This window comes from Actinoplanes sp. NPDC023801 (assembly GCF_040639655.1).
GTDB lineage: Bacteria > Actinomycetota > Actinomycetes > Mycobacteriales > Micromonosporaceae > Actinoplanes.
The window spans coordinates 115,343-170,401 of sequence record NZ_JBFAAI010000016.1; the positions used below are offsets into that span (position 1 = coordinate 115,343).

Here is a 55,059-nt window from a genome sequence, read left to right on the forward strand (position 1 = left end):
CGGTCCTGGTCGGCGCGCAGCTGGAGCGGCAGCTACTGGGCGTCCCGGACCTGGCAGTGACACGACGGCGAACCCCGCGGCGAACCGCTAGGTGATCTTTACGCCGGAGACGGCATGAACTCGCCGCGGCCGGGTACGACCGAGGCCTACGGCTTCCGAACCACGGAAGTACCCGGCGCGGTGGGGGAATCCACATGGCACTCAGCAACGACGACATCAACTCCGAGCCGGCGAACGTCACGGACGAGGGTCCGGCCGACGGCGGCGCCGACCCGGCCGGTCAGGACGGCGGCGCCGACGGCGGCGCGTCCGGTGAGGGCCCGGCCGACGGCGGCGCGGACACGGCCACGGTGGACGGCGGCGCCGACGGCGGCGCGTCCGGTGAGGGTCCGGCCGACGGCGGTGCCGACCCGGCCGGCGCCGACGGTGGTGCCGACGGCGGCGCCAACTGAGGAACGAACGGATGACCACGACCCGGATGCGGCCGGCCACTGCTCTGTCCCGGGCCGTCGCGACCGCCCCGGACGAGTTCGCCGTCAGCCATTGGGGTCGGGAACCGTTGTTGTCCCGGGCCGCCGATCTCGGCGGCCCGGGAGGCTTCACCGATCTGCTCTCCTCGGCCGCGGTCGACGAGCTGATCAGCCGGCGCGGGCTGCGGACCCCGTTCCTGCGGGTGGCCCAGCAGGGAGCGGTGCTTCCGCAGAGCCGCTACACCGGGGGCGGCGGTGTCGGCGCGGAGATCACCGATCAGGTGCTCGACGAGCAGGTCATGCGGCTCTACGCCGACGGCGCCACCCTGGTGCTGCAGGGCCTGCATCGGCTCTGGCCACCGCTCATCGAGTTCGCCGGCCGCCTCGGGGCCGAGCTCAACCGGCCGCTGCAGGTGAACGCATACCTGACCCCGCCGTCAAGTCAGGGCTTCAACACCCATTACGACACCCACGACGTGTTCGTCCTGCAGGTCGAGGGCACCAAGCGCTGGTGCGTGCACCCTCCGGTGCTGCCCGACCCGCTGGAGAAGCAGGCGTGGGGCGGCCGGGCCGACGAGGTGGCCGCCACCGCACAGGGCGAACCCGCCTTCGACGTGGTCCTGGAACCCGGCGACGCGCTGTACCTGCCGCGCGGCTGGCTGCACTCGGCACGGGCGCAGGGCGACCGGTCCCTGCACCTGACCGTAGGTATCCGGGGCCTGACCCGGTACGCCCTCGTCGAGGAGCTGCTCACCATGGCGATGGCCGACCCACGGCTGCGGGCCACCCTGCCGTACGGCTTCGACCCCGGCGACCCGGACGCGGTCGGCGCCGAGCTCACCGAGACGGTCGACGCACTGCGTTCCTGGCTGACCACGGTGCAGCCGGACCAGGTCGCCGACCGGCTGCGGAACCGGTCCTGGCCGGCCGCGCGTCCCGCGCCGCTCAGCCCGCTCGCGCAGCTGACCTTCGCCGACGCGCTCACCGCATCCGACTCGGTCGCCGTACGGCCCGGCCTGCGGTGGCTCCTCACCGCACCCGAGGGTGAGCAGGTGACACTCCGGCTCACCGGCCGGACGCTGAGCTTCCCCGCCTACTGTGAGCCGGCTCTGCGGCTGGCCCTCGACGGCGTACCGCACCGGGTCGGGGACCTGCCGCTCGCCGACGACGCGGACCGGCTGGTGCTGGCACGCCGATTGCTGACCGAGGGCGTTCTGGTCCCCGCCGGGCAATGACCTCGACCCGCCGGCGTGGTGCCGCCATCCGCCACCACGGGCCGGCCGCCGGTGTGACCGGCGGCTGAGGCACCGCAGCCGCCGGCCGGCCGATCGATCAGCCTCGGTCGTCGGCGGGCAGGACCACGATGCCGTCGTCGTCGCTGACCACCTGCGCGCCCGGAGTGAACCGGCAACCGCCGAACTCGACGACCACGTCGCGTTCGCCCGCGCCGGTCTTGGTGCTCTTGCGCGGGTTCGAGCCGAGCGCCTTGATACCGACCGGCAGGTCGCGCAGGGCGGCCACGTCACGTACCGCGCCGTTGATGATCACACCGGCCCAGCCGTTGCCGGCGGCCAAGCCGCCGATGACGTCGCCCAGCAGTGCGCAGTGCACCGAGCCGCCGCCGTCGACGACCAGCACCCGGCCGTCCCCGGATTCGCCGAGAACCGACTTGAGCAGCGCGTTGTCCTCGAAGCAGGAGACCGTGACGGCGGCGCCGGTGAAGGTGGCGACCCCGCCGTACTGGCGTAGCTGGGTGTCGCAGGACTGGAGACGCTCGCCGTACTCGTCGTACAGGTCCGCGGTGCTGTTCATCGTTGTTCCTCTCGGTGCGGTGCAGGGCCGCCGCCGGCGAACGGCGGCCGCGCCTTCGCCGTCGGCGGGAGGCCTACATCATCACCGGCCTCCGGCAACCCTCGCCAGGCACCACCGAGCCGCCGGAGCCGGCCGGCAGGGTGTACGGGTATCCGGTTGAGATCGGCTGGGGAAGCCGGCCCGGCCAATTTCACCGTCAACGCCGGCGGACCTCCGCACCGCACCGCGTCACGTCCAGTAGAGGATGCGGCAGGCCGGAAGCTGCCGGGCTATCTCGGTTTCGAAGAAGGAGCGCAGGTCGGCCATCACCGCGGCCGGGTAGACGTACTTCACCGCCCCGAATTTGCCGTGTTTGCGGGACCGGATCTCCTCGTCCATCTCCAGGCGGGTACGCGGGTACCAGCCGAGCAGGACCTCCTTGCTGCCCGGCGTGAACCGGTGGGTGATCAGTTCGGCGGTCAGGTCGAGAGCGGGCACGCCGTCGACGGCCGCGGCCACGGCCGAGATCAGCTCGCCGTAGGCCGCGCGCCAGTCGTCGACCGGCATGATCGGGGCGATCGTCAGGCCGACCGGGTATCCGTCGAGCGCGAGCCGCCGCAGAGCGGCCAGCCGGTCGTGCAGGCGGCTCGTGCCTCCTTCGAAGCGGGTGGTCACCGGCAGGCAGTTGACGCTGAACCGGACTCGCGTACGGCCGTGGTGGGCGAGCCCGACGAAGGTGCCCACGTCGTCGAACTTGGTCGTCCAGCGCAGCTGAACCGGCGCGTCCCACGCCCCGAAGTGTTCGACCGCCCGCCGCCAGCTGCCGGTCAGGTGCTCGAGCGCCAGCGGGTCCGTGTAGCAGGAGGCCTCGAAGGTCGTGCCCTCGTGCTGCCTCGCCGCCCGGCGGCTGGTGATGGTGCCGCGCCCGGCGTACTCGGCCAGCCCGTCGAGGATCTCGTCGAGGTCGGCGTAGACGCGGGTCACCGGCGGACCGGACAACGAGCCGGCCAGGTAGCAGTACTGGCAGTGTGCCGGGCACCCCTCGGCGAGGTCGAACCGCCAGTCCGCGCTCGGTGCGATCGGCTGCAGCCGCCGGCGGGAGGGCGGACTCACCACGATCGCCATGGTGCTCTTCGCCCGGGCGTACGTCTCCCGGTCGTTCTCGCCCCGGATGCCGGTCAGCCGTGCGCTGCGCAGGCGCTCCACCTCGATGCCGTGCTCCTCGACCAGCGCCATGATCCGGCGGCCGTGCGGATGGTCGTACGCCGGTGGGGTGGCCACGACCCGGCGCGGCACCCAGCGCCGGGCCGGGTGGGCCGGGGGTGCCACCTCACCCAGGTCGTACGTGACGACGTGTTCGCCGCTGGCACTGTGCGGCGCGGCCGGAGCGTCGGGGGCGAGCGGCACGTCGAGGTCGGTCATGTCCGGAGGGTTACCCCTGGTGAGGCGGGTGTACCGCCGGGCAGCCCGCGACATCGGCCGTCGGGCTCAGCCTGGTGCCGTCACCTGAGCAGGGGATCGGTGCGCCAGTCCTCGGCGGGCCAGCGCCGCTGGTCGACATCGCCGATGATCCGGGCATAGCCGGCGACGTGATCCGCGAACTCCGCAACGGTGGGCAGGTCGCGGTGCGGGCCGCGCAACGCGTTGCGGAGCCGTTGCCGTAGCTGGTCCTCGGTCCAGGACGCGGTGTAGGCGTGCATGGCCGAGCGGTGTGCGGCCTCGCTGGTGACCATCGCCAGGAGTGCCCAGCACGCGAGCTCGCCCACGACGGCCGCATGGATGTGCTGGGCGGCGGCGTCGCCGGGACGGTTGGCGCTGATCTGCTCGACGTGGTCGACCAGTCCGAGTACCGGCTCGGCGGGGCCGACCCGGTCGACCAGTTTCGTGAACTCACCCGGATTCCGGACGAGGGTGGTGCCCAGGTACACCGAGATCGCCTCGGTGGAGCCTTCGAAGATTCTGAACAGCCGGTAGTCGCGGAAGTGCTGACCGACGGCGTTGGTGTCGAGGAAACCACGGGCGGCCAGGACCTGAAGAGCCGTGTCGATGGCTTTCCAGCCCAGTTCGCACCCGAGGATCTTCGCGCAGAAGTACCAGGCGTCGGGCACCTCCTCGCCGTCGTCCCGCCACGCCGCGATGCGGGAGAGCATCGTGTCCACCGCCAGGATCCCGGCCCCCGCCTCGGCGAGCACCTCCCGGATCCGGCCGTTCTCGGCAAGTGTTCCGGTGGCGACCTCGCGCCCCCGGGCGAACCTCTGTGCCAGCTCGAGCGACCGCATGGCCGCTCCCACCGTGGTGGCGGCGAGCACCACGCGACCACCCATGAATGCGGCCTTGGCCGTGGCGAGGCCCTCCCCCTCGGCGCCGAGCAGAGCCGACCCGGGCACCCGCATGTCATGGAAGGTGAGGTCGTACTGCGGGACCGCGCGCAGGCCCAGCGTCAGCATCTCCGGGCCGATCCCGAACCCCGGGGTGCGGTTGTCCACGAGAAATCCGGTGACCCCCAGATTCCGGCCGTTGCGGTCACGGAGCCGGGCGAACACGTTCACGTACCGGGCGTCGCCGGCCAGCGAGATCCATTTCTTGGCGCCGTTGATCGTGTAGGAGCCGTCCGCCTCCACGGTCGCGCTGGTGGCCATCCCGCGAATGTGGGAACCGATGCCCGGTTCACTGATCGCGCTGGTGGTCAGTGCCCGGCCGGCGGCCAGGCGCGGCAACACCTCGCGTTTGACCTCCTCGGTCGCCGACCGCACGATCGGCGGTACTCCCAGGGTGTTGTGCACCACGCAGAAGATGGCGAGGTTGGCGTCGATCGCCCCGAGCTGCGTGTACACCTGTTTGGCGTCGGTGTGCGACAGCGCCTGGCCGCCGTACCTGCGGGGCACCTGCAGTCCGAGCAGTCCCGCCTCGGCGAAGTCCGAGACCATCGCGGGAGGTACGGAGCGGCGTTCGTCCACCAACCGCGAATTGAGGAAGTTCTGGGCGTACTCCCGCAGGAAGGTCAGCATCCGCGCCGTCGATGACGCCCCCGGCAGGTCCTGTGCCGCGGCGGCGAGAACATCGCCCTGACTGAGGGATTCGGTGTCCATGGCTAGCTCCCTGTGCAGCCCGTACGCACGGCAGGCATGCCGTCGCGCGAGGCTCCCTCGGCAGACTCACCGCCCGGGTGGTGCCGGGACGCGGGCGGTGATTTCATCCATCGGTGTCAGTTCGTCAGGATCCGACCGAACCCTACAGGGGAAGCCATGGTTCCTCAACGGGGTCACCCGCGCACCGCGAGTGATGACGTCAGCCTCCCTCGCGGGCGTTGATCTGCGCGACCAGCTCCGCGGCCAGCTTCTTGATGGTCTCCAATCCCGGCCGTCCCCAGGGGCGCGGCTCGATGTCGACCACGCAGACCGTACCGAGCGCGACGCCGGTCCGGTCGATCAGTGGAGCACCGAGGTAGGATCGGATGCCGATCTCGTCCACCACCGGATTGCCGGCGAACCGGGGATAGTCGCAGACGTCGTCGAGGACCAGGGCCTTGCGCCGCACGACGACGTGCGGGCAGTAACCGTGTTCGCGGGAGAACGTACGACCGGCCATGCCGAGCCGGATCGCCCCCGGAACGGTGGCGCCGGTGAACAGCCCGCTGAGGTACTGGCGATCCTCGTGGATGAAGTTGACCATCGCCAGCGGCGCCTTCGTGATCTCCCCGATACGGCGCGCGAACTCGTCGAGTCGCGGATCCGGGCCGTCACCCAGGCCGAGTTCACGCAACCGGCGCAGGCGGTCAGGCACCTCCGTGTCGACCGGGGTGAGTCGATGGTGTCCGGACAGGTCGTAGATCATTCCGGGGCTCCGTTCCGGTCGTCATGGTGCTCGAGAGGAGGTGTCGCATCAGGTTGATGAGCACGCCGGTGGCGGATCGCTGATCACGCGCGTCGCAGAGGACTATCGGGATGTCCGGCTTCAGGTCGAGAGCGTCGCGCAGGTCGTCCACCTGGTAACGGCAGGTGCTGTCGAACTCGTTGACCGCGATCAGGAAGCCGATGCCCCGCGACTCGAAGAAGTCGACGGCGGGGAAGCAGTCCTCCAGGCGGCGGGTGTCGGCCAGCACCACGGCGCCCATCGCGCCGTTGGACAACTCGTCCCACATGAACCAGAAGCGCTCCTGTCCCGGCGTTCCGAACAGGTAGAGCACGTGTTTGCCACTGATCGTGATCCGGCCGAAGTCCATCGCGACCGTGGTCGTCGACTTGCGTTCGACGCCGGTCAGCCGGTCCGTGCCGACGCTTGCCGTGGTGAGCAGTTCCTCGGTGTGCAGCGGCTCGATCTCGCTCACCGCACCTACGAATGTCGTCTTCCCGACGCCGAAACCCCCCGCGATCAGGAGTTTGAGCGCGGATGGGAACCCGTCAGAGCCGTCGTTGAAGTGCATTGAGGATGGTCTCCAGTACCGCCGGGTTCGAGGAATCCGCCATCGGGTTGGGTGAGCGGGTGTCCACCACGCCCCAGTCCACGAGGTCGGAGAGCAGGATCTTGGTGACCACCGCGGGAAGCCTCAGTCTCGCTGCGACCTCGGCGACCGTGGTGACGGTGCCGCAGAGCCCGAGCGCCTGGGCATGCTCCGGTCCGAGCTGGCCGGGCGGGCGGCGGCCGGTGGCGATCACCATCGACAGCAGCTCCATCCGGAGAGTCGGTTCGGTCCGGCCGTTGCTCACCGTGTACGGCCGGATGAGCCGGCCCGCGGCGTCGTCGAACCAGTGGTCGTTGTCGGTACCGAGCACGTTCACCTTCCGTGCACGCTCAGGAACTCAGTCTCGTGCCGGGCCGGCGTCGACAGGTACGGCCGCACGCTCTTGACCATCTGTGCCATCTCGTAGCCGAGCACCCCGGGGTCGGCGGTCTTCCCGGCGATGACGGCGAGCACCGCCCCGGAACCGGCCGCCGAGACGAACAGCAGGGCCTCGTCGAGCTCGGCCACCACCTGCCGTACCCCGTCGCTGGCGCCGAACCTGGTGCCGGCGCTCCGGGCCAGCGAGAACAGGCCGGACGCGACCGCGGCCAGATGATCGGCGCCGTCGTCGTCGAGGCCATGGGCGGCCTTGCGCAGTCCGTCGGACGACAGCAACAGCGCACTGGTGGTGCCTGGGACGCGATCGATCAGGCCGGACAACAACCAGACGAGATCCTGAGACGTACGGGCGAGTTCGTTGCGTGACATGTGAGCCGGGCCTTCCTGGGGACGGGGCGGATCAGCCATGACTTCCGGGGCCGGGCGTGCCCGCCTCGCCTTTCGAGACGCCGTTCATGAACGACGCCATCAGGCCCGGATCGTGCTCGGGGGCCGGTTCCGTGGCCGCGCGCGGCGGGCCGAGCTGCAGCTGCGGGGCCATGTGTGTCTGGCTGCGACGACGCGGGAGTGGGGGCCGCGACGGTGTGGGGGCCGGCCGCTGCCCGGCGACGGGCAGGGCTGTGGTCCGCCCGGGCAGGGCGTGGGCCGGTGCCGGGCGGGGGGACGGAGCCCGGACCGCTGTGGCCGGCGCCGGGGCGGCGGCGGGCCGGACCGCGGGCGGGAGGATCTCGGCCGTGTCCTCCGCCACGGTCAGCGGCGGCTCCGGCAACGTGAACCGGTGCTGATGCGGGATGCGTTTCTGGAGCTGCGGCCGTTCCGGCGACGCGGCCGGGCTCTGCGGCGGGGACGCCTCGGGTTCGGCCTCGGTCCCGGAGCCGATCAGCAGCCGCGGCAGGATGATCACGGCTTGGATGCCGCCGTAGATGTTCGGCTGCAGCTGTACGACGATCCCGTGCTGCCGGGCGATCACCGAGACCACGTAGAGCCCGATCCGCCCGTCCCGCAACAGCTCGTCGAGGTCGGTGCTCCCGGAGTCGACAAGCAACTGGTTGACCCGGTCCAGGTCGGCCCGCTGCATGCCGAGCCCGCGGTCCTCGACCTCGATAGCCACCCCGGAGGTGACCTGCTGTACGCGGAGCAGCACCTGGGTGTGCGGCGGCGCGAACATCGTCGCGTTCTCGATCAGTTCGGCGATCAGGTGGATCACGCTGGCGACGGCATGCCCGGGCAGTGTGCCTTCGATGGGCGGCACGAGTTTGACCCGCGAGTAGTGCTCGACCTCGGCGATCGCCGAACGCAGCACCTCGGTCAGCGCGACCGGCCGGCTCCACTGGCGGCGCGACACCGACCCGCCCAGCACGGCCAGGTTCTCGGCGTGCCGCCGGATCCGGGTCGCCAGGTGGTCGACCTGGAACAGGCCCTTCAACAGGTCGGGGTCCTCGACCTCGTTCTCCAGCCCGTCCAGCAGCTGGATCTCCCGGTGCACCAGCGACTGCAGCCGCCGCGAGAGGTTGACGAAGATCTCGACGTGCCGGCCGCCGGCGTGCGCGTCCGGGTCGGGCTCGGTGCGGGCCTGCGCCTGCTGGAGCCGCTCGGTGAGCTCGGCGACCTCGGAGCGGGCCGCGGCGAGCTCCGAGTGGGCCTCGGCGAGCATGGCTTGCGGCTCACCGACCGTGGCCCTCGTCTCGCCGGACCGGGCGCCGAAGTGCCAGGCCGCCCAGACGGTGAGGGCGACCGCAATCAGCGCCGCTGAAACAGCGAGCAGATAAGCAGTGTCGGGCATGAGCATCCTTGAGTCTTGGTGATGCGGCAATGTCCCGGGGTGGAGGGAATTTCACTCTAGTGAGCGGGCTATGCACGGCCAAGGCGTGAATTCCGTACCGGCATCGATCTGATGAAGTGGTCAACCTCGATGCTGAACCAGGTCATCTAAATGGGTGAGGCGACGGGTGACAAATGAACTCCACCAAGGTTATGGTCCCGATGGCCGCACCCTGCCCAGCATGCCAAATCACCCCAAAACACCGCACGGGCCGTAGCGCGCCGCCGACCGCACGACACCCGTCCGAGGGAACAACAATGAGCGAGGTTCCGCCGTCCCCGATTTCATTCGACGGTACCGGAACGTGAGAGCGCGCGATTCGCATTGAAGTCGCATCGATAATTTGTGAGTGACAATTCCGGGCGACCTCCGGCCGCGCCCGATCCTATTCGGTCGGCCGCCGACCGGCCCGCGCCGATCCCCCTCGCACGGGGGAGCCGGTTCCCCCGCACAAGGGATCATTTTCCGCCGGACTCCGGCGAGTCTGGTTCCCGTAGCCGCCACCACCGCGGTGGCGCTGACGGGAGGACGACGATGAGGAACACCGCACGATGGGCCGTTGCGGCAGCCGCGATCCTGACGGTCGGGGCCGCGACCACTCCGGCGACCGCCGGTGACCGGGTCGCCCGGGTGACCGGCTCGGCCGAGTTCACCCTGCCGTTCTCACCCGACCAGGACATCCGGAAATTCACGTTCGACGCGCAGGCCGCGCCGTTCACCCGCCCGTTCCCCGGCCGTCCTCAGGGGAACCCGATGGACGCCACCGGGACCGTGCGGGTCTCCCACTACGTCCCCGACGCGAACCTCACCGTGACGTTCGAGGCCGCCGTCGACTGCATGATCACCAGCCCCGGGTTCGCGGGCGTGACCGCGATCGTCACCCGGGCCGACGAGCTGGCCAAGCACATGGTCGGCACCCGGGTGGGCTTCAGCGTGCAGGACGGCGGCCGGGGCGGGCGCGGCGACCGGCTCGGATACACCTGGTCAACGAGCGCCACCCAGGACGAGAACGGCGAGTGGGTCGAGTCGAAGGTCGGCACCTGCATGGTCCTGGCCCCGTTCGGCCCGGTCACCCGGGGCGATGTCACCGTCCGCCACGCCGAGCTGAGGCCGGACCCGCAGCCGGCCAGCTGACCGGACCCGGATGGGTGGGACCGCCGCACCGCGGGGTGAGCCCACCCATCCGAGCGGCTGCAGTTCAGACCGGGGTCCTCACCTCGATGACGGTGCCGGTTCCCACCACCGGCACGCCCTCGTGCATGGTGATCGGCTGCCCCGGCTGAACACCACGCCAGCCGGACGGCACCAGGGGCGCCAGACGAATCGTGCTCGAGGCGCCCGGAGCGAGTTCCGGCACGTACTCCACCCACATGCGCGCCACCCGCAGGTCAGGATGCCCCGCCGCGGTGCGCTGCCCGACATCCCACAGGGGACGCAGCACGCCGTTGCCCGGGACAGCGGCCGTCCGGCCGCCCTCCGAGGGCGGGAGCAGCCACAGCTCCGCCCGGATGACTCCGTGGATGCTCTCCCAGCGTGCCCAGCGACACCAGGTCGCGGTGCCGGTCAGCCACATCAGATCGGCGGCCTCGATGAGCAGATCCCACCACTGAGGCGTTGGCTGCCACCCCTCGTCCAGGTCGGCGAGAACGTCGAGAGCGACCTCCCATTCGTTGTACTCGAGGTACTCACGCGCGTCGGCGACGGTCCCGCCCGCCTCGGTCACAGCGGTGGCCGGGACGAGATCGGCGGCCTCGGTCAGCAGTCGGACGACATCCACCCGGCCATTCTCGGACACCACGATCTCGGGCTGGTCAACTTGCTGACGGCATGATCGTCCTGGCCCGGTATTCGAACCACGCCGGGCCGGTGATGAGAATCGCCACGATCACCGCGCGGACGAGCGTGCCCGTCCTGCCCGCGTACAGCTGCCGGCGTGTCGGCAGGAAGACGGTGAGAAGCAGCAGATTCAACCAGGCGAACACACCGGCGACGGTCAGTGCGGCGCTGTGGTAGTTGGATCCTTGCGGGTGTGCCCCGCAGCGATCTCGAGGCGCCGGTCTGTCCTCGTCTACGTACATCTCGGGATCAGCTGGGTTCACGCCGGCCCCCACAGCAGCGGGCCGACCACCACCATGATCACCAGGAGGGTTCATCGACTGATGGTCATCGGCGGAGACTACGGTCTCCCGGGTCCACTCATGGCCCACGCTCAGATGGCGCCACGTGAGTGCGGCCGGTTCGATCCGGCGACGACAGGAGTTGTGCAGTGACGTCGTGGGAAGTGCTGGCCCTGGTCGCCGGCGGCGTGATGGCGGGCGCCGTGAACGCGATCGCCGGCGGCGGGTCGTTGATCGTCTTCCCGTTGCTTGTCGGGCTCGGCCTGCCCGGCGTGGCGGCCAATGTGAGCAACGCGCTGGCGGTCGCGCCGGGTTACGCCGCGAGCGCCGCCGCATCCCGGCCGGAGCTTTCCGCTCAGGGCCGGCGGGTCCTCGTCATCCTGCCCACGATCGTCGCCGGCACGCTGTGCGGCAGTGCGATCCTGCTGGTCACGCCGCGGGAGGTGTTCGATCTGGTGGTGCCGTTCCTGCTGCTGGCCGCGGCTCTCATGATGGCGCTGCAGGACCGGCTGCGGGCGCTGGCCGGGCACCCGGGCGACACCGGCCCCCGCCGGCAGACCGTGTTGCTGCAGGTGGCGGTCTTCGGCTGCGGGGTGTACGGCGGCTACTTCAACGCGGCGATGGGCGTGCTGCTGATCGCGATCCTGGCGCTCGTGCTGGACGAGCCGCTGCGCCGCATCAGTGCACTGAAGAACGTCTTCAGTGCCGTCGTCGGCATCACCACGGTGCTGATCTACAGCGTCTTCGGCCCGGTGAACTGGGCCGTTGTCGCGGTCCTGGCCCCGGCCACCGTCGTCGGTGGCTATCTGGGCGCCCGCATCGCCCGGCGGTTGCCGGGCGATGTCCTGCGCTGGACCATCGTCGTCTTCGCCACGGTCGTCGCACTGGTCCTGCTGTTCACCTGAGCCGCGGCCGGGACAGCCTGCTTCCCTGAGCCGCGGCGGAGGCGACCTGCCTGGACCGCGGCCGGGGACCACCGGCCCACCCGGTCCGTGGCTAGGACGACGCGGCGACGGCCTCGCGCTGGATCTGCTCGAACTGGGCACCCATCGCCTCGGCCAGGGCGTTGGCACCGGACAGCGGGCGCACCATCACCATGATGCCGTCGATCAAACCGTTCTCGTCGATGTGCAGGAAGTCGCAGCCGTTGACGGCCTTGCCGCCGACGGTGGCCTCGAACACCAGTGCGTGGTCGCGGCCGCCGTCGATCTCGCGTACGTATCGGAAGTCCTCGAAGACCCGCAGGGCGCCGCGCAGGATCGCCGCGGTGATGGCCTTGCCGGGGTACGGCTTGAAGGCGACGGGGCTGGTGAACACCACGTCGTCGGCGAGCAGAGCCTCGATGGCGGCGCTGTCACGGGCCTCTACCGCCCGGCGAAACGCGTGCATTCGTACCTCCTTAGGGTAGTCAATTTGTTGACTACTCCCCGGAAGAGTATTGACCTTCGCTCCCGTCGTGCAACCCATCGCGGGGTAATGGAGGCCCGCGCCGTGCCGATGGGGACGAGACCTGGACCAGGGTGTCCGGGCCCGGCGGCCGAAAGGTGATGATGGCGTCAGCGCGCGTGGCTTCGCGATGGCTGGTCGGCCTGCTCGCCGTCGTGCTGGCAGGGCTGTCCGGCTATGCGGTGTTCGGCAGCTGGCGCCAGGCCGCGATCGTGTCCGAGCTCGCGGCCGACAGCGCGAACACCGACGCCTACCAGCAGGCCGCCTATCTGGTCACCTGGGAGATGGCGCTGTTACAGGCGTCGCTGCGGGAACCGGACGGCGAGGAGCGCCGGCAGCTGCCTGCCGTGCATGCGCAGGCGCAGCGGGCCATGGAGCACATGGCCGACGTGGACGTCGAGAACCGGTCGCTCACCACCGGGCTCGTCCGTGCCCACCAGGGCCTGCGGCCACGGATCACCGACTACCTGCGGCTGCTGGACCAGCACGACATGGCGGGCGCCGAGGAGGTTCTGGAGGACATGATCGAGCCGGCGACCGGCGCGATCATGAGCACTGTCCTGGCCGAACAACAGCATCACCTGGGCGACCACGCCGACAAGCAGGCGGCCGGCCGGCGGGAGTCCGCACGACTGTTGTGGGGCAGCGCGCTGACCTTCGCGGTCAGCCTGGCCGTGCTCGTGCTGTTCGGCCTCTCCACACGGGCGCATCGCCGTCAGGTCGAGGTACTGGCCGCCACCGACGTGCTGACCGGTCTGCCGAACCGCACCGCGTTCACCGGCCGTACGAAACTCGCGCTGGCCGAGGATGCCAGCCACCGCCGCCGGCCGGACCGGCAGCGGCTGGGCCGGGCGACCGTGCTGGTGGTCAACCTGGACGGCTTCCGTGACGTCAACGAACAGCTCGGCCACCGGATCGGGGACCGGCTGCTCACCTACGTCGCCCAGCGCCTGCGGGCCTCGGTACGCGAGCACGACTTCGTCGCCCGGCTCGGCGGCGACGAGTTCGCGGTCCTGCTGCGCGACACCGACCCGGCCATCGGCGAGGACATCGCCGCCCGCCTGACCGACGCCTTCGACGCGCCGTTCGTCATCGACGACTTCACCGTCGACCTCGAGGTCAGCATCGGTGTGGCCACCGCCGCACCCGGCGAGGACGCCCCGGCCGTGCTGCGGCACGCCGACACGGCCATGAACGTGGCGAAACAGCAGCGTCTCGGCTTCCGCCGGTTCACAGCCGGAGCCACCGACGACAGCGGTGCCCGCCTCGGCCTGCTCGGCGACCTGCGCCGGGCCCTGGACACCGGCGACGAGATCACCCTTCACTACCAGCCGAAGACCGACCTGGCCACCGGCTCGCTGGCCGGTGTCGAGGCGCTCGCCCGGTGGCGGCACCCGGTCAAGGGACCGATCTCGCCGGGCGCGTTCATACCCGTGCTGGAAGCCACCACGCTGATCCACAAGTTCACCCACCAGGTCCTGATCCAGGCGCTGACCCAGGCCCGCGCGTGGCTCGACGCCGGTCACCGGATCCCGGTCGCCGTGAACATCTCCACCCGGTCGCTGCTGGATGTCGGCTTCCCCGACCGGCTCGCCGCACTGCTGCGCCAGACCGGCGTTCCCGGTGACCACCTGTGCATCGAGGTCACCGAGCACAGCATCATGAGCGACCCGAACACCGCCATCGAGACCCTGCACCGCATCCGCGGTCTGGGCGTGAAGACGTCCGTCGACGACTACGGCACCGGCTACTCCTCGATGACGTACCTGCGGCTGCTGCCGCTGGACGAGCTGAAGATCGACCGTTCCTTCGTACGGGATCTGTGCCGCGACCACAGCAGCCGGGCCCTGGTCACCTCGACCGTCGAGCTCGGCCACAGCCTCGGGCTCAGCGTGGTCGCCGAGGGCATCGAGGATGCCGCCACCCTCACCGCACTGCGTGGCATCGGGTGCGACCTGGCCCAGGGTTTCCATCTGGCCCGCCCGATGACGGCCGAGGCACTCACCGGGTCGCTGTCCCGGCCCGCCGCTCTGGCGGGCTGACCGTCCCCGCGGGATGCCGATCGCGGCGCACGCTCCCCACCGCCGCTCCACACCTTCGCGGCTCTTCGCGTTGCTGAGGGCCACTTCACCTGTTAAACAGGGTCAGTGCGGCCGCTGAACCGCGTTGGCTTGGACAGTGAGAGTGAGTCATGGAACGCAGTCGTTCTGACGCCGTGCCCGGCACCGCCCCCCGCATCGCGCCGGTCTATCGAGCCGTCATGGCCGCGGCCTGGCCCGTGGTTCGCTGGTGGGGCCGCCTCGAGGTGGTCGGCCTGGACAACCTCCCCACGCACGGCGCGACGATCGTCCCCGCCAACCACGACAGTGCGTGGGATCCCGTGGTCATCGCGGCGGCCGCCCGCAAGCGCCGCCAGATCCAGGCCCTCGCCAAATCAACGCTCTGGAAGAATCCGCTGCTGCGCCGCGTCCTCGACGGGATGGGGCAGATCCCCGTCCGGCGCGGTCAGGCCGACATGGACGCGCTGGACGCCGCGATCCAGTGCCTCAACGCGGGCGGCTGTCTCGGCATCTTCCCGGAAGGCACCCGCTCCAAGGGCAGGCAACTGCGGGCCCGGAGCGGCACCGGACGCCTCGCCCAGGCCGTGCCGCAGGCCCGGATCGTCTGCGCGGCGGTCTCCGGGACCGTGGACATCGCCCGCTTCCCGCGACGCCCGCGGCTAAAGGTGACATTCTTCGAGCCCACACCGTCGCCGCCGTCGGAATCCGCCATCGAGCTGTCCACCAGGCTGACCGCCGAACTGCGGGCCGTCGCGCCGATCGCCGGAGGACGAGCCGAGCCGGCCGGAAGGTGACGTCCCGGCCGGCTCTAGCGGTGATCGTTTACGCCGGCGCGTACGCCCTCACTTCGAGCAGACCGACTGAGGCGGTTCCGCTTGCCTGCAGCACCACGCGGAGCCGGGTGGTGCTCACCGGCGTGAAGGTGACCGTCTTGTAGGCGTTCGCGGTCACCGGATAGCCGCTGCCGGCGGCCACGTCGACTCCCACGCCGAGGTGTAGGGTGTTCCCGGCGACCCAGCCACCACCGTTGGAGTGCCAGCGGCCGCCGTTGGCCGCCGCCGGCTTGACGTGACCGGGCTCGAACCCGGACGGCGTGGCACCGGAGATCCGGAACTCGTACGGGAACCGGCGCGCCCTGGGGTAGCCGTCCAGGAACCCGCACTTCGGCACCTTCGGCAAGATTTCGGAGTGATGAACGCAGAACGTCGCCGCCCGACCGATCGACCCGGCGGCGACGTGACGATCCTTGCTCAGGGTGCGGTCCAGCCGGCCGGGATCTGGCCGACACGTACGCGCTGAGGATGGTCACCGACCGGCACGGAGGCGACCGCCCGGCCGGTGGCGAAACTGATCGCTGTCACCCTGTCGGCGCCCGCCTCCGAGATGACGCAGTCGCGGCCGTCCGCGCTCACCGTTGCCCAGTACGGCTTGATCGCGGTGACCAGCGGCCCCGGATCGAGGGAGGCACGGTCGACGACGGTGACGTAGTCGTCCATGGTTCCGGCGACGCAGAGTTTCGCCCCGTCCCGGCTGATCGACAGGCCGTGGTGGCGTGAGTCGTTCACCCAGGTGGTGCGGTCGGAGTCGGTGGCCGGGTTCTGCGGCAGCTCGCGCACCCGGGTGATCTTGTCCGTGGACGCGTCGTACTCGACGAGACCCGCGAAGAAGGAAACCTGGAAGTAGAGCTTGGACTCGTCCGGGGTGAAGACGGCGGGACGGACGGCGTCGGACAGGTCGGACCGGCCGAAGGCGTCCAGCCGGGGCCGCATGTCGATCGTCTTGACCACCTTGAACGTGCTGGTGTCGGCCACCGTGATCTTCCGGTTGCCCTTGGTGAAGTCCAGCCACGGGGCGTCGAGGTCGGTGTTGACCTCGCCGATCGACATGTTCCACAGGTAGCGGCCGCCGCCGGTATAGACGTTCTCGTGCGGCTTGTCGCCGGTACCGAAGGAGCCGAGCTGACGGCCGGTGACGATGTCCAGCACGTGGACGGTGTTGCCGGTGGAGGCCGACACCGCGACGGTACGGCCGTCCGGCGACACCGACATGTGGTCGGAACGGAAACCACTGACCGGGAACCGCCAGCGCAGCGCCCCGGTCGCCAGGTCGATCGAGACCACGTCGGCGAAGCTCGGCCGGGAGACGACCAGGGCGTCACCCGCCGGCGTGGTGTACATGTCGTCGACGAGCTGGTCGTGCCCCTCCCCCGGCCCCTGCTGGATGCCGAGGTAGAAAGCCAGCTTGATCGGATTGAGGTAGATCTCGGTGAGCCGCTGCGTCCGGTCCGGGACGACCGAGAGGCGGCCGATGCGGGTGTAGGCGCCCTTGGCCTCGATGACGTCGACAGTGCCTTCCCAGTTGTTGCCAACGAACATCACCGGCCGCAGGGCGGGCGCCGCGCTCGCCGGCACGGTGGCGGCACCGGCCACGAGCAACCCACCGAGGGCAGCCGCGGCCAGGCCTTTCAGGACTGAGGGTGAATCCACGTGGTGACTCCCATCAATGCGTACGACTGTTACTGGTCAGTAACGACCATGAAACAAGAGAGTCGCTCACATTGATAGATGTCGCATTGTTCCTCTGCTGAACGCGAGGTCCGGCTTTGCGCCCCGAAGTAGTCATGCGTGGTGCCGTCGCGCAGGCGCACCCCGCGGGCGTTTCACACCGTCGCGGGCGTGATCACCGACAGCTCCAGGATCGGCGGCAGCGGCTCGGCGCCCGGCCCACCCGCGCGTACCCAGGCGATCAGATCGGCGAGCACCGCGTCGTCGAGCACGAGGCCGAACCACACCGGCCTCGCTCCGTCACGACGGGCCGCCGGGGCCGGCTGCACCACGATCACATTCGACTGGGCACAGACGTCCAGGCAGTCGCTCGTGCGTACCCGATGGTCGGGTTCGAGGTCCGCCCGCAGGGTGGCAAGTTGGGCGTCGTGGTCCACCGACGGGTGTTTGCGCAGGCTGCCGCAGCAGCAGTCCCGGCACACCGTCACCGTGCAGCCCAACTCGGCACTCCCCTCGCTCCGTGCACACCCTACGTTCCCCCTCTTCGCGGCCTCCATCGACCGCCGGTCCGACTGGATCGCGACCCGCCCGGCCGCCAGGACCGGTCCCGAAAACGGTTACCGGCCGGTGCCGCTCTGTCGATAGCGTGACTTCCGGTGCAGCCGGCGGTGAGTCGCTGGTGGCCGGGACGGTTCGGCATCGGGCCGGCCGACGACGTCCCGCACCGATGACCTACGGAGATCATCATGGAAGCACCACATCTGCGTGTCGTCCGTCCCGGTGAGGGCCGCAAGGGCGACCTGGGCGACATCACCGTCGACTTCAAACTGTGGGGGGCCGACACCGGCGGGGCCCTGGCGATCGTCGAGCACGAGTTCCCACCGGGTGCGCTCGTGCCGCCGCACATCCACACACTCGAGGACGAGTACTCGATCGTGACGGCCGGCTCGATCGGTTTCCGGTCCGGGGATCGCGAGGCCGTGCTGGGGCCAGGCGGCTACATCACAAAACCCCGTGGTGAGGCGCACGCCATGTGGAACGCCGGCGACGCACCGGCCCGCATGATCGAGATCATCAGCCCGGCCGGTTTCGAGCTGTTCTTCAGTGCGGTCGTCGACATGATCGAGTCGGGCGACACCGACCCGGAACGCGGTGCCGCTCTCGCTGCCGAGCACGGCCTCGAGTTCGTCGACACCCCGTGGCTGGCCGATGTCGTCCGCCGCTTTGGCCTCAACGCTTCATAGCGGACACGAGGTCCTCCATACCGCTTGCCGGTCGCCGTGCGCCGGCCGTCCACCCCTCATGAACCTCGACCGCCGACACGCACGCTGGAAGCCGCCGCCGCGAGCAGGACGATGACCATGGCGGTGGCGAGAACGCGCCAGTCCGCGTACGAGCCGAGCAGCGCGCCGGCCGCGATGAAGGTGGTCTGGACCAGGCTCTGCAGCGACTGGCCGGCCAGCGCGACGCCTGCGGCGGTACCCGGAGTGCTGTGCTGCTGGAGCGCGCTGGTGTACCCGATGCGGATCCACGGCAGCCCGGCTCCGACCAGGACGAAGGCGGTGAGCGCCGGATACAGGCCCGGCAGCAGCAGCACCGCGTACCCGCAGCCGGTCAGCAGCAGTCCGATGCGGACCAGCAGCACCGGCCGGGTGATCCGGCGGATCGCGCCGATCCGGGTGCCGACGACCCCGGCCACCGACTGGATGGTCACGAACACCGCGATGAAGCCGGCGGTACGGTGCAGCGAGTCCTCGATGACCAGGAACCCGAGCGTCTGTGCGAATCCCTGGGCGGCGCTCGCGGCGATCACGAGAAGGCTGATCCCGCGCAGGCCGGGATCGGACCGGAGCAGGCGGTAACCGGTCCGTCCACGGCGCGCCGGCTCCGGCTCGACCGGCACGCCGACGTCCGGTCCCAGCATGATCAATGCGGCGCCCAGGACCAGCGAGCCGGCCACCACGAGCACGACGATCGCCATGCCACCGGCGCCGAGCAGCCACACCCCGGCCACCGGCGACATCAGGCGCAGCAGCTGGTGCAGCGACTGGAACTCGGCGTTGACCGGGATGCGCAGCGGCGTGGGGACCAGTTCGCGCAGATAGCCCACGAGGACGCCCGCGGAGATGGAACCGGCGAAGGCGTACAGCATCGAGGCCGGGTAGACCAGCCAGAACGGCCCCCGGTCGGCTGCCGCCAGGGACAGCACCACGCCCGCGGCGGCCAGGTTGGCCGAGGCCATCATCCGGCGCGGTGCGCGCCGGGCGACGAAGCCGCCGGCGGCCGGCGCCAGCACCACGCCGGCCGCGAAGGCGAAGATGGTCATCGACGCCGCGGAACTGTTGCCGGTCCGGTTCCCCGCCCAGACGGCGAGCGTGAGGATCAGCGCCGTGTCACCGAAGACGGTGAACGTCTGGGCGGTGAGCAGTCGCGGAACGCCGGGCACGCGCAGCACCGTTCGCAGTCCTGTGCTGTCGACCATGCCCGCAGTCTCGCGTATCCGGGCGAGCCGGCCGGCCGGAGGCCCTCGCGCGGCGGCCGGGGCGAGAGTGTCAGGCGCGGCGGAAGGCTCGCACGGCGACCGGGACGAAGATCAGCAGGAGTGCCGCCAGCCAGATGAGGGCCCGGACGGCCGGGCCGGCGGGTTCGGGTGTACCGAGGGTCAGGCCGCGGACGGTGTCGACGACCAGGGTGACCGGGTTGTGCTCGGCGAAGGTGCGGACCGGGCCGGGCATCGTCGCGATCGGCACGAACGCCGACGACGCGAAGGTCAGCGGGAACACCCAGATGAAGCCGGCGGACTGGGCGGTCTCCGGGTTGCGCACCGACAACCCGATCCAGGCGCTGATCCAGCTGAAGACGTACGAGAAAGCCAGCACCAGCAGGAACGCCGCGCCGAGCTGCCAGGCCGGACCGGTGGGGCGGAAGCCGACGAGCACACCGACGACGATCATGATGGTCAGGGTGAAGACGTTCACGACCAGGTCGGCGGCGGTCCGGCCGAGCAGCACCGCGGACCGGGCCATCGGCAGCGAGCGCAGCCGGTCCACGACGCCGCTGCTCAGATCCTCGGTGAGCCCGAGGCCGGTGACGAGGGCGCCGAAGATCGCGGTCTGCACGATGATGCCGGGCATCAGGAAGTTGACGTAGGTGGTCGCGCCGGTGTTGATGGCGCCGCCGAAGATGTAGCGGAACAGCAGCACGAAGATGACCGGCTGGATGAACGAGAACACGATGTAGGTGGGGCGGCGCAGGGTGCGGCGGAGCTGGCGGGCCCCGAGCACCCGGCTGTCGTGCAGCACGGCCGCGGCCGTGAGCCGTTGCCGGCCGCCCCGGACGACCACGCCTTTCATCGGACCTCCTCGAGAGTGGCGGGAACGGTCGCGGTGCGGCCGGTCAGGGACAGGAACACGTCGTCGAGGCTCGGCGGGGTGAGCTTGACGGCGGCCACGGCCAGGCCCCGGCGGTCGAGGCGGCGGAGGGCTTCGACGGAGGCGCCCGCGCGGGTCACCCGGACCGTGAGCTCGCCGGTCACCCGGTCGGAGGTGACCTCAGTGCCGGCGGCGGCCAGGTCGGCCAGCAGTTCAGCGGCGGCGGGCAGACCGGCCGATCCGGGCAGGCGCACCCGGAGGACGTCGGTGCCGATGCCGGCCTTGAGCGCGGCCGGGGTGCCGTCGGCGATCACCGTTCCGGCGTCGACGACGATGATGCGCTGGGCGAGCCGGTCGGCCTCCTCCAGATACTGCGTGGTGAGCAGCACGGTGGTGCCGGCGTCACGCATCTCGTCGATGATCGCCCACAGTTCCTGCCGGGACCGCGGATCCAGGCCGGTGGTGGGTTCGTCGAGCAGCAGGACGGGCGGGCGGCCGGTGAGGCTGGCGGCCAGGTCGAGCCGGCGTCGCATGCCGCCGGAGTAGGTGGCCACCCGCCGGTCGGCGGCGTCGCTGAGGCCGAGGCGTTCGAGGACCTCGGCGGCCCGGCTGCGTGCCTCGGCACGGGTCAGGCGGTAGAGGCGGCCGACCATCTCCAGGTTCTCCCGGCCGGTGAGTTCCTGGTCGACTGCCGCGTACTGACCTGCCAGCCCGATGGCGAGACGCACCGGCAGCGGGTCGCGGGCCACGTCGTGACCCATCACCCGTGCGGTACCGCGAGTCGGTCGCAGCAGTGTGGACAGCACCCTGACCAGGGTGGTCTTGCCGGCGCCGTTCGGCCCGAGCAGCCCGGTCACGGTGCCTGCCCCGATGCGCAGGCTCAGCCCCCCGAGAGCGGTGACCTTGCCGTAGGTGACGGCGAGGTCGTCGACCTGGATCGGACAACCCGATTGCTCTGTGTACGTATACATGTATGTAGTAGTACACGTATGAGTACACTCGTGTCCAGAGGGGAGCAGGATGCCGAACAAGACCATCTACATCGCCGACGACGACCTGCCGCTGCTGCAGAAGGCCCAGGAGCTGACCGGAGGCAACCTGTCCGGTGCGATCGTCACAGCCCTGCGCCGGCTGGTTCAGGTCGAGCAGGCCAAACAGGCCGGATTCTCCGAGATCACCGTCAAGGTCGGGCTCGGCCGCACCTCGATCAAACGGTTCCTCGGCGTCACGCTCGGCGAGTGGACCTCGTCGGGCAACGACGGCGAGGAGACCTTCACGCTGTTCCGCACCAGCAAGGGCCGCTTCGCCGTGCACCACTCACGCTCCGAGGTGAACATCCCGGTCGGCCCCAACGCCGAACGCACCCGGATGTGGTCCACCGGCTGGCGCGGCTGGATCGGCGACTGGTCCCCCGATCAGGCCTGGATGCGCACACCGGCGCAGGCGGCGTTCTCCGTCGTCGACACCGCCGAGGAGCTGGAGGCCCTGCTGCCGCCGGAGCTCTACGCCCTCGCGCTGCAGAGCATCCAGGGTGAACCCGACGTGGAGGACCTGGACATCTGAGGCCCGGACGGGATGGACGCCGGCGCCGCGGCCGGACCGGTCACCGCTCGAACGCGGCGAGATGACGCTCGCGCGCCCGGGTGAGGTGCAGGCGCATGGCGGCCTCGGCACGGTCCGGGTCGTGGTCACGGATGGCCACGGCCAGGACGCGGTGCTCGTCGTTGGTGATCGCGGTCTGGTCGTACGGGAAGTAGCGGCGGTGCAGGTGCAGGTGGGAGTGCAACCGGCTGATCGACTCCCGCAGCAGCGGGCTGGCCGACAGGTGCGCCACCAGATCGTGCAGGCGTGCGTCGAGCGCGGTGAACGCGGCGTGCCAGGTGGGGTCGTCACCCGCCTCGACGGTGCGGGCCGACTCGAGCATCAGTTCCTCGCACTGGGCCTCGGTGGCTCGTTCGGCGGCCCATCGGGCGGCCTGGCACTCCAGCAGCAGCCGCATGTCGAACATGTCGTTGAACTCGGCGACGGTGAGCAGCGGACTGACCGTGTACCCGGCGCGCGGGCGTTTGCGGACCAGCCGTTCGGCCTCCAGCCGGGCGAGCGCCTCGCGCACCGGGGTAGGCGAGACGTCGAGCTCCCGCGCCAGCGCGTCGATGTTGACCCGGTCACCGGGCGCGAGGATGTGCTCGAGGACGGCCGACCGCAGGCTCTCGTAGACGTCGTCGCCAAGGGTCGGCCGATGCGGGCGGACCGGAGACAGCGGCCTGGTCATGTTCACCATCCCTGCCCGGCCCGGGATCCCGGGCCGCGCCTTGACGAGCCTCGATGTGAGCGGGTACACATCCAGGAGGAATCCTATAGGATCTAGGAAATGGGAGGGCGTCCGCATGGAGCCGTCCGGCATCCCCGACGACCGCGCAGCGCCACCCTCCGAGGCCGCGACGTGAACCCCGCCGAACGGGTCCCGCTCGGCCGCACTGGCGTGCACGTGACCCGGCTGGGGCTGGGCCTCGCCCCGCTCGGCGGGCTGTTCGACCCGGTCGACGGCGACACCGCGCGAGCCACCGTGGAACGCGCCTGGCAGCTCGGCATCAGGTTCTTCGACACCGCACCGCTGTACGGCAACGGACTGGCCGAACGCCGGGCCGGGCCGGTGCTCGCGGCCAAGCCACGGGCCGAACTCACGCTGTCCACCAAAGTGGGCCGGTTGCTGCGGCCGGGCGGCGACGACACCGGGGGAATCTGGGCCGAGTCCACCGGTCTGACGCCGGTCTTCGACTTCAGCGCGGCGGGGGTGCGCACCTCGTACGCCGAAAGTCTTGCTCGTCTCGGCCTGGACCGGGCCGACATCCTGCACCTGCACGACCCGGACGAGCACTTCGACCAGACCGTCGCGGAGGCCCTGCCGGCCCTGGTGGAGCTGCGCGAGCAGGGCCGCGTCGGTGCCGTGTCCGCCGGGATGAACCAGGCTCCGATGCTGACCGATCTGGTGCGCACCGGCGAGCTGGACGCGGTGCTGCTGGCCGGGCGGTTCACGCTGCTGGACCAGTCGGGCGCCGACGAGCTGCTCCCGCTCTGCGCCGATCGCGGTGTCGCCGTGATCGCCGGAGGTGTTTTCAACTCCGGCCTGCTCGCCGACCCGCGGCCCGGCGCCCGGTTCGACTACGCGCCCGCCGACCAGCACCTGGTCGACCGGGCAGTCGCACTCGATGAGGCGTGCCGGCGGCACGGCGTGCCACTGCGTGCCGCCGCGATCCAGTTCCCGCTGACCCACCCGGCGGTCACCAGCGTGCTGATCGGTGCGCGCACACCGGCCGAGATCGGGGACGCTGTCCGGATGGCCACGGTCCGGATTCCCGGCACGCTCTGGTCGAACCTGCGGGCGGACGGACTCATCCGGTGATCATCGACGCGCATCAGCATCTGTGGACCGCCGGCTACCCGTGGCTGCGGGATCCGTCGCTGGCCCGGATCCGCCGCGACTACACCGTGGACGACCTGCGTGCGGCGATCGGCGCGGCGGGCGTCGACCGCACCGTGCTGGTGGAGGCGGGCCGCTGCGACGCCGCGGAGACCCGGCTGTTCCTGCGGACCGCCCGCGACACCCCGGAGATCGCCGGCGTGGTCGGCTGGGCCGGCCTGCTCGACCCGGACCTGGCCGCGACGATCGACGGCTATCGGGCCGGTCCGGGCGGAGAGCTGCTCGTCGGCATCCGGGACCAGGTACAGGGCGAGGCCGACGACTTCCTCGACCGGGCGCCGGTACGGGCCGGGCTGGCCACGGTCGCCGAGGCGGGACTGGTCAACGAACTGGTCGTACGGGCCGCGCAGCTGCCCTCCGTGGCCCGCGCCGCCGCCGCACTGCCACAGTCCACCTTCGTGCTCGATCATCTCGGCAAGCCGGGGATCGCCGCCGGGGAACTCCGGCACTGGCACGACCTGATCGCGCCGGTCGCCGCCCGGCCGAACGTGATCGCGAAACTGTCCGGCCTGGTCACCGAGGCGAACTGGGAGAGCTGGACGCCGGACGATCTGAAACCGTACGTCGACATCGCGGTCGGCCTGTTCGGCACCGGGCGGCTCATGTTCGGCTCGGACTGGCCGGTCCTCGAGCTCGCGGCCACCTACCCCGAGGTCAAGGACGCGATGACCGGCCTGCTCGGTGGCAGCCCGGCCGACGTCTTCGCCGGTACCGCCATCAGCACCTACCACTTGGAGCTCACGTGAAGTACCTGCGAGTCGGACCGGCCGGCGCGGAACGGCCGGTCGCCGGAGCGGGCGGGCGGTACTACGACCTGTCCACGGTGACCGGCGACATCACCGGGGCGTTCCTCGCCTCGGGCGGCGTTCGCTCCACGGCAGGCCTGCCGGAGACGGACATCGCCGGTCAGCGACTGGGCCCGCCGATCGCCCGGCCGGGCGTGGTGCTCTGCATCGGGCAGAACTACGCGGCGCACGCCGCCGAGTCCGGAGCCGCGCCACCGACCGTGCCGATCATGTTCTACAAGGCGCCGGGCACCGTGGTTGGCCCGCACGACGACGTGCTCATCCCGCGCGGCGCCACCCGCGTGGACTGGGAGGTCGAACTCGGTGTGGTGATCGGGCGGACCGCGCGCTATCTGGACTCCCCCGCCGACGCGGCCGCGCACATCGCCGGTTACGTGGTCTCCAACGACGTCTCCGAGCGGGAGTTCCAGCTCGACAGGTCCGGCGGCCAGTGGTCCAAGGGCAAGTCGTGCGAGACGTTCAACCCGCTCGGCCCGTGGCTGGTCACCCCGGACGAGGTGGGCGACCCCGGGCGTCTGCGCCTGCGCAGCCGGGTCAACGGCGAGCCGCGGCAGGACTCCAGCACCGCCGACATGATATTCGACGTCGGCTTCCTGGTCTGGCATCTGTCGCAGTACACGGTCCTCGAGCCGGGCGATCTGATCAACACGGGTACCCCGCAGGGCGTCGGGCTCTCCGGCCGGTTCCCGTACCTGGCCGAGGGCGATGTCGTCGAGGTGGAGATCGACGGGCTCGGCGGGCAGCGCAACGTGCTGCGCAACGCCGGATGAGGATCACCGGGATCGACACGTACGACATCCGGTTCCCGACCTCCCGGGAGCTGGACGGCTCCGACGCGATGAATCCCGACCCGGACTACTCGGCGGCGTACGTGGTGCTGTCCACCGACACGGGTTTCTCAGGACACGGGTTCACCTTCACCATCGGCCGCGGCAACGAGGTCTGCCGGGCCGCTGTCGAAGCGCTCGCTCCCCTGGTGCTCGGTCAGCCGGTGGACGACCTCGGCGAGTTCGCCCGGCGCCTCACCCGCGACTCGCAGATCCGCTGGCTCGGGCCGGAGAAAGGGGTTGTCCACCTGGCTGCCGCGGCACTGATCAACGCCGCCTGGGACCTGGCCGCGGCGGCCGCCGGCAAGCCGGTCTGGCAGTTCCTCGCCGATCTCTCCCCGCAACAGATCGTCGACCTGGTGGACTGGCGTTACCTCAGTGACGCCCTCGGCCCGGCCGAGGCGATCGACCTGCTGCAGGCGGCCCGGCCCGGTCGCGAGGAACGCATCGAGCTGCTGCGCCGGCACGGGTATCCCGCCTACACGACGTCGCCGGGCTGGCTCGGTTACTCCGACGACAAGCTCGTACGGCTGGCGGCCGAGGCGGTGGCGGACGGCTATCGGCAGATCAAACTGAAGGTCGGCAACAGCCTGGAGGACGACGTCCGGCGGATGGAACTGGCCCGGCGTACGGTCGGCGACGACATCCGCATCGCCGTCGACGCCAACCAGCGCTGGGACGTCGGCGAGGCGGTGCGGTGGATGACCGCGCTGGCCCCGTACGACCCGTGGTGGATCGAGGAGCCGACCAGCCCGGACGACGTCCTCGGGCACGCCGCCGTCCGCAGGGCCCTGCAGCCGTCGGGCATCCGGGTGGCGACCGGCGAACACGTGCCGAACCGGATCGTGTTCAAGCAGCTGCTCCAGGCCGAAGCGGTCGACATCGTGCAGATCGACGCCTGCCGGGTGGCCGGGGTCAACGAGAACGTGGCGATCCTGCTGCTCGCCGCGAAGTTCGGCCGTCCGGTCTGTCCGCACGCCGGCGGTGTGGGCCTCTGCGAACTCGTCCAGCACCTGTCGATGTTCGACTTCGTGGCCGTGTCCGGCAGCCTGCAGGACCGCGTCATCGAATACGTGGACCACCTGCACGAGCACTTCGTCGACCCGGTGGTCATCCGTGACGGCGCGTACCGGCTGCCGGCCGCGCCCGGGTTCTCGGCCCGGATGCGACCGGAGACCCTGCACCGGTTCTCCTACCCGGACGGCCCTGAATGGGCGTGATGGCCGCGGCAGCCGGCGAACCGCACCACCGGCTCGCTCTCTCAGCAAGGAAAGGTTGAGCATGCCTGCATTCAGCTCCCTCGTCGTGGTCGTCACCGGCGGTGGTTCCGGCATCGGTGCCGCGTGCGCCGCCGAGTTCCGGGCCCGTGGCGCACGCGTCGGCGTCCTCGATCTGAACCCCGGCGCACCGGGTGAAGGCCTGCTGCCGGTGAAGGCGGACGTGACCGACCGCGGCTCGCTGCAGTCGGCGATGACCGCCGTGGCCGACGCGTTCGGCGGCATCGACATCCTGGTCAACAGTGCCGGAATCGGTGCGGTCGGCCCGGTCGAGGCCAACGACGACGACGAGTGGCACCGGGTCCTCGACGTCAACGTGGTCGGCATCGCGCGGGCCACCGCGGCGGCGCTGCCGTTCCTGCGGCGCAGCGGGCACGGCGCGATCGTCAACCTGTCCTCCATCGCGGCGACCGCCGGTCTGGTGCAGCGCGCGCTCTACTCCGCGTCGAAGGGTGCGGTGCACTCCCTCACCCTCGCAATGGCCGCCGACCTGGTCAGCGAGGGCATCCGGGTGAACTGCCTGGCTCCCGGCACGGTCGACACACCCTGGGTGCAGCGCCTGCTCGCGCGTACCGACGACCCGGAGGGCGAGCGCGCCCGGCTTGCGGCGCGGCAGCCGACCGGACGCCTGGTGACCGCGGCCGAGGTGGCGGCCGCGGCCGCATACCTGGCCTCGCCGGAGGCGGGCGCGACCACCGGCACGTCGCTCGCCGTGGACGGCGGCATGTACGGGCTGCGAATGCCGCGCAAGTGACGCGGGGTCAGGCCAGACCGAGTCCGCTGTAGAGGTGCCGCGCGCTGCGCCGGTGCCGGTCGGCGGCCGTCTCGTCACCGGCTCCGCCGTGCACCGCGGCCAGCCCGTCATGTGCCCTGGCCTGCTCGTGGCGGTCACCCACCCGTTCGGCGTGCTCCAGTGCCTCGGTGAAGGTGGACCGGGCCCCGTCGATGTCGCCGGCGGCGATGAGGGCGGCGGCGAGCCCGTTGATCGCCTCCACCTCGAAGTCGTGCTCGCCGATCTCCCGGTAGATCGCCAGCGCTCGCCGATGCCGGTCGGCGGCCTCCGCGGGCAGTCCCGCGGCGCGGAGGGCGTGGCCCAGGTTGTCGAGCGCGGATGCCTCGCCCGCACGGTCGCCGATTGCCCGGAAGAGTTCCAGGGCACGGTCGTGGTGATGCACCGCCTGCCGATGATCACCGGCCGCGGATGCGGTCTGGCCGAGGTGGTTGAAGGTCTTCGCCGTGCCGAGCGGGTGACCGATGGCGTCGTAGAGGCCGAGCGCACGGCGCAGGCCGTCGGCGGAGTCCTCGAGGTCGCCGAACTGCCGGTCCCCGATAGCGAACATGACCAGCTGGTTCGCCTCACCGACACGGTCGCCGAGTACCCGGAAAAGGTCGAGCGCCGCCCCATGGTCGACTCGCGCCCGGTCGTAGTCGCCGAGCCGCCAGTGGGCCACGCCGCGTTCGACGAGCGCCCAGCCCTCCCCGGTACGGTCACCGATCGCGCGCCGCAGAGCGAGGGACTCCTCCAGGAGCGCGAGCGACTCGGCGTAGCGTGCGGCCCGGCGGCAGGTGACGGCCAGGTGAAAGCCGGCCACGGCCTCCGATCGCGGGTCGCCGAGCCGCCGCGCGGCGGCCAGGGCGAGGCTGTGCAGCTCGTACGCCTCCGAGTGGTGGCCGCCGTCGAAGTAACGGAAGGCGGCCGCCGCCACAGCGGCCGTGTGCTCCGGACGGCCGTGCCGGGCGAGCGCCACGAGGTTGGCCCGCTCGGCGTCCAGCCAGGCGCGGCCGTCGGCCGGTCCGTCGAATGCGCCCGTCGGCCCGGCGTCCGGCTCACCCCGGGACATCGCTGACACGGCCGCTCGCGTGGTCGTGATCAGGTATCCGGCCAGGCCGGTGAGCGCGGCGTCGCGGGCGGCGGGAGACTCCTCGGCGCGGGCCCGGCCGGCGGCGTACTCCTGCAGAAGATCGTGGGCGGCGTAGCGGCCCGGCGACGTCTCGGCGAGCAGGTGTGCCGCGGTCAGTTCGGCCAGCAGCGGCACGACGCGTCCGGCCGGCTCCCCCGTCAGGCCGGCGGCCGCGGAGGCGTCCAGTTCCGGCCCCGGATGCAGCCCGGCCAGCCGGAACAGGCGGGCCGCCGCCGTGGTCAGGTTCCGGTACGAGCAGTCGAACACCGCACGTACGTCGGTTCCCGGCTCACCGGTGGTCAGGGTGTCCAGCCGGTCGTCGCCGGTGAGTTCCGCGGCCAGGCCGGCCAGGGTCGCGCCGGGACGGATGGTGGCCCGGGCGGCGGCTATCGCGAGCGCGAGCGGCAGCCGGGCACATCGCTCGGCGATCGCACGTACGGCCTCGGGCTCGGCGGCGACCCGGCGGGCACCCAGCCGACGCGCCAGCAGCTCCCGCGCCTCGCCTCCGGTGAGCAGGTCGAGCGGCACCGGGCGCGCGTCGTCGGTCACCACGAGCCCGGTGAGCCGCCTTCGGCTGGTGATCAGGGTGACGCAGCCGACCGTGCCGGGCAGCAGCGGACGGATCTGTTCGGTGTCCCGGGCGTTGTCGAGCAGCATGAGGACCCGCCGCCCGGCCAGCAGCGTACGCAGAAGCCCGGTCTGCGCGTCGAGGCCCGCCGGTACGTGCGCCGCTCGCACGCCGAGCGAGGTCAAAAAGCCGAGTAGCGCCTCGCCCGCGGTCAGCGGTGGTGCGCTCGGATGGAAGCCGCGCAGGTTCACGTACAGCTGGCCGTCGGGGAATCGCCCGCGCACCAGGTTCGCCCAGTGAATCGCCGTGGTGGTCTTCCCGACCCCCGCCGTGCCCCAGAGCACCGCGACGGTGGCGGCCGGATCGACGAGGACGGCGTCGAGTGCGGCAAGTGCCTCGTGCCGGCCGGTGAACGCCGGAGGCCCAGCGGGCAACTGGGTGGGAACCGGCCCCTCACCGCCGCGGGAGCCGGCCACGACGGACACCTCGGGCACGGGCTCCTGCCTCAGCACCCGGACATGCGCGCCGGCCAGTGCCGCGCCCGGCGACATGCCCAGCTCGTCGGAGAGACGGGCGCGGATGACGGCATAGGCGGCAAGTGCCTCCGCCTGACGGCCCGCCGCGGACAGCACCTCCATCAGCCGGGCATGGACCGTCTCGTACAGCGGCTCGGCGACGGACAGCGCCCGCAACGCCGGAAGGGCCCGGACCGGCTCGTTCACGGCGAAGGCGACATCGGCCAGGCGCAGCACGGCCGCGACGCGCTCCTCGGCGATGGCCACGGCAGCCGGATCGCCGGCCAGTTGCGGCACATCGGCGAGAAGCTCGCCGCGCCACAGGGCGGCCGCCGACTCGAGCAGGCGGAGGGCCTCGGCGGGCGGGGCGGCCCCGGCCCGGCGCACCAGGTCCCGGAAGGCGGCCAGGTCGAGCTGTTCGGCGGCGAGGTCGAGACGGTAGCCCGCCGAGGTGCGGGTGATGGACGCGTCGGGGTGCAACGCCTGCCGTAGCCGGGAGACATTCGTGTACAGGGCATGTGCCGGGGTTTTCGGCGGATCCTCCCAGAACAGGCTGACCAGCCGGTCGACGGGCACGGGCGTGCCGGCGGACAGCGCGAGCCGTCCGAGGACGACGCGGCGCGACGCGCGTCCCACCGGGATCTCCTCGCTGCCGCGCCGGACGCTGACGGGTCCCAGAATGCCGACGCGTACCGGGCCGGCCGCCTGGGTGACACCGGCCGGCGGCTGCCGCGAGGCGGCGGCGTAGTGCAGTGCCGCCGCCCGGTCACCCGACAGTCCGAGCGCGGCGGCGATCGCGTCGACAACCGCCGGCCGGGGCCGCCGGGTGCGGCCCTGCTCGAGGTCACGGACCGCGGCCAGGCTCACCCCGGCCCGGTCGGCGAGGGCGCGCTGGCTGAGCTGGGCCACCTGCCGGGCGTCGCGCAGCAACTCACCGAAGACGTGGAACGCCGTCACACCCCACCCCCGTGAATGTCCGGACAGACCCTAACGGGTACGAGCGCGGTACGGGCAGTTCATTGCCAGCAGGACCTCCTGGACAACGATTCGGTCTACGACCGGGCCACCAACTTCCGAGACCGAGCGAAGCCACACACACATCGACGCGGCGATGTGGACCCTCGGCACATGGGAATTCGATTAACGTCTTTGTAACGTCCGCGACATGAATCCCCGTAGGTACTGGCCACTGCTGCTGGCGGTGGTGCTGGCCGTCGCCGGCATCGCCGTCTCCCCCTTCGCCCCCGCGAACGCTGCCGCCACCCTCACCCAGGTCGGCTCGTTCGGCTCCAACCCCGGCGCGCTGCGCATGCACGCGTATGTTCCCGACGCACTGCCGGCCGGGCGGCCGCTGATCGTGGCGCTGCACGGCTGCACCCAGAGCGCCGCCGACTACTACCACCGGTCGGGCTGGCCCAAATACGCCGACCTGTACCGGGCGGCGGTCGTCTTCCCCGAGCAGACGTCCGCCAACAACTCACTGTCCTGCTTCAACTGGTTCACCGCCGGCGACATCGGCCGCGGGCAGGGCGAGGCCCTGTCCATCAAACAGATGGTCGACCACGCCACCCGAACGTACGGGTCCGACCCGCGCCGCGTGTACGTGACCGGCCTGTCCGCGGGCGGCGCGATGACCGCGGTGATGCTGGCCGCGTACCCCGACGTGTTCGCCGCCGGTGCGGTAGTCGCCGGGCTGCCGTACAACTGCGGCACCGTCTGCCAGTACCAGGCGCAGAGCAAGACCCCGGCGCAGTGGGGCGCCCTGGTCCGGGCGGCGAACCCCGGCTACACCGGGCCGTGGCCGCGCGTCGGTATCTGGCACGGTACCTCCGACACCACCGTGGTCCCCGCCAACGCCACCGAACTGCGCGACCAGTGGACCAACGTCTGGGGACTGCCGCAGACCGCGTCGGCGACCGGCACCCTGCCCGGTTCGACAAGAGTCGAGCATCACCACGACAGCACCGGGCGGCCGGCGGTCTCGCTGTACCGGGTGCAGGGCATGGCACACGGCACGCCGGTCGCACCCGGCAGCGCCGAGAACCAGTGCGGCACCACCGGCCCGTACTTCCTGAACTCGATCTGCTCGTCCTACTACATCGCACAAGCCTGGGGCCTGACCGGCTCCTCCCCCTCGACGCCGCCGTCCCCGTCGACACCGCCGTCCTCTCCGCCGCCGTCCCCGCAGCCCTGTTTCACGGCGAGCAACTACGCGCACACGACCGCGGGACGGGCCCGGCAGTCCGGCGGCTACACCTACGCCAACGGCTCTGACCAGCCGATGGGCCTGTGGAACACGTTCACGATCCACACCCTCAAGCAGACCGGCCCGAACCACTATGTCCTCGCCGACGGTCAGTGCTGACGACGGTCACTGCTGACGAGAACGGCCCGGCCGGAATCGGTCTCCGCGCGGCGGTGGTACGGGTCGCGTACGGGAAGTTCACTGCAAACGCACAGAAAGCCGCCGGCACCAGGATTCCTCCCGTTTGAAGAACAAGAACGAGAGGAATCCTCAGTGCTGAACCGATTGAAGTTGGCGGCGGCGACCGTGGTCACCGCCGCGGCCGTGATGGTCGCTCCCGCGCCCGCCATGGCCGCCGTCTACGACGGGGTGATGGCCTCCGCCACGCCCTGCGCGACCGGCGCGTACACGGCCCGGCAAAAGACGCTGACGACAAATACCCAGCTCAGCGAAGTGATCGCGAAGATCGAGCTGCGCTACAGCCCCAGTTGCCGCACAGTCTGGGCACGCATCACGTCGATCAAGGTCACGTCCGACAACCTCCTCGGCTACGTCCGCCGGAACTCGGACTGGCAGGGCTACGAGTGCAGTGAATTCGGCTACAGCAAGAACCTGGGCGCCCAGTACTGCCTCACGCCGATGGTGAACGACGCTGGCGTCACCTCCTACGCTCTCGGCGGCCTCAAGTACAACGGGGTCAACTACGACGGCGAGACCGCCAGCTTCTGAGCCGGCCGCTCCCGAGCGAGAACCACTGATGCCGTACGGGCGGACGCTTGCCGTAGTCCTGCGCTGAGCTACGGCCGCTTCGCTACTTCATCGCGGTCGCGCGGGAGTTGCAATCGGGGCGTGGCCTCGTGGCTGGGTGGCGAGCGGACCAGGCGTCACTCCTTGACTGGCAGCGCCAACCGGAAAGCCACCTGGTCAGGGAGTTCGTCGAGCGTCAGGGTCCCGTCGTGCAGGAGGGCGATCTCGCGGGCGATCGACAGGCCGAGGCCGGTCCCGCCCTCCTGCCGGGCACGGCTGTCGTCGAGGCGTACGAACCGGTCGAAGATCTTCTCGCGGTCTTCCGGGCCGATCGCGGGGCCGTCGTTGGAGACGACGATCACGGCCCGGCCACCCGACATGCCGAGGCTGATCGTGATGCGGCTCCGGGCGTGCCGCATCGCGTTGTCGGTCAGGTTGCGCAGCACCCGGTGCAGTTGGTCGGCGTCGCCGATCACCCGGACCGGCACCACCTCGCCGTCGACCCGCAGCTCCGGATGTTCCTCGGCCACCCGGTCGCGCTCGGCATAGACCAGATCGTCGAGGTCGACCTCGGCCCGGCGCGGGCGCAGCGCCGCGTCGTCGACCCGGGCGAGAAGCAGCAGGTCGTCGACCAGCCGGGCGAGCCGGGTGCTCTCCCGGTGGATGCGGGTCACCGAGCGTCCGGCCGGCTCGTCCAGCCGGGCCGCCGACAGCAGATCGGCGTTGGCGTGAATGGTCGCGAGCGGGCTGCGCAGCTCATGACTGGCGTCCGCGACGAACCTGCGCTGCACCGCCGACGCCGCCTCGATGCGGTCCAGCATCGTGTTCATGGTGGCCGCCAGCGCGGCGATCTCGTCGCCGGAACCGGGCACCGGCAGCCGGGCGTCCAGATTGGTCGCGGTGATCGTGGCGGCCCGCCGGGTCATCGCCTCGACCGGGCGCAGCGTGCGCCCGACGAACACGAACGTCGCCACACCCACGACCACGGCGAGCACCGGCATGCCGAGCAGCAGCGCCGCCACGATGGCCCTGGTCGCCTCGTCGAGGGTGTCCAGCGACTGGGCCACCAGCACCGTATATCGGCCGCCCGGCGTCTCGACCCCGGCCGCGAGCACGCGGAACGACGAGTCCCGGCCCATCCGCAGCCTGGCCGGGTCACGGGCGGGCCGGCCCGGCGGCGGACGCGAGGTGGACATCGGCCGTTCGCCGGCCGCGCCGGGTGACGCGGCGACAACCCGGCCGGCCCGGTCGACGACCTGCACCACGGTGCGGCCCGGGTCGCCCGGGTTCAGCGCGGCGGTCAGGGCAGCCGGGCTCCCGGACCGGAGCGCGGCGACGACCTGGCTGACACGGTCGGCCGCGGTCCTGGTCGCGTTGTCGAGCAGGATCCCCCGGGCGATCACCAGCAGCACCCCGCCGGCGAGCACGGCGGCCACCGCGACCACCGCTCCGGCGGCCAGGGCCGATCGCAGGCGGATCCCCGGCGCACGGGGCAGGACGGCTCGCAGACGCATGCCGCCACGCTAGTCAGGGCCCGCTGAACAGAGGCTGAAAAGCGCGTTCAGCCGATTTTCAGTAGGGGGCGGGCACTCTGGGACAGGATCAGAACGGGAGGTACGCGGTGCGGGTGCTCGTCGTCGAGGACGAACAGGAACTGGCGGAGACGATCCGTGACGGCCTGAGCCGGGAGGGATTCACCGTCGACCTGGCCCACGACGGCACTGAAGGCCTGTGGATCGCCACCGAGAAGCCCCACGGGGCGTATGACGCCGTCGTGCTCGACATCATGCTGCCCGGACTCAGCGGTTACGAGGTCTGCCGGCAGCTGCGCGCCCGCGGCGTCTGGACGCCGGTGCTGATGCTGACCGCCAAGGACGGCGAGCACGACGAGGCCGACGCCCTCGACCTCGGCGCCGACGACTACATGGTCAAGCCGTTCTCCTTCGTGGTGCTGATCGCCCATCTGCGCGCGCTGATCCGCCGCGGGGCACCGGAACGCCCGGCGATCCTGAGCGCCGGTGACCTCACCCTGGATCCGGCGCAGCGCCGCGTCTGCCGGGGCGACACCCACATCCCGGTGACACCGCGTGAGTTCGCGCTGCTGGAGTTCCTGCTCCGCAACCGCGGGCGGGCGGTCACCAAGACGGCCATCATCGAGAACGTGTGGGACGCCCATTTCACCGGAGATCCCAACATCATCGAGGTGTACGTCGGCTACTTGCGCAAGAAGATCGACCACCCGTTCGGCCGCAACGCCATCGAAACGGTCCGTGGCGCCGGCTACCGGCTCGCCGCCGGCGGCTGACCCCGGCTGCCGGCACCACGGGCCACGTTCCGCCGGTCACTGTGCGGCAGCGGCGTCGCCGTGGGTGACGCGCAGGTAGTAGCCGTCGGGATCCCGGAGGCGGAAGTCGTGCAGCCCCCATGGCTGCAGCCGCAGACGCTCGATGGCGGGCATCCGTGGACGGCAGTGCTCGTACAGCGTGGTGACGTCGTCGAGGTCGTCGAGTTCCAGCACGATCTCGACGCCCGCGCCGTTGACCCGGGCCCCCTGCCAGGCCGGTCCGGGTCCACTCTCGTCCCGGGCGGTCAGATCCGATGCGGCTCCGAAGCCGAGCACCACACGTCCGTGCCGGAGGGCGGCGTACCCGTCGGTTCGCCGCTCGACCTGGAAGCCGAGCATCTCGGTGTAGAAGCCGATGGTGGCATCCAGGTCATCTACGAAAAGCTCGATACGAAGGCGCACCACACGATCATCGCCGCCTCTCGCAGCCCCTCGCAGTCCCCGAGGCATTCTATTCAGCAGGATTTCAGGTGCCCTCTGGCAGTCTCTCGTCACGGCACGGCGTCCGCCGGCCGTGCATCTCACCGTCGCAGCATCAGAGGGACCGGGGAAGCGAACCATGAGCGATCTGACACCGCGTAAGCCGCACGATGCCGACAACACGGGCGGTGAGGAGCCGACCGCCGCGGTGCCCACTGTCGCCGGATCCACGCCGCAGAAGCCGGAGCCCGCAACGCCCCAGCCCACGACGCCGGAGCCGGAGGCCGCTGCGTCACAGGCCGCGGTGCCACCGCCCGCAACGCCCGAGCCGCAGCCCGCGGCGCCACAGGCCGCGGTCCCACCGCCCGCAACGCCCGAACCGCAGCCCGCGGCGCCACACGCCGCGGTCCTGCCGCCCGCAGCGCCGGAGCCCGCGACGCCGCTGTCGGCGACGGTTGCGCCGACGGCAGCGGCCGTGGCAGCCCCTCCGGCGCACGAACGCTGGCATCGCCGTCGTGTCCCGGTGCTGGCCGCGGTCGGTGCGCTGCTGCTGGGCGGGTTGATCGGCGGGAGCGTGGTGGCGATCGGCTCGTTCGCCGCGGACGGGCACCGCGGCGACGAACGCGGTCAGCACGGCCCGCGTTTCGGCAGGGAAGGCGACGACCGGGCCGAGGGCCGCGGCGGCGACCGTTTCGAACGGCGCGGCGATGCCCGCCGCGAGGGCCGGGCGGAGCGGCGTGAAGGCTGGGAGGAGCGGCGTCAGGACCGCGAGGAACGGCGCCGCGGCCTCGACGGTAGCGTTCCGGCACCGTCGGGCAGCACCGCTCCCGCTTCGCCAGCGCCCAGCGCGTCGTAACCGGGTGACCGGGTGACCGGGTGACCGGGTGACCGGCGCCTCTACCCTCAGTCGGTGACCTCGATCGACGGCCCGAGACTCGTTCTGGAACCACTTCGGGCAGACCACGCCGAGGAGATGTTCCCGCTGCTGGACGACGCCGGACTGCACACGTTCACCGGTGGCGGTCCGCCCAGTCTCCCGCAGCTGCGGGACCGATACCGGCGGCAGGCGGCAGGCCGCCACCACCGTTGTGGACGGCGAGATCCGCTGGCAGGGCCGGCTCTAGCTCGGGGACGAGGAAGCCGGAGCGCATGGTCACCTGCGGACGGCTCACGCCGGTGCCGGGCGGGAGCCCACAGCGGTCCGGTCCGTTGCGGGTCGTACGCCTGGACACCGCGCGATAGCGTCACCGGATGCACGTGATCGAAATGACGTCGGAGCCGGCTCGTCCCGGGGATCGCGACACTGTCGGCGGCCATCCGATCATGGAGCCGGGCCAGCCGTGGCCAGCATGCACCTGCGGCGCACGGATGGCGTTCTTCTTCCAGATCGACGTACCGGACGACGTCGCCATCTTCGGCGGTGAGCATCTGCTGGTTTTTCAGTGCCCCGTGCACAACGAGCCCAATTTCGGCCCGGCCCACCTTCCGGACCGGTATTGGGAGACGCCGTCGGGTGAGAACGACATGGTGCACTGGCGGATCCTGCTCCACCGCGGAGGCGAGGCGTCCGACGCCGCTGACGAGTTCCTGCAGCCCCGCCGTCTGGTGCTGCGTGACGCCGGCCCGGACGACGAGTGGGACTTCCGGGTCGGTGGCGAGCCGGCGTGGATCCAGGGTCCGGAGGAGTGCATCTGCGCTTGCGGTGCCGTTCTGAGGTTCCTGGCCCAGATCCCGGAGAACTTCGGCTTCCCCAAACAGGCCCAGGCGCCGGAGCAGGACGCCTGCTTCGACTTTGACGCGTACGGCCTGCTGCTCGGCAACATGATCTACATTCTCGCGTGCCCGGACCGCTGCCACCCGGCCGCGGCCTGGCCGGCCAACCAGCACTGACCCGCGGCACAGCGACACCGCGCCGGCACGGCCGCAACCTGGCCGGCCAACCAGAACTGACCCGCCGGCATGCGGCATGGGCTGTAAGCGGATCGTAAGCGGAGCGGCCTGGTGATCATCGGCACGGGACGATTGACTCTGACCTGTGATTCGCCGACTTCTCAGCAAACCTGTCACCTGGATCGTCGTCGCGGTGCTCGGCATCGGTGGCGCGGGCGCCCTCTACTGGTTCCAGCCGTGGCGGTTGTTCACCGACACCGTCGTGACGGAGGCCCTGACCGTGGTGCCGTCGTCGGCGCCCGAACCGTCGGCGTCGTCCGGTTCCGCATCGGCGCCGCCGGTCGTGCCGTCGCCGGTGGTGGTCGCCGAGGGGAAGTTCGTGACGCACGAGCACGACACCAGCGGCACGGCCCGGATGGTGCGCAACCCGGACGGCAGCCACCAGCTGGAGCTTGTCGGTCTGGACACCAGCGACGGGCCCGACCTGCGGGTGTGGCTCTCCGACCAGAAGGTGGCCGGCGGGGTCGCGGGCTGGCGGGTCTTCGACGACGGCAAGTACGCCGAACTGGGCAAGCTCAAGGGCAACCACGGCGACCAGGTGTACCGGCTCGACGCGGACGTGGACCCGGCCGCGTTCCGCAGTGTCAGCATCTGGTGCAAGCGGTTCGCCGTCTCGTTCGGAGCGGCCACCCTGGACGCCGCCTAGGAGTGTTCCGATGGGTCGCAGGTGCCAGCAGTGTGACGCCCGCTATGTCGGGCAGCCGGGCAGCGGTGGCTGTCTCGGGCATCTCGACGGCATGCGCCTGTTCGAGGCGCGGTGCGGGTTGGACGGCACGCGGTACGGCCCGGTGGCGTACGAGTCGGTCACCCGGCTGGTGCTGCCCCGCTCCGGGGCCTATCTGATGCGGGTCAACGGGCAGGAGGTGTTCGTCGACAGCGGCACCGCGGTGCTGACCCGCCGCGGCGACGAACTTCGGGTGGCGCATCCGCTCGGCGGCGGGGACACGTTCACCGCGGTGGAGCTCGACCCCGAAGCCTGCGACCGGTTGCCGCGGCGGGCGTACCGGTTCCGGCTGGACGACACCACGGATCTGCACCACCGGGTGCTGCTGGCGGCCTGCCGGCGCGGTTTCGACAAGCTCGCCGCTGGCGAACAGTTGCAGGCCGTGCTGGGCCGGCTCGCACCGGACGCCGCCGGGGACGGCCCGCGGCGCGCCGCGACCGCGGTGGCGCATCGGCGGCTGGTCACCGACACCCGGGAGGTTCTCGCCGGCGGCCGGTACGCCCAGGGGCTGACCGAACTCGCGCGCCAGGTCAACTGTTCACCGCACCATCTGAGCCGGATCTTTCGCGCGGTCACCGGCGAGACGCTCACCGAACATCGCAACCGGATGCGGATCCGCGCGGTCCTGACCGACCTGCAGGACGGCGACGACTGCCTGCGGACCTTGGCGGCCCGTTACGGCTTCGCCGACCAGTCGCACCTGACCAGGGTGGCCCGCAAGCACCTGGGACAGGCACCCGCCACGGTCCGGCGGATGCTGAACTGAGCAAACGAGCACGAATGTCCAACGTCGCGGCGGCCGGGCGGGTGTCGCATCAGGAGAGCCGCCCCGCGTCTGGAGGAGAACCGTGCCAGCATTGACCCGAGCGTTCCGATGGACCGCCGCCGTTCTGACGAGCGTCGCCCTGACCCTGCCACCCGGTGCGCCGGCCGCGGCCGGTCACCATCCCCGGCTCACCGATTCCGCTCCCTGCGCCGAGATCGCCACGTTCACCTGCTCCTACCTGACCGTGCCGCTGGACCGCAGCGGCGCGCGGCCCGGCACGCTGCGGCTGCGGGTGGCGGTCGCGAACAACGCCGACGCTCCGCGCGGTGTGCTCATGGTGCTGTCCGGTGGCCCCGGCCAGCCCGGCCCCGCTCTGGTGCCGCGTATCTCGCAGCGACTGTCGTACCTGCTCACCGACTACCGCATGGTGATGATCGACCAGCGTGGAACCGGTGCGGGCGCGATCGACTGTCCACGGTTGCAGGCCGAGGTGGGTGCCTCCGACGTCACACCGCCCACCCCGGCCGCGGTCCGGGAGTGCGCGGACCTGCTCGGCCGCGACCGTAACCACTACACCACCGCGGACACCGTGGCCGACCTGGAGGATCTGCGCCGCGCGCTGGGCGTACCCCGGTGGACGCTTGATGGCGTGTCCTACGGCAGTTTCGTGGCCGAGCACTACGGCCTGACCCATCCCCGGCGGGTGGAACGGATGGTGCTGGACTCGGTGGTGCCGCAGAACGACCTGGACCCGCTGTACGTGGACAGTCTCGGCCGGGCCGGCGAGGTGCTGCGAACCGCCTGCCGGGAACAGCAGTGCGGTTACGATCCGGCCGCCGAACTGGCCGAGGTGGTACGCCGCTACGACAACGGTGTCGGCGTCCTGGACCTGCTGGTCATCGCCAGCATCGTGGACCCGGGACTGACCGCCGCGAACTTCTACCCGGTGCTCAGCCTGCTGCATCTGGCCGCGCAGGGTGACCCGGGCCCGCTGAACTCCGTCATCGAGGACCTGCGGCACGGCACGTTCACGCCGCCGGCCGAGTTCAGCTCCGGTCTGCACGTGGCGACGCTCTGCGGAGATCTGCGCAGCACGCCGTGGGGTGACGCGAGCACCCCGTTGCGTTTCCGGGACGCGGCCGTGGAACGGGCGCTGGCCAAGGTGTCCGCCGACGAGGCGTGGCCGTTCGAGCCGCGGACCGCGGTGGAGCAGGGCATCATCGCCGGATGCCGGTACTGGCCGCCGTCGCAGCCCAATCCGCGCCCGCCGTACTCCCGGCTCACCATGCCGGTCCTCATGATCAACGGCGACCGGGACCTGTCGACGCCCCTCGAGTGGGCTCGGGAGCAGGCCGCCCTCACCCCGCACGGCCGGCTGGTCGTCATCGAGGGCATGGGCCACTCGATCCAGGGCCGTAACGCCGAGGGTGACCGGGTGGTGCGGGAGTTCCTCACCGGACGCTGACCGCGGCCCGATCGAGCAGTTCCTGCAGCATCAGCCCGTGCCGCACGTCGAGGACGTGCGGCACGCCGGCGCGTACGGCGGCGGCGAACTCGGCCCGCAGCACCGGCCAGCACTGCCCGTGATCCACCGCGCCGAAGTCGAGTGCCAGGACCCCGGCCGGGCCGTACAGCTCGATCCCGGCGTCGGAGGCCGTCAGCCCGACGGCCCCGGACAGCGACATCTGGCTGACCGCACCGCCGTGGTGCCGGCAGGTCAGTTCGATCCAGCGGCGGCTGTCGCCGGTGGCGTGCACCTGCTCGATCGGGCCGAGGGCGGCGCCGGCCAGGTCCAGCAGGTGGGGGCCGAGGTCGTACAGGGCACCGCGGGTCAGCCGCCATCCGGTGGCCATCGAGCCGTTCAGGAACGCGCCGTGCAGGTAGCGGCTGCGGGCGCCGGTCGCGTCGAAGTCCGCCGCCGCGCTCAGGAACGCGCGCGTGGCGGGGTGGTAGCGCTTCGTCAGCACCAGCTGAGTGACCACACCCGCCTCGGCCACGGCCTCCGCGACGGCCCGCGCGCCGCCGGGATCGAGGGCGAGCGGCTTCTCCAGCAGCAGGGCCTTTCCGGCGCGGGCGGCGCGGGGCGCGAGTTCGGCCTGCACGTCCGGCGGCACGGCGAAGGCGACGGCCTCACATCGGGAGAGCAGATCCTCGTACGAGACGGCGGCGTACGTGCCCAGCCGGGCGGCCAGTTCCCCGGCGGCGCCGGCGCGGCGGGCCCAGACGGCGGCGAGCCGGGTCTCGGGGCCGGCGGCCAGCACCGGGCCGTGCATCGTCGCGGCCCACGGCCCGGCGCCGACCAGTCCGACGTCGACCGGCGGCGTGCGGTGGTTCCATTCCATGACGGACATTCTGCGGGACGCCTCAGCAGCTCACCGGCACTCCGGCGGGCATCAGCCGCGCGAGTTCGGTGTCCACCGCGGCCGGCGCGTACACCTGGTCGACGACCATCGCGTACCCGCCGATCACCGCCGAATGGGCTCCGAGCCGGCTCGCGCTGACCTCGAGATGGCGGGTCGACCGGGGCAGGGCGCACTGGTAGAGCACCTCCCGCACCCCGGTGACGAAGTGGATGTCGGCCAGGTCACCGGCGATGACGAGGACCGCCGGATTGACCATGCACACCACGGTGGACAGCACCTCACCGACCAGCTTGCCGGCCGTACGGGCCAGGTGCACCGCCTCGGCGTGCCCGGACCGGATCCGCTCGACGAGCTCGGCGCCCGACGAGGTGCGGGTACCCGAGGCGGTGAGCCGCTGTGCCAGCGCCAGGCCGCTGGCCACCGCCGCCAGGCACCCGTAGAGGCCGCACTCGCACCGGGCCTCGCGATGCTCGTACAACCGGATGTGCCCGATGTCGCCGGCACCGCCGTCGATGCCCCGGTAGACCTGCCCGTCGATGACCACGCCCGCGCTGATGCCGGTGGCGACCTTGACCAGCACGAGCGCCGGGCAGTCCGGATAGTGGACGGCCTGCTCCCCGAGCGCCATCAGATTGGCGTCGTTGTCCACGTAGACCGGCCGCTGCCAGCTGCGGCGCAGCCGCTCGGCGATCGGGTAGCCGTCCCAGCCGGGCATGAGCGGCGGCTGGGTGACCATGCCGGCGTCGAACTCGACCGGGCCGGGAACACCGACGGCGACCCCGCGGACCTGGCACGCGTCCCAGCCGGCCCTGGTCAGCACGCGCCGCAACGCGCCGTCGACCCAGGACAGCACCGCCTCCGGACCGTTGCCTATCTTGATCGGCTCGTGTTCCTCGGCGAGGAGCTGCCCGCTGAGGTCCACCACGGCGGCCCGGGCATGGTTGGCGCCGAGGTCGGCGACCAGCACCACGCCGTGAGCGGTGTCGAACTCCAGCAGCTCGGCGGGGCGCCCGCCGGTGGACTCCTCGAGACCGCCGGCGCGCAGGTAGCCGGCTGCCCGTAGCACGTCGATCCGCTGCGTGATGGTCGATCGGGACAGGCCTGTGTAGTTCTGCAGCTCGCCACGTGTCCGGGCACGGCCGGTACGAACCAGCCACAGCAGATGTCCTGCCGAGTTCTGGTTCCGGCCCCACCCATCCCTGGTCGGCACAGGCCGCTGACCCCTTCGCTCGCTCACGATCGCCGGCCGACTACCAGCAAAGCAGGCTCTCACGCGGTACGGCGTGCGGACCACCGACACGGCCGGTTTCACCCCCGGGGGCGGCGACTATTGCCCGGCGACCCGGCATAAGGCAGCCGATTCTCATACGTAAGATCCCGCGTTCTGCCCGCGCGGCCGCGGTTAGTGCGATGAAATGTCCGAGTGTCCCTGACAGTGCAGATCACCTCTCCACGCCACGTCGAGGTGATCGACCAGCCCACCCCGCAATTGCGCGCCGGCCACGTCCGGGTGCGTACCACCTACTCCGGAATCTCCGCCGGCACCGAACTGACCGCCTACCGCGGATCGAACCCGTACCTCACCCGGGCCTGGGATCCGGACCTGCGCGTGTTCACCGAGGACGCCGGCGGCCTCAGCTATCCGGTCGCCGGGCTCGGCTACTCCGAGGTCGGCCAGGTGGTCGAGGTCGCCCCCGACGTCGCCGACGATCCCGGCCTGCCACCGGCCGGCACCCACGTGTGGGGCATCTGGGGTCACCGCGGCGAGGCGGTCCTACCGGCCGAGAAACTTCGCGGCTGTACGGTGCCCGCCGGCCTCGACCCACTCGCCGCGACCTTCGCCCGCGTCGGTGCGGTCGCCCTCAACGCGGTTCTGGCCGCCGACATCCACCTCGGCGAGACCGTCGCCGTGTTCGGGCAGGGCGTGCTCGGCCTGCTGGCCACCCGGCTCGTCCGGCTCTCCGGCGGCACCGTCGTAGCGGTCGACGCCGTTCCGGCACGCCTCGAGAAGGCCCTCGAGTACGGCGCCGACACGGTCCTGGACGCCCGCGACGGCTCGGCCGGGCTGCACATCCGCAAGCTCACCGACGGACGTGGCGCCGACGTGGCGATCGAGATCAGCGGCTCGTACCCGGCACTGCATGAGGCGGTCCGCTCGGTCGCGGTCGGCGGCCGGGTGGTGGCCGCCGGCTTCTACCAGGGCGACGGCACCGGCCTGCGCCTCGGTGACGAGTTCCACCACAACCGGGTGGCCCTGATCTGCTCGCAGATCGGCGGCGTACCGGCGGCCGTCGCCGGGCGCTGGGACCAGATCCGGCTCAACCAGACGTTCCTGCGGCTCGCCCGGGACCGGCGGATCGACCCGGCCGGGCTGGTCAGCCACGTCGTCCCGGTCCACGAGGCGGCGTCCGCCTTCCAGATGCTCGACCGCAGTCCACAGGAGGCACTTCAGGTGGTGTTGACATTCCCATGATCAAGATCTCTTGCCAGGAGCAGCTGCTGCCGGGCAACACGCTGCAGGAGAAGTTCGCGTTCGCCCGCGACGCCGGCTACGACGGCATCGAGGTGCGCGGCCACGGCGGCTTCCGGTTCCGCGACCGGCTGCCCGAACTGCGGCAGGCCGCCCGTGACGGCGTACCGATGCCCTCGGTCTGTGTCGACATGCCACACTTCTTCGCCGCCTTCGACCCGGATCTGCGCCGCGACGCCCTCGATCAGATGAAGTCGCAGCTGTCGGTGATCGCCGAGGTCGGCGGTCCCGGCGCGGTGGCCTGCACGCCCGCGTCCTGGGGGATGTTCTCGCGCCGGCTGCCGCCGTTCGAACCGCCCCGCAGCGAGGCCGAGGACCGGGCGGTGCTGCTGGACGGGCTCGCCGAGCTCGGTGAACACGCGGCCCGGGAGGGTGCGATCCTGGCGCTGGAGCCGCTCAATCGGTACGAGGACCACATGGTCAACCGGCTGGACCAGGCGGTCGAGCTGATCGAGGCGGCCGGGCTGACCTCGGTGAAGGTGCTCGCCGACACGTACCACATGAACATCGAGGAGGACGAGCCCACGTCGGCGCTGGCCCGGGCGGCGGCGCATCTGGGTCATGTGCAGGTGAGTGACTCCAACCGCTTCCAGCCGGGCGCCGGGCACCTGGACTGGGCGGCGCTGCTGGGCACTCTCGACGCCGTGGGTTACCGGGGGCACCTGGCCGTCGAGTGCCGGCTGCGCGGTGAACCGGCGACCGCGGTCGCGTCGATCCCGGGTTTCCTGCGCCGCCACGACCTGCTGGTCGCGGCATGACGGCCACCGCTGTCGAGCCGGACCGTCAGCAGGCGTGCTCGCCGGCGTCCGGCGAACTGGACCGGGCGGCCCGGCGGGTGCTGCTCACCAACTGGCGTGGTCACGCCACCGTGCCGGCCGCCCGGCTCTATCCGCATCAGTGGAGCTGGGACTCGGCGTTCATCGCCATCGGGCTGCGGCACCTGTCCCCCGTCCGTGCGCAACGCGAGCTGGAGTCGCTGTTCGGCGCGCAGTGGCAGGACGGCCGGGTGCCGCACATCGTCTTCGACCCGCACGTGCCGGCCGACGCGTACTTCCCCGGTCCGTCGTTCTGGCGGTCCGGGCAGGCTCCCGGCGCACCGGGGGTGCCGACGTCGGGCATCGTCCAGCCGCCGGCGCATGCTCTCGCGGCGTGGGCGGTCCACACCGCCGACCCGGTGGCGTCCCGTGCCCGCGGGTTCCTGCCGCGCATCTATCCGCGGCTGGTCGCGTGGCACCGCTATCTGACGACCCGGCGCGATCTGACCGGCAGCGGGCTCATGTCGGTGGTGCATCCGTGGGAGTCCGGGATGGACAACAGCCCGGCCTGGGACGTGCCGCTGGCGCGGATCACGCCGGTGCCGGTCACCGAGTTCACCCGCCGCGACCTGGACCACGCGGCGGCCGGGGAACGGCCCACCGACACCGACTACGGGCGGTACGTGCGGCTGGCGCGCGACTACCGGGACGCCGGGTACGCCGACTCGCTCGGGGTGCACGGTTTCGCGGTGGAGGACCCGCTGTGCAACGCGTTGCTGGCCGCCGGTGAGCACGCGCTCGCGGCGATGGCCGCGGAGCTCGGGCTGCCCCCGGAGCGGCACCGGTCGGCCGCGGCGCGGATCGCCGGGAACATGACCACCATGTTGTACGACCCCGCGGCCGGCCTGTTCTTCCCGCGCGACGCGCACACCGGCCGCGTCCTGCGGTCGTACTCGGCCGGGGGTCTCATGCCGCTCGTCGTGCCGGACCTGCCGGTCGCCGCCGCCCTGGTCGAGACGGCGCTCAGCGACCGGTTCCGGCTGCGCGACGCCTGTCCGCTGCCGTCCTACGACCTGACGGCCGGCGATCATGATCCGGGCCGCTACTGGCGTGGGCCCGGCTGGGTCAACACGAGCTGGCTATTCTGGCACGGGCTGCGCCTGCACGGCGAGCGGGCGCTCGCCGGCGACCTGCGCCGCCGTCTGCTCGGCCGGGTCCGGGACGCGGGTTTCCGGGAATATTTCGATCCGCTCACCGGCTCCGGTCACGGCACCGACGGTTTCGCGTGGACGGCGGCCCTGGTCCTCGATCTGCTGCGCACACCGTGACCGGGCACTCGGTGGTCGCGGGCACCACCTGCCTGCTCACGGCCGTCGCCGGCGGCGATGTCACCGGCGACGGCACGGACGGGTTCTTCGCCGACGACTGCCGGCACCTGTCGCGGCTGGTGCTGCGCGTGCCGGGGGTGTCCCTGCGGGTGCTGCGCCGCGACGCGGCGGGCACGGTGTGCGTACCGGACACCGGGCGGCATGCCGATGCGCCGTACGCGATCGTCCGGCGGCGCGAGGTCCGGCCCGGATGCCTCGCCGAGTCACTGGAGCTGACCAGTTTCGTCACCACCGGACAGACCGTCGAGCTGGGCTACGAGCTGGCGGCCGACTTCGCCGACCAGTTCGAGTTGCGCTCGGCGGGAACGTTCGACAAGTCGGACGCGATCCGGGGTACGGACGTGTCGGGCGGGCGGCTGTCCTTCTCGTACGCGCGCCGGGGTTTCCGCCGCGGGACCACGGTCGGCGCCGAACCGGCCGCCGGCGTCTCCGCCGACGGATTGCGCTGGTCGGTCGAGCTGCCGCCACGGGGTACGGTCACGCTGCGGATCACCGTGACCGCCACACCGCCCGCCGCACCGCCGCCCCTGCCGGTGACGCCACCCGCCGCCGGACGCGCTCCCGCGGTGCTCCGCGACGACCTGACCCGCTGCGTACGTCAGGGGCTGGCCGACCTGGACGCGCTGACCATGCCGGCGCCGGGCGTGCCGGGTGCGGTCGTGCCCGCCGCCGGGGCACCATGGTTCCTCACCGTCTTCGGCCGCGACAGCCTGCTCACCTCGCTGTTCGCGGTGCACCACCGGCCCGAGCTGGCCGCCGGCACGTTGCGGGTGCTGGCCGCCAGCCGGGGCCGGGTCGTGGACGAGTCCCGGGTGGAGGAGCCCGGCAAGATCATTCACGAGTCCCGGCGCGGGGAACTCGCGACGACGGGCGAGGTGCCGTACGGCCGGTACTACGGTTCGGTGGACGCGACACCGCTGTTCCTCATGCTGCTCGCGGCCTATCACGAGGTGACCGGCGATGATCGGCTGGTCGTCGAGCTGGAGCCCGCGGCCCGCGCCGCGGCCGGCTGGATGTTCGGGCCGGGCGGTCTCGGCACCGGTTATCTGCGCTACCGCACCGACCTGCTGGGCCTGGTGCACCACTGCTGGAAGGATTCCGCCGACTCGATCGTCTTCGCCGACGGCACACCGGCCACCGGGCCGATCGCGGTCGCCGAGGCGCAGGCGTACGCCTATCGCGCGTTGCACGGCACGGCCCGGCTCGCCGCCCGGGTGTGGGACGACCCGGCGTGGTCGGCGACGCTGACCACGGCCGCGGCGGACTTGCGTGACCGGTTCGCCGCCGACTTCCGCCTGGCGGACGGGTTCGTGGCGCTGGCCCTCGACGCGAACGGCGCGGCCGTCGACGCGGCGGCCTCCAACGCCGGTCATGTGCTGTGGTGCGGGCTGCTCGACGACGACTGGGCGGCCGTTGTCGCCGCCCGGCTGGCCGGCGACGAGTTCTTCTCCGGCTGGGGGGTGCGCACGCTGGCCGCCGGGCAGGTGCCGTATCACCCGATGTCGTATCACCGCGGTGGGGTGTGGCCGCACGACACGGCGATCACCGCGGTCGCACTGGCGGCCGCCGGGCACCACGCCGGGGCGGCGGCCGTCGCGGACGGTCTGCTCGCCGCCGCCTCCTGGACGGGGGGCCGCCTGCCGGAGGTGATGACCGGCCTGGCCCGCGAACCGGGGAGCGGCCCGGTGCCGTACCCACATTCCTGCTCGCCGCAGGCATGGGCGGCCGCCGCGCCGCTGCTGCTGTCCTGGTGACCCGCCGAGGCCGCGTCCTCGGCTACCGCCCTGGTGACCGTCCCGGCAAGCTGGCGCCATCTGCGTGAATATTGCCCTGGGACATCGATACCTCTAATCTGGGAGCGCTCCCAAAGCATCCCAGGAGAGTGACCCCCGATGTCCCGTCCCCGCGTCATAGCCATCGCCGCCGCCTGCACCACCCTGGCGGCGGCCGGCATCCTGATCGCCACCGGAACCGCCACCGCCGGCACGATCTCCGGAACCCTCTACCGTGACCCCGACACCCCGGTCGCCCGCTGGCTGCAGTCAAACCCCGGCGACTCGCGAGCCACCGTGATCCGCGACAAGGTCGCCAGTCAGCCGGCCACCCGCTGGCTGTCGAACTTCAACATCTCCACGATCGGCAGCGAGGTCGCCACCTACATCGGTGCCGCCAACGCCGCCGGGCAGATCCCCGCCCTGACCGTTTACGGCATCACCAACCGTGACTGCGGCGGTGCCAGTTCCGGCGGCGCCCCCGACCTCAACCAGTACCAGACCTGGATCGGCAACATCGCCCGCAACCTGGGCAGCCGGACCGTCGTCCTCAACCTGGAACCCGACTCGATCGCCCTGCTCACCTGCCTGAGCAGCAGCGAGATCGCCGCCCGCAACCAGGCCCTGCGGACCGCGACCCAGACGCTGAAGGCCGGCAACCCCAACGCCAAGGTCTACCTCGACGGCGGCCACTCCGCCTGGAACAGCGCCGGCGAGCAGGCCTCCCGCCTCGTCGCGGCCGGGATCGCCGGCGCGGACGGGTTCTACACCAACGCCTCCAACTTCCAGCCGACCAGCGCGGAGGCGGCGTACGGCCGATCGATCATCAATGCGCTGAACGGGCAGGGTGTCAGCGGGAAGCGGCAGGTGATCGACACCAGCCGCAACGGTGGCGCCAGTGGCGACTGGTGCGGTGACGACAACACCGACCGCCGGATCGGCCAATACCCGACGGTGAACACCGGAGACGCGAACATCGACGGCTACCTGTGGATCAAGCCGCCGGGCGAGGCGGACGGCTGCCGGTACGCGGCCGGCTCGTTCCAGCCGGACCTCGCCCACAGCCTGGCCAGCACCGCACCCAACCCGCCGTCACCGTCCCCGACGTCCTCGCCGACCTCGTCACCCTCGTCCTCGCCCTCCTCGTCACCGTCCTCGTCACCGTCGTTCCCGGTCGGTCCCTGTGGCGCGACCCTGCGGGCGACGAGCACCTGGAACGGCGGCTACCAGGGTGAGGTCAAGGTCCAGGCCGGCAGTGGTACACCCGGCGGATGGACGGTCTCCTGGACCCTCCCCTCCGGATCCTCGATCAACCAGGTCTGGAACGGCACGCTGACCTCGTCGGGTTCCACCGTCAGCGTCCGCAACGTCTCATGGAACGGCAACCTCCCCGCGGACGGCTCCACCACCTTCGGGTTCATCGCCTCGGGCACACCCGGGACGCCGGCCCTCACCTGCACCTCCCCCTGAGGTGGCGGCCCCGGGGCCGTGCCCGCACACGCGCCCCGGCCGGCCACCTCACCGATCGCGGTCGCGGCCGACCCACCAACCGGCCGCGACCGCGATCCCCTACCGGCGACGCACTCGCCCGGCAGTCTCACACGGGCCGGCCGGCAGCCTCAGACGGGCCGGCCGGCCGCTTGGCGGTTGCGGGCGTAGGCGCTACCAACGAAATGAGTCAGGTCGAGCAGTGCCGCGAGGACGACCCAGCCCCACTCCCAGCCGGTGAGCCCGATGCCGGGTGTGTAGAGGATGACGTACAGCAGGGTCGCGAACGGGAAGAACATCAGTCCCAGCAGCGGCCATGGGCCGCGTTCGGCGTGGCGAAGGACGGCAAGGGCGCGTTGGGCCGCGGACTTCTCAAGAAGGTCCCGGGCGCCGGCTGGATCTACACGGCACACGGCGTCTCGGAGGTGGTCGGCGACTGCCGCTAGGGACGGCGGTGGTCAGTGCCCCGGCGGCTCACGACGCCTTCGACAGCGGGGCACCGGTGAACCCGGGCGGCGCGTTGCGGCGCCTGGCTTCTTCGGGCCCCCCGGCCTATGGTGGTCCGATGCCGTCAACGGGTACCGAGATGGCCGTCACCGCGGTGACGGCTGTTCGTGCTGCCCACCGGCATGTCTCCCCGGTGCGGATCATCGCCGCCCGCGTTCCCGGCACGGCGGCCACCTACGGTCTGCCGAGCCCCGTCGCGACCGGTCGTGGCCCACCGGCGGAGATGAATTCTCGTATCACCGCCCAGGGCGAAGCTCATCAGCTTCGGCCCTTTTTTGTTTCCCGGAACCCATCGGACAGGAGCGTCCCGACGATGACCATGGACACCAAGACTCCAGGCCAGGATCACAACGCCGTGCGAGCGTCGCTGACTGAGGACTTCGCCTTCCAGACGGCAAGGCTGAAGGAACTTACCGAGATCAACGCCGACACCGGCGACCCGGCCCAGGCCCACGACCGGGCGGCGTTGCTTGCCGACACCCGCCGGAGCCTGGAGCTGATCACCGGTGCGTTGCGCCGGATCGCCGACGGTACCTACGGCGGCTGCGAGCGTTGCGGATCACCGATTCCGGCCGAGCGGCTGCGGGTGCTGCCGCATGCCCGGTTCTGCGTTCCCTGCCAGCGGAAGCAGCACGGCTGACGGCCGCCGGGGCTGCCGTGCCCTCCGGCACGGTGGCCCCGGCGATGCTCAGGGGAGCGTCGATGGACTCACTGTGGTTGTCGTTTCCGGACCCCACCGGCGGTACGGGCACGCGCGAACCGGTACGGCGATACCTCGACGGCCGGCTGACCCGCGAAGTCCTCGACGACGTCCTGGCCGTGGTCGCCGGACTCGTCCGGGAGAACCCACGGGGCGGTGAACTGATCCTCAGCCACCGCGACGACACCGTACTGATCGAGGTTCTCCGCCGGACCCCCGCCGGCCCGGCGGTCACGTCGTCGGCGAGCGGGCATGTGCACGGCGCCCACCCGGCGGGCACGGGCAGTGTCGTCTGGGTCGAGGTGCCGGTCCCCGCGTCCGGTCACCGGCCGGCGGACTGACGGCACCGCGCCTGGTGTCCGGTCAGCGTCCCGGCGGCTGACGGCTCCGTACCCGGCGTCCGGTCAGCGGTCCGGGGACCGGCGGCGCCGTTCCCGGCGGGCGTCGACGGCGGTAACGACCTGTTCGGCGACCTCCTGCCGGTTGCGCCGCAGCAGGAACACCGACAGCACCATGCTGACCGCGAAGGCGATCAGCATCCGCATCAGCAGGTCGAGCTTCAGCGGGGCCACGGTGAGCACCCCGAAGACCAGCGAGAAGTACAGGAGGCGAAGGGCGAGAAGCTGAAGGACGGGGCGCATGCGGATACCTCGGGCTGGAGGACGTGACAGCTCACCAGGGTAGGCCGTACCGCCGGGGGCCGGTATTTCAGCCGGTCACCCGGCGTCCGGTGAGGGTACGGGCGCCGGGTCCGGTCAGCTCGCCCGGCTCGGACGGACGGCCGGAGACGGCGAGCAGCAGGGCGAGCGCCGATCCGTGCACCTCCGGCCCGCTTCCCGCGTCGACGCCCTCGTCGGCGGCGACCAGCCGCAGTCCGGCCGCGCGCTCCCGGCCGCCGCCCATCTTCACGGTGGTGCGCAGCTGGAACAGCAGTGCCACCGCGACCTGGCCGGCGGGGTAGTCACCGCTGAGCCCGACCGCACGCCGGATGTCCTCACCGTGCACGAACGCCTCGACCAGCCGGGTCTCGATCGGTGCCGGCGGAGTGCTGGTGCGGTCGATCACCGCCCGTAACGCGCCGAGGGTCAGCGCCGGGTCGTCGTGGCGCTCGCGGGCGACGCCGAGGGCGTTCTGCCGGTCGAAATCGAACCTGGCCGTGATCATGTCGCGGACGAAACCGGCGCGGGTGGCCTTGGCACTGTCGACCAGGTGCGCCACGACGTCGTGGACGTCCCAGCCGGCGCAGGCGGTCGGAGCGGTCCACTGCTGGGGCGTCAGGCCGGCCAGGTCACGGGCCAGCGCGGTGCGTTCGTCGTGGATCGTCGTCCAGACAGCGGCGCGTCTCGCGTTCATCACACTACTAAAACAGTAGTTGACGCTACAATTCAAGTAGTAGCGCTTGCCGGAGGCTGCCTGCCTCCTGATCGACGCGACCCGGCGGACCCCTGACGGGATCCGTGGCAGCCGCCACTCATGGTGCGTATCCGCGCAGGACGAACGCGATGGTGTCGCTGACCCCCTCGTCGAGTTGCTCCTCGGTGAAGCCGCCGGTCAGGGCTAGGGCGGTCAGACCTTGAAGGGCGACCATCAGCGGTACGGACTGGCGGTCCACCGGCCCCGGCCGCACCTCGCCGCGGCGCTGCCCGGACTCGATCAGGTCGGTGGCCAGGTTCTTCAGGCGCTCGGTGGCGGCCACGAGTTCGGCTGTGGCGTCGGGATCGTGCTTGCGCCCGTACATGAGATCGAGAAGTGCGGTGTTGCCGGTGGCGAAGGCCAGATAGGTCCGGGCGAGGCCGGCCAGCCGCTGGGCGAAGGTGTCGCCGGCCTGCGCGAGGCTGGCGTCGAGGGCCGCGGTGAGGCGCTGGAAGCCTTCGAGCGCGAGGGCGTCGAGCAGCGCCTGCTTCGTCTTGAAGTGGCGGCTCGGCGCGGCCGGGCTGACCCCCGCCTCACGCGCGAGTTCCCGCAGCGAGAGCTCAGCGGGACCCCGCTCGCGCAGGGTGCCCTCGGCGAGTGTCAGCAGGGCCGAGCGGAGATCGCCGTGATGGTAGGGGCGGGCTTTCATGATCCCATCCTACCGTGATGTAAGCGACAACCACATTGTATGCGTTGCTTACATTGTTATCGGCGCCTACATTGAGGTCAGCAGGCAGGGTGCCGACAGAAGGAGTTGCCAGCCATGGACAACCGGTTCAACATCGCGGCACAGATCGGCGGGAAGGCCACCGGCGCTCGCCGCGCCCGCGTCGAGTCCTCGCCCCAGTTCTCCGGCGGGCGGTTCCGCAACAATGTGCCCACCAGCACCGGCATTCCCCTGTCAGCCGTCCCCCGGGTGGCCGTGGCCGCCCTTACCGGTGGCGACGCCCGCCGGCCCCACCGGCCCGTCCCGCTCGTCGAGCCCGCCCCGTCCGATGCGCGGGGGTTGCACATCACCTGGTACGGCCATTCGACCGCCCTGATCGAGATCGAGGGCCACCGGGTCATGCTCGACCCGGTGTGGAGTGACCGCTGCTCCCCGACCCCGCTGGCCGGCCCGCGCCGGCTGCACCAGCCGCCGATCGGGCTGCATGACCTGCCGTCCCTGGACGCCGTGGTGATCTCCCACGACCATTACGACCACCTCGACATGCCGACCGTCCAGGCGCTGGCCGACCTGCAGGCCACGATGTTCGTCGTCCCGCTCGGCGTCGGTGCGCACCTGGAGCGCTGGGGTGTGCCGGAAACCCGCATCACCGAGCTCGACTGGAACGAGTCGGCCCGGGTCGCCGGCCTCGAACTGGTCGCCACCCCGGCCCGGCACTTCTCCGGCCGCGGGTTCAGCCGCGACGAGACACTCTGGGCGAGCTGGGTGATCAAGGGTCCGACCCGCCGGGTCTTCTACTCCGGCGACACCGGCTACTTCCCCGGCTTCGCGGAGATCGGCGCCGAGCACGGCCCGTTCGACGCCACCCTGGTGCAGGTCGGGGCGTACGGCGGGGACTGGGCCGACATCCACATGGTGCCCGAGGACGGCGTGGCCACCCACGTCGACGTCCGCGGCGGCGTGATGATCCCGGTGCACTGGGCCACCTTCGACCTGGCCCCGCACCACTGGTCCGAGCCGGCCGACCGCACGTGGCGGGAGGCCAAGGCGCGCGACGTCCGGCTGGCCATCCCCCGGCCCGGCGAGCGGGTCGACGTGGACTGCCCGCCGGAGATCGACGCCTGGTGGCAGCAGATCGCATGATCGCCGGCCGCGGCCGCTTGATAGCCTCGGCCGCCGTGACCACCTCCGAACAACTCGAAGAATCCACGCCGGACAGTCCGCAGACGCCGGCGCCCGCCGCAGGGAGACCGGCCTGGCGCCGCCGGATCGTGCCGGCTGCCACCGTGGTGCTCGCGATGCTGATCGGCGCGGCCGCGGCCTTCGGGATCTTCCAGGTCGTCGGTTTCCCCGGCCGGCCCGAGCACCGTTTCACCGTCAACATCTACTTCGACGCCGAGGCCACCGCCGAGCAGAAGGCCGCGGTGGAGGCGAAACTCCCGCTGTTCGAACCGGTCGGCGAGGTGACCTTCGAGTCGAAGGACGAGGCTTTCCGCGAGTATCAGGAGCTGAGAAAGATCAATCCCAACGTTCCGGAGGTCACGGACGCGGCGACCCTGCCCGACTCGTTCCGGATGGAGACCGAGGGGTACCTGTTCGACTGCACGGGCTACACCGAGGTGCGGCACATGCCGGGCGTACGAAAGGTCCAGGTTCTCCAGGATCTCGTCAACGACTACGCCGCGCAGATCACGTGCAGTGCCGAGTACGCCCGTCCCTGACGACGGGCGCACCCGGCATCAGGTCGTCTGTGGAACGGGCTCGGCGGCACGCCGGTCGAGGGCGGCGACGGCCACGATGATGATCGGGACGAGGGTCAGGTGGCACAGCGCCAGACTGACCGTGCTGACCGTGTCGAAGTCGGCCGGCAGCGTCATCGTGACGATCGTGCCGGCCGCCAGCAACGGTCCGGCGATCTGCGCGGCCCGGCTCACCCAGCTCAGCCGCGGCGCCAGCAGGGCGACGGCGGTGAGCCCGGCAGCCAGCGGCACGACGCTGAACCCGGCGACCGTGAGCGCGTCGACCTCGGCCCGGCCGCCGGCGGCGGTGAAGGTGAACGTGCCCCCGGCCGCCCGGCTGATGAGGTGGATCAGCACGTTGACGATCGCCGCGAGAGCGGCCGCGGCGGCCACCAGCGCGGGCCGCGACAGCCTACGCATCGGCGGCCGCCGAGGACCGGCGGGTCAGGAAGGCCTCGATCCGGTCCAGTGCGCCGACCCAGACCTCACCGGCGAAGAAGTCACGGACCTCGGGTACGGGGAACCCGCTCTGCACCACGGTCATCAACGTGCCGTCGCCGGCCGCTTCGAACGACACCTCGATCCGGGTGGTCATCGACTGGCCGTCCGGGCTGACACCGACGGACTCGGTGACGAGCCGCCGCGGCCGGTCGATCTCGAGGAACGTCTGTGTCTCCCGGAACAGCGTGTCGGGGCTCGGTCCCCACACGGCCGTCTGCCGGCCGCCGACGCGCAGGTCGACCTC

At 71.4% G+C, this 55,059-nt stretch carries 60 protein-coding genes (2 of these 60 only partly in view); 31 read left to right on the forward strand and 29 right to left on the reverse strand.

What is annotated here, in order from left to right; all coding sequences use genetic code 11:
* The 3 genes from AB0G04_RS26750 to AB0G04_RS26760 form a co-directional block, all read left to right on the forward strand.
* Window positions 1–60: the final stretch of a S8 family serine peptidase gene (locus tag AB0G04_RS26750; protein ID WP_360987861.1), read on the forward strand. The gene continues 1,566 nt to the left of window position 1, outside the view; only the last 60 of its 1,626 coding nucleotides appear in the window; its start codon lies beyond the left edge, outside the window; its stop codon occupies window positions 58–60.
* A gap of 134 nt (window positions 61–194) precedes the next feature.
* On the forward strand, window positions 195–452 hold the full coding sequence (locus AB0G04_RS26755) for a BatC protein (RefSeq protein ID WP_360987863.1): 258 nt from the start codon (window positions 195–197) through the stop codon (window positions 450–452).
* An 11-nt stretch (window positions 453–463) separates the two neighbouring features.
* Entirely contained in the window at window positions 464–1,705 is a 1,242-nt protein-coding gene (locus tag AB0G04_RS26760) for a cupin domain-containing protein (RefSeq protein ID WP_360987865.1), read from the forward strand.
* A gap of 97 nt (window positions 1,706–1,802) precedes the next feature.
* Here AB0G04_RS26760 and rraA read toward each other — a convergent pair whose 3' ends face one another.
* The 8 genes from rraA to AB0G04_RS26800 all read right to left on the reverse strand — a co-directional run bounded on the left by rraA (window position 1,803) and on the right by AB0G04_RS26800 (window position 8,884).
* The gene (gene rraA, locus AB0G04_RS26765; protein WP_360987867.1) at window positions 1,803–2,282 is read right to left on the reverse strand and encodes a ribonuclease E activity regulator RraA; all 480 of its coding nucleotides are present in this window, start codon (window positions 2,280–2,282) and stop codon (window positions 1,803–1,805) included.
* 228 nt (window positions 2,283–2,510) lie between these two features.
* Entirely contained in the window at window positions 2,511–3,683 is a 1,173-nt protein-coding gene (locus AB0G04_RS26770) for a spore photoproduct lyase family protein (protein WP_360987869.1), read from the reverse strand.
* A gap of 80 nt (window positions 3,684–3,763) precedes the next feature.
* Entirely contained in the window at window positions 3,764–5,350 is a 1,587-nt protein-coding gene (locus tag AB0G04_RS26775; RefSeq protein WP_360987871.1) for an acyl-CoA dehydrogenase family protein, read from the reverse strand.
* 199 nt (window positions 5,351–5,549) lie between these two features.
* Complete coding sequence (locus tag AB0G04_RS26780) at window positions 5,550–6,044, reverse strand: GAF domain-containing protein (protein ID WP_360987873.1); 495 nt, start codon at window positions 6,042–6,044, stop codon at window positions 5,550–5,552.
* A complete protein-coding gene (locus AB0G04_RS26785) occupies window positions 6,037–6,684 on the reverse strand; it encodes an ATP/GTP-binding protein (protein ID WP_360987875.1) in 648 nt (215 codons plus the stop codon). The genes AB0G04_RS26780 and AB0G04_RS26785 overlap by 8 nt, the downstream gene beginning before the upstream one ends.
* Window positions 6,662–7,033 carry a DUF742 domain-containing protein gene (locus tag AB0G04_RS26790; RefSeq protein WP_360987877.1) on the reverse strand — a complete coding sequence of 124 codons (372 nt, stop codon included), beginning with the start codon at window positions 7,031–7,033 and terminating at the stop codon, window positions 6,662–6,664. The genes AB0G04_RS26785 and AB0G04_RS26790 overlap by 23 nt, the downstream gene beginning before the upstream one ends.
* Window positions 7,034–7,035: 2 nt before the next feature.
* Window positions 7,036–7,470: a roadblock/LC7 domain-containing protein gene (locus AB0G04_RS26795; protein WP_360987879.1), complete on the reverse strand. Its 435-nt coding sequence runs from the start codon at window positions 7,468–7,470 to the stop codon at window positions 7,036–7,038.
* 31 nt (window positions 7,471–7,501) lie between these two features.
* The gene (locus AB0G04_RS26800) at window positions 7,502–8,884 is read right to left on the reverse strand and encodes an ATP-binding protein (RefSeq protein ID WP_360987880.1); all 1,383 of its coding nucleotides are present in this window, start codon (window positions 8,882–8,884) and stop codon (window positions 7,502–7,504) included.
* 573 nt (window positions 8,885–9,457) lie between these two features.
* Between AB0G04_RS26800 and AB0G04_RS26805 the strand changes: the two genes are divergently transcribed.
* Entirely contained in the window at window positions 9,458–10,057 is a 600-nt protein-coding gene (locus tag AB0G04_RS26805; protein ID WP_360987882.1) for a hypothetical protein, read from the forward strand.
* A 64-nt stretch (window positions 10,058–10,121) separates the two neighbouring features.
* On the opposite strand, the gene AB0G04_RS26810 is transcribed toward AB0G04_RS26805, so the two are convergent.
* Window positions 10,122–10,700 carry a hypothetical protein gene (locus AB0G04_RS26810; RefSeq protein WP_360987884.1) on the reverse strand — a complete coding sequence of 193 codons (579 nt, stop codon included), beginning with the start codon at window positions 10,698–10,700 and terminating at the stop codon, window positions 10,122–10,124.
* Between the two features lie 34 nt (window positions 10,701–10,734).
* Entirely contained in the window at window positions 10,735–10,905 is a 171-nt protein-coding gene (locus AB0G04_RS26815; RefSeq protein WP_360987886.1) for a hypothetical protein, read from the reverse strand.
* 284 nt (window positions 10,906–11,189) lie between these two features.
* On the opposite strand from AB0G04_RS26815, the gene AB0G04_RS26820 reads away from it, so the two are divergent.
* On the forward strand, window positions 11,190–11,945 hold the full coding sequence (locus AB0G04_RS26820) for a sulfite exporter TauE/SafE family protein (protein WP_360987888.1): 756 nt from the start codon (window positions 11,190–11,192) through the stop codon (window positions 11,943–11,945).
* A 91-nt stretch (window positions 11,946–12,036) separates the two neighbouring features.
* Here the strand turns inward: AB0G04_RS26820 and AB0G04_RS26825 are convergent, their stop codons facing one another.
* Complete coding sequence (locus AB0G04_RS26825) at window positions 12,037–12,429, reverse strand: nuclear transport factor 2 family protein (protein WP_360987890.1); 393 nt, start codon at window positions 12,427–12,429, stop codon at window positions 12,037–12,039.
* A 176-nt stretch (window positions 12,430–12,605) separates the two neighbouring features.
* On the opposite strand from AB0G04_RS26825, the gene AB0G04_RS26830 reads away from it, so the two are divergent.
* Together AB0G04_RS26830 and AB0G04_RS26835 are read left to right on the forward strand one after the other, a co-directional pair.
* A complete protein-coding gene (locus tag AB0G04_RS26830; RefSeq protein WP_360987892.1) occupies window positions 12,606–14,528 on the forward strand; it encodes a bifunctional diguanylate cyclase/phosphodiesterase in 1,923 nt (640 codons plus the stop codon).
* A gap of 149 nt (window positions 14,529–14,677) precedes the next feature.
* Window positions 14,678–15,340: a lysophospholipid acyltransferase family protein gene (locus tag AB0G04_RS26835; protein WP_360987894.1), complete on the forward strand. Its 663-nt coding sequence runs from the start codon at window positions 14,678–14,680 to the stop codon at window positions 15,338–15,340.
* Between the two features lie 28 nt (window positions 15,341–15,368).
* On the opposite strand, the gene AB0G04_RS26840 is transcribed toward AB0G04_RS26835, so the two are convergent.
* The 3 genes from AB0G04_RS26840 to AB0G04_RS26850 all read right to left on the reverse strand — a co-directional run bounded on the left by AB0G04_RS26840 (window position 15,369) and on the right by AB0G04_RS26850 (window position 17,538).
* Window positions 15,369–15,716, reverse strand: coding sequence for a hypothetical protein (locus AB0G04_RS26840; RefSeq protein ID WP_360987896.1), 348 nt, complete (start codon window positions 15,714–15,716; stop codon window positions 15,369–15,371).
* An 80-nt stretch (window positions 15,717–15,796) separates the two neighbouring features.
* Window positions 15,797–16,921: a YncE family protein gene (locus AB0G04_RS26845; RefSeq protein WP_360988067.1), complete on the reverse strand. Its 1,125-nt coding sequence runs from the start codon at window positions 16,919–16,921 to the stop codon at window positions 15,797–15,799.
* Between the two features lie 284 nt (window positions 16,922–17,205).
* On the reverse strand, window positions 17,206–17,538 hold the full coding sequence (locus AB0G04_RS26850; RefSeq protein WP_360988069.1) for a hypothetical protein: 333 nt from the start codon (window positions 17,536–17,538) through the stop codon (window positions 17,206–17,208).
* 258 nt (window positions 17,539–17,796) lie between these two features.
* Here AB0G04_RS26850 and AB0G04_RS26855 point away from each other — a divergent pair, with 258 nt between their 5' ends.
* Window positions 17,797–18,294 (forward strand): cupin domain-containing protein, encoded by a 498-nt coding sequence (locus tag AB0G04_RS26855; protein WP_360987898.1) that lies wholly within the window; start codon window positions 17,797–17,799, stop codon window positions 18,292–18,294.
* A 56-nt stretch (window positions 18,295–18,350) separates the two neighbouring features.
* On the opposite strand, the gene AB0G04_RS26860 is transcribed toward AB0G04_RS26855, so the two are convergent.
* The 3 genes from AB0G04_RS26860 to AB0G04_RS26870 form a co-directional block, all read right to left on the reverse strand.
* Window positions 18,351–19,532 (reverse strand): MFS transporter, encoded by a 1,182-nt coding sequence (locus tag AB0G04_RS26860; RefSeq protein ID WP_360987900.1) that lies wholly within the window; start codon window positions 19,530–19,532, stop codon window positions 18,351–18,353.
* 70 nt (window positions 19,533–19,602) lie between these two features.
* The gene (locus tag AB0G04_RS26865) at window positions 19,603–20,403 is read right to left on the reverse strand and encodes an ABC transporter permease (RefSeq protein ID WP_360987902.1); all 801 of its coding nucleotides are present in this window, start codon (window positions 20,401–20,403) and stop codon (window positions 19,603–19,605) included.
* On the reverse strand, window positions 20,400–21,392 hold the full coding sequence (locus tag AB0G04_RS26870) for an ATP-binding cassette domain-containing protein (RefSeq protein WP_360987904.1): 993 nt from the start codon (window positions 21,390–21,392) through the stop codon (window positions 20,400–20,402). Before AB0G04_RS26870 ends, AB0G04_RS26865 begins: the two co-directional genes overlap by 4 nt.
* A 49-nt stretch (window positions 21,393–21,441) precedes the next feature.
* On the opposite strand from AB0G04_RS26870, the gene AB0G04_RS26875 reads away from it, so the two are divergent.
* Window positions 21,442–21,984, forward strand: a complete 543-nt coding sequence (locus AB0G04_RS26875) for an EXLDI protein (RefSeq protein ID WP_360987906.1) — start codon at window positions 21,442–21,444, stop codon at window positions 21,982–21,984.
* A 40-nt stretch (window positions 21,985–22,024) separates the two neighbouring features.
* Here AB0G04_RS26875 and AB0G04_RS26880 read toward each other — a convergent pair whose 3' ends face one another.
* Complete coding sequence (locus tag AB0G04_RS26880) at window positions 22,025–22,693, reverse strand: GntR family transcriptional regulator (protein ID WP_360987908.1); 669 nt, start codon at window positions 22,691–22,693, stop codon at window positions 22,025–22,027.
* A gap of 171 nt (window positions 22,694–22,864) precedes the next feature.
* Here AB0G04_RS26880 and AB0G04_RS26885 point away from each other — a divergent pair, with 171 nt between their 5' ends.
* The 5 genes from AB0G04_RS26885 (at window position 22,865) to AB0G04_RS26905 (ending at window position 27,566) form a co-directional block, all read left to right on the forward strand.
* Window positions 22,865–23,824, forward strand: a complete 960-nt coding sequence (locus tag AB0G04_RS26885; RefSeq protein ID WP_360987910.1) for an aldo/keto reductase — start codon at window positions 22,865–22,867, stop codon at window positions 23,822–23,824.
* Entirely contained in the window at window positions 23,821–24,648 is an 828-nt protein-coding gene (locus tag AB0G04_RS26890) for an amidohydrolase family protein (protein ID WP_360987912.1), read from the forward strand. The genes AB0G04_RS26885 and AB0G04_RS26890 overlap by 4 nt, the downstream gene beginning before the upstream one ends.
* Complete coding sequence (locus AB0G04_RS26895) at window positions 24,645–25,478, forward strand: fumarylacetoacetate hydrolase family protein (protein ID WP_360987914.1); 834 nt, start codon at window positions 24,645–24,647, stop codon at window positions 25,476–25,478. Before AB0G04_RS26890 ends, AB0G04_RS26895 begins: the two co-directional genes overlap by 4 nt.
* The gene (locus AB0G04_RS26900; RefSeq protein ID WP_360987916.1) at window positions 25,475–26,755 is read left to right on the forward strand and encodes an enolase C-terminal domain-like protein; all 1,281 of its coding nucleotides are present in this window, start codon (window positions 25,475–25,477) and stop codon (window positions 26,753–26,755) included. The genes AB0G04_RS26895 and AB0G04_RS26900 overlap by 4 nt, the downstream gene beginning before the upstream one ends.
* Before the next feature lie 61 nt (window positions 26,756–26,816).
* Window positions 26,817–27,566 carry an SDR family oxidoreductase gene (locus AB0G04_RS26905; RefSeq protein WP_360987918.1) on the forward strand — a complete coding sequence of 250 codons (750 nt, stop codon included), beginning with the start codon at window positions 26,817–26,819 and terminating at the stop codon, window positions 27,564–27,566.
* A gap of 7 nt (window positions 27,567–27,573) precedes the next feature.
* Here the strand turns inward: AB0G04_RS26905 and AB0G04_RS26910 are convergent, their stop codons facing one another.
* On the reverse strand, window positions 27,574–30,753 hold the full coding sequence (locus tag AB0G04_RS26910) for a tetratricopeptide repeat protein (RefSeq protein ID WP_360987920.1): 3,180 nt from the start codon (window positions 30,751–30,753) through the stop codon (window positions 27,574–27,576).
* A 208-nt stretch (window positions 30,754–30,961) separates the two neighbouring features.
* Between AB0G04_RS26910 and AB0G04_RS26915 the strand changes: the two genes are divergently transcribed.
* Together AB0G04_RS26915 and AB0G04_RS26920 are read left to right on the forward strand one after the other, a co-directional pair.
* A complete protein-coding gene (locus AB0G04_RS26915) occupies window positions 30,962–32,161 on the forward strand; it encodes a PHB depolymerase family esterase (RefSeq protein WP_360987921.1) in 1,200 nt (399 codons plus the stop codon).
* A gap of 153 nt (window positions 32,162–32,314) precedes the next feature.
* Window positions 32,315–32,770 carry a DUF2690 domain-containing protein gene (locus AB0G04_RS26920; protein ID WP_360987922.1) on the forward strand — a complete coding sequence of 152 codons (456 nt, stop codon included), beginning with the start codon at window positions 32,315–32,317 and terminating at the stop codon, window positions 32,768–32,770.
* A 155-nt stretch (window positions 32,771–32,925) separates the two neighbouring features.
* Here the strand turns inward: AB0G04_RS26920 and AB0G04_RS26925 are convergent, their stop codons facing one another.
* Window positions 32,926–34,302 carry an ATP-binding protein gene (locus AB0G04_RS26925; RefSeq protein WP_360987924.1) on the reverse strand — a complete coding sequence of 459 codons (1,377 nt, stop codon included), beginning with the start codon at window positions 34,300–34,302 and terminating at the stop codon, window positions 32,926–32,928.
* Between the two features lie 107 nt (window positions 34,303–34,409).
* Here AB0G04_RS26925 and AB0G04_RS26930 point away from each other — a divergent pair, with 107 nt between their 5' ends.
* Window positions 34,410–35,093 carry a response regulator transcription factor gene (locus AB0G04_RS26930; protein WP_360987926.1) on the forward strand — a complete coding sequence of 228 codons (684 nt, stop codon included), beginning with the start codon at window positions 34,410–34,412 and terminating at the stop codon, window positions 35,091–35,093.
* 36 nt (window positions 35,094–35,129) lie between these two features.
* Here AB0G04_RS26930 and AB0G04_RS26935 read toward each other — a convergent pair whose 3' ends face one another.
* On the reverse strand, window positions 35,130–35,534 hold the full coding sequence (locus tag AB0G04_RS26935) for a VOC family protein (protein ID WP_360987928.1): 405 nt from the start codon (window positions 35,532–35,534) through the stop codon (window positions 35,130–35,132).
* A gap of 157 nt (window positions 35,535–35,691) precedes the next feature.
* Between AB0G04_RS26935 and AB0G04_RS26940 the strand changes: the two genes are divergently transcribed.
* From AB0G04_RS26940 to AB0G04_RS26960, 5 genes are all read left to right on the forward strand, one after another.
* Complete coding sequence (locus AB0G04_RS26940; RefSeq protein ID WP_360987930.1) at window positions 35,692–36,408, forward strand: hypothetical protein; 717 nt, start codon at window positions 35,692–35,694, stop codon at window positions 36,406–36,408.
* Between the two features lie 395 nt (window positions 36,409–36,803).
* Window positions 36,804–37,442: a hypothetical protein gene (locus tag AB0G04_RS26945; protein WP_360987932.1), complete on the forward strand. Its 639-nt coding sequence runs from the start codon at window positions 36,804–36,806 to the stop codon at window positions 37,440–37,442.
* A 145-nt stretch (window positions 37,443–37,587) separates the two neighbouring features.
* On the forward strand, window positions 37,588–38,148 hold the full coding sequence (locus tag AB0G04_RS26950; RefSeq protein ID WP_360987934.1) for a DM13 domain-containing protein: 561 nt from the start codon (window positions 37,588–37,590) through the stop codon (window positions 38,146–38,148).
* A gap of 10 nt (window positions 38,149–38,158) precedes the next feature.
* Window positions 38,159–38,992 carry a helix-turn-helix transcriptional regulator gene (locus AB0G04_RS26955; RefSeq protein ID WP_360987936.1) on the forward strand — a complete coding sequence of 278 codons (834 nt, stop codon included), beginning with the start codon at window positions 38,159–38,161 and terminating at the stop codon, window positions 38,990–38,992.
* Window positions 38,993–39,074: 82 nt separating this feature from the next.
* Entirely contained in the window at window positions 39,075–40,457 is a 1,383-nt protein-coding gene (locus AB0G04_RS26960; RefSeq protein ID WP_360987938.1) for an alpha/beta hydrolase, read from the forward strand.
* Here the strand turns inward: AB0G04_RS26960 and AB0G04_RS26965 are convergent.
* Window positions 40,444–41,334 carry a Gfo/Idh/MocA family oxidoreductase gene (locus tag AB0G04_RS26965; RefSeq protein ID WP_360987940.1) on the reverse strand — a complete coding sequence of 297 codons (891 nt, stop codon included), beginning with the start codon at window positions 41,332–41,334 and terminating at the stop codon, window positions 40,444–40,446. The genes AB0G04_RS26960 and AB0G04_RS26965 overlap by 14 nt on opposite strands.
* Window positions 41,335–41,356: 22 nt before the next feature.
* Entirely contained in the window at window positions 41,357–42,565 is a 1,209-nt protein-coding gene (locus AB0G04_RS26970; RefSeq protein ID WP_360987942.1) for an ROK family transcriptional regulator, read from the reverse strand.
* Between the two features lie 213 nt (window positions 42,566–42,778).
* Between AB0G04_RS26970 and AB0G04_RS26975 the strand changes: the two genes are divergently transcribed.
* The 5 genes from AB0G04_RS26975 to AB0G04_RS26995 all read left to right on the forward strand — a co-directional run bounded on the left by AB0G04_RS26975 (window position 42,779) and on the right by AB0G04_RS26995 (window position 49,270).
* Window positions 42,779–43,828, forward strand: a complete 1,050-nt coding sequence (locus AB0G04_RS26975) for a zinc-binding dehydrogenase (protein ID WP_360987944.1) — start codon at window positions 42,779–42,781, stop codon at window positions 43,826–43,828.
* Window positions 43,825–44,643: a sugar phosphate isomerase/epimerase family protein gene (locus AB0G04_RS26980; RefSeq protein ID WP_360987946.1), complete on the forward strand. Its 819-nt coding sequence runs from the start codon at window positions 43,825–43,827 to the stop codon at window positions 44,641–44,643. The genes AB0G04_RS26975 and AB0G04_RS26980 overlap by 4 nt, the downstream gene beginning before the upstream one ends.
* Entirely contained in the window at window positions 44,640–45,968 is a 1,329-nt protein-coding gene (locus AB0G04_RS26985) for a trehalase family glycosidase (RefSeq protein ID WP_360987948.1), read from the forward strand. Before AB0G04_RS26980 ends, AB0G04_RS26985 begins: the two co-directional genes overlap by 4 nt.
* Complete coding sequence (locus AB0G04_RS26990) at window positions 45,965–47,782, forward strand: glycogen debranching N-terminal domain-containing protein (protein WP_360987950.1); 1,818 nt, start codon at window positions 45,965–45,967, stop codon at window positions 47,780–47,782. The genes AB0G04_RS26985 and AB0G04_RS26990 overlap by 4 nt, the downstream gene beginning before the upstream one ends.
* Before the next feature lie 138 nt (window positions 47,783–47,920).
* Entirely contained in the window at window positions 47,921–49,270 is a 1,350-nt protein-coding gene (locus AB0G04_RS26995) for a glycoside hydrolase family 6 protein (protein ID WP_360987952.1), read from the forward strand.
* Window positions 49,271–49,419: 149 nt separating this feature from the next.
* Here AB0G04_RS26995 and AB0G04_RS27000 read toward each other — a convergent pair whose 3' ends face one another.
* Window positions 49,420–49,587, reverse strand: coding sequence for a hypothetical protein (locus AB0G04_RS27000; protein WP_360987954.1), 168 nt, complete (start codon window positions 49,585–49,587; stop codon window positions 49,420–49,422).
* A gap of 521 nt (window positions 49,588–50,108) precedes the next feature.
* Between AB0G04_RS27000 and AB0G04_RS27005 the strand changes: the two genes are divergently transcribed.
* Both AB0G04_RS27005 and AB0G04_RS27010 read left to right on the forward strand, forming a co-directional pair.
* Complete coding sequence (locus tag AB0G04_RS27005) at window positions 50,109–50,435, forward strand: TraR/DksA C4-type zinc finger protein (protein ID WP_360988071.1); 327 nt, start codon at window positions 50,109–50,111, stop codon at window positions 50,433–50,435.
* A gap of 62 nt (window positions 50,436–50,497) precedes the next feature.
* Window positions 50,498–50,836, forward strand: coding sequence for a hypothetical protein (locus AB0G04_RS27010; protein ID WP_360987956.1), 339 nt, complete (start codon window positions 50,498–50,500; stop codon window positions 50,834–50,836).
* A gap of 63 nt (window positions 50,837–50,899) precedes the next feature.
* On the opposite strand, the gene AB0G04_RS27015 is transcribed toward AB0G04_RS27010, so the two are convergent.
* The 3 genes from AB0G04_RS27015 to AB0G04_RS27025 form a co-directional block, all read right to left on the reverse strand.
* Window positions 50,900–51,136: a DUF4229 domain-containing protein gene (locus tag AB0G04_RS27015; protein ID WP_360987958.1), complete on the reverse strand. Its 237-nt coding sequence runs from the start codon at window positions 51,134–51,136 to the stop codon at window positions 50,900–50,902.
* A gap of 67 nt (window positions 51,137–51,203) precedes the next feature.
* Window positions 51,204–51,848: a maleylpyruvate isomerase family mycothiol-dependent enzyme gene (locus tag AB0G04_RS27020; RefSeq protein WP_360987960.1), complete on the reverse strand. Its 645-nt coding sequence runs from the start codon at window positions 51,846–51,848 to the stop codon at window positions 51,204–51,206.
* A 118-nt stretch (window positions 51,849–51,966) separates the two neighbouring features.
* On the reverse strand, window positions 51,967–52,560 hold the full coding sequence (locus AB0G04_RS27025) for a TetR/AcrR family transcriptional regulator (RefSeq protein WP_360988073.1): 594 nt from the start codon (window positions 52,558–52,560) through the stop codon (window positions 51,967–51,969).
* A gap of 111 nt (window positions 52,561–52,671) precedes the next feature.
* Between AB0G04_RS27025 and AB0G04_RS27030 the strand changes: the two genes are divergently transcribed.
* Both AB0G04_RS27030 and AB0G04_RS27035 read left to right on the forward strand, forming a co-directional pair.
* Window positions 52,672–53,718, forward strand: a complete 1,047-nt coding sequence (locus tag AB0G04_RS27030) for an MBL fold metallo-hydrolase (RefSeq protein WP_360987962.1) — start codon at window positions 52,672–52,674, stop codon at window positions 53,716–53,718.
* A gap of 35 nt (window positions 53,719–53,753) precedes the next feature.
* Window positions 53,754–54,296 carry a permease-like cell division protein FtsX gene (locus AB0G04_RS27035; RefSeq protein ID WP_360987964.1) on the forward strand — a complete coding sequence of 181 codons (543 nt, stop codon included), beginning with the start codon at window positions 53,754–53,756 and terminating at the stop codon, window positions 54,294–54,296.
* 18 nt (window positions 54,297–54,314) lie between these two features.
* On the opposite strand, the gene AB0G04_RS27040 is transcribed toward AB0G04_RS27035, so the two are convergent.
* Together AB0G04_RS27040 and AB0G04_RS27045 are read right to left on the reverse strand one after the other, a co-directional pair.
* Window positions 54,315–54,734 (reverse strand): DUF6069 family protein, encoded by a 420-nt coding sequence (locus tag AB0G04_RS27040; protein ID WP_360987966.1) that lies wholly within the window; start codon window positions 54,732–54,734, stop codon window positions 54,315–54,317.
* On the reverse strand, window positions 54,727–55,059 hold the 3' portion of the coding sequence (locus AB0G04_RS27045) for an SRPBCC domain-containing protein (protein WP_360987968.1). The gene runs 132 nt beyond the window's last position; 333 of the gene's 465 nt are visible here — the last part of the coding sequence; its start codon lies beyond the right edge, outside the window; it ends in the stop codon at window positions 54,727–54,729. Before AB0G04_RS27045 ends, AB0G04_RS27040 begins: the two co-directional genes overlap by 8 nt.

Bases quoted from the DNA above. Each gene is read 5' to 3' on its own strand.
- AB0G04_RS26755 (WP_360987863.1), top strand. From the start codon at position 195: ATGGCACTCAGCAACGACGACATCAACTCCGAGCCGGCGAACGTCACG.
- AB0G04_RS26760 (WP_360987865.1), top strand. From the start codon at position 464: ATGACCACGACCCGGATGCGGCCGGCCACTGCTCTGTCCCGGGCCGTC.
- rraA (WP_360987867.1), bottom strand. From the start codon at position 2,282: ATGAACAGCACCGCGGACCTGTACGACGAGTACGGCGAGCGTCTCCAG.
- AB0G04_RS26770 (WP_360987869.1), bottom strand. From the start codon at position 3,683: ATGACCGACCTCGACGTGCCGCTCGCCCCCGACGCTCCGGCCGCGCCG.
- AB0G04_RS26775 (WP_360987871.1), bottom strand. From the start codon at position 5,350: ATGGACACCGAATCCCTCAGTCAGGGCGATGTTCTCGCCGCCGCGGCA.
- AB0G04_RS26785 (WP_360987875.1), bottom strand. From the start codon at position 6,684: ATGCACTTCAACGACGGCTCTGACGGGTTCCCATCCGCGCTCAAACTC.
- AB0G04_RS26795 (WP_360987879.1), bottom strand. From the start codon at position 7,470: ATGTCACGCAACGAACTCGCCCGTACGTCTCAGGATCTCGTCTGGTTG.
- AB0G04_RS26800 (WP_360987880.1), bottom strand. From the start codon at position 8,884: ATGCCCGACACTGCTTATCTGCTCGCTGTTTCAGCGGCGCTGATTGCG.
- AB0G04_RS26805 (WP_360987882.1), top strand. From the start codon at position 9,458: ATGAGGAACACCGCACGATGGGCCGTTGCGGCAGCCGCGATCCTGACG.
- AB0G04_RS26825 (WP_360987890.1), bottom strand. From the start codon at position 12,429: ATGCACGCGTTTCGCCGGGCGGTAGAGGCCCGTGACAGCGCCGCCATC.
- AB0G04_RS26835 (WP_360987894.1), top strand. From the start codon at position 14,678: ATGGAACGCAGTCGTTCTGACGCCGTGCCCGGCACCGCCCCCCGCATC.
- AB0G04_RS26845 (WP_360988067.1), bottom strand. From the start codon at position 16,921: ATGTTCGTTGGCAACAACTGGGAAGGCACTGTCGACGTCATCGAGGCC.
- AB0G04_RS26855 (WP_360987898.1), top strand. From the start codon at position 17,797: ATGGAAGCACCACATCTGCGTGTCGTCCGTCCCGGTGAGGGCCGCAAG.
- AB0G04_RS26860 (WP_360987900.1), bottom strand. From the start codon at position 19,532: ATGGTCGACAGCACAGGACTGCGAACGGTGCTGCGCGTGCCCGGCGTT.
- AB0G04_RS26865 (WP_360987902.1), bottom strand. From the start codon at position 20,403: ATGAAAGGCGTGGTCGTCCGGGGCGGCCGGCAACGGCTCACGGCCGCG.
- AB0G04_RS26870 (WP_360987904.1), bottom strand. From the start codon at position 21,392: ATGTATACGTACACAGAGCAATCGGGTTGTCCGATCCAGGTCGACGAC.
- AB0G04_RS26875 (WP_360987906.1), top strand. From the start codon at position 21,442: ATGCCGAACAAGACCATCTACATCGCCGACGACGACCTGCCGCTGCTG.
- AB0G04_RS26880 (WP_360987908.1), bottom strand. From the start codon at position 22,693: ATGACCAGGCCGCTGTCTCCGGTCCGCCCGCATCGGCCGACCCTTGGC.
- AB0G04_RS26900 (WP_360987916.1), top strand. From the start codon at position 25,475: ATGAGGATCACCGGGATCGACACGTACGACATCCGGTTCCCGACCTCC.
- AB0G04_RS26905 (WP_360987918.1), top strand. From the start codon at position 26,817: ATGCCTGCATTCAGCTCCCTCGTCGTGGTCGTCACCGGCGGTGGTTCC.
- AB0G04_RS26915 (WP_360987921.1), top strand. From the start codon at position 30,962: ATGAATCCCCGTAGGTACTGGCCACTGCTGCTGGCGGTGGTGCTGGCC.
- AB0G04_RS26925 (WP_360987924.1), bottom strand. From the start codon at position 34,302: ATGCGTCTGCGAGCCGTCCTGCCCCGTGCGCCGGGGATCCGCCTGCGA.
- AB0G04_RS26940 (WP_360987930.1), top strand. From the start codon at position 35,692: ATGAGCGATCTGACACCGCGTAAGCCGCACGATGCCGACAACACGGGC.
- AB0G04_RS26945 (WP_360987932.1), top strand. From the start codon at position 36,804: ATGCACGTGATCGAAATGACGTCGGAGCCGGCTCGTCCCGGGGATCGC.
- AB0G04_RS26955 (WP_360987936.1), top strand. From the start codon at position 38,159: ATGGGTCGCAGGTGCCAGCAGTGTGACGCCCGCTATGTCGGGCAGCCG.
- AB0G04_RS26965 (WP_360987940.1), bottom strand. From the start codon at position 41,334: ATGGAATGGAACCACCGCACGCCGCCGGTCGACGTCGGACTGGTCGGC.
- AB0G04_RS26980 (WP_360987946.1), top strand. From the start codon at position 43,825: ATGATCAAGATCTCTTGCCAGGAGCAGCTGCTGCCGGGCAACACGCTG.
- AB0G04_RS26985 (WP_360987948.1), top strand. From the start codon at position 44,640: ATGACGGCCACCGCTGTCGAGCCGGACCGTCAGCAGGCGTGCTCGCCG.
- AB0G04_RS26995 (WP_360987952.1), top strand. From the start codon at position 47,921: ATGTCCCGTCCCCGCGTCATAGCCATCGCCGCCGCCTGCACCACCCTG.
- AB0G04_RS27000 (WP_360987954.1), bottom strand. From the start codon at position 49,587: ATGTTCTTCCCGTTCGCGACCCTGCTGTACGTCATCCTCTACACACCC.
- AB0G04_RS27005 (WP_360988071.1), top strand. From the start codon at position 50,109: ATGACCATGGACACCAAGACTCCAGGCCAGGATCACAACGCCGTGCGA.
- AB0G04_RS27010 (WP_360987956.1), top strand. From the start codon at position 50,498: ATGGACTCACTGTGGTTGTCGTTTCCGGACCCCACCGGCGGTACGGGC.
- AB0G04_RS27015 (WP_360987958.1), bottom strand. From the start codon at position 51,136: ATGCGCCCCGTCCTTCAGCTTCTCGCCCTTCGCCTCCTGTACTTCTCG.
- AB0G04_RS27020 (WP_360987960.1), bottom strand. From the start codon at position 51,848: ATGAACGCGAGACGCGCCGCTGTCTGGACGACGATCCACGACGAACGC.
- AB0G04_RS27030 (WP_360987962.1), top strand. From the start codon at position 52,672: ATGGACAACCGGTTCAACATCGCGGCACAGATCGGCGGGAAGGCCACC.
- AB0G04_RS27040 (WP_360987966.1), bottom strand. From the start codon at position 54,734: ATGCGTAGGCTGTCGCGGCCCGCGCTGGTGGCCGCCGCGGCCGCTCTC.